At 59.4% G+C, this 56,875-nt stretch carries 57 protein-coding genes and 1 tRNA gene (1 of these 58 cut by a window edge); 35 read left to right on the top strand and 23 right to left on the bottom strand.

The genetic code is table 11. The annotated features are described in order from the left end of the window. The 3 genes in view from VOY09_RS07810 to VOY09_RS07800 are tightly spaced (at most 58 nt apart) and all read left to right on the top strand, a layout consistent with a single transcriptional unit that may run on beyond the window. On the top strand, positions 1 to 474 hold the 3' portion of the coding sequence (locus VOY09_RS07810) for a histidine phosphatase family protein (RefSeq protein ID WP_322894086.1). It extends 105 nt beyond the left edge of the window; only the last 474 of its 579 coding nucleotides appear in the window; its start codon lies beyond the left edge, outside the window; its stop codon occupies positions 472 to 474. 58 nt (positions 475 to 532) lie between these two features. Beyond that, positions 533 to 1,222, top strand: coding sequence for a glutathione S-transferase (locus VOY09_RS07805; protein WP_322894087.1), 690 nt, complete (start codon positions 533 to 535; stop codon positions 1,220 to 1,222). Positions 1,223 to 1,265: 43 nt separating this feature from the next. Continuing rightward, positions 1,266 to 2,780: a YifB family Mg chelatase-like AAA ATPase gene (locus VOY09_RS07800; RefSeq protein ID WP_322894088.1), complete on the top strand. Its 1,515-nt coding sequence runs from the start codon at positions 1,266 to 1,268 to the stop codon at positions 2,778 to 2,780. Between the two features lie 43 nt (positions 2,781 to 2,823). On the opposite strand, the gene gshB is transcribed toward VOY09_RS07800, so the two are convergent. From gshB to rsmI, 3 genes are all read right to left on the bottom strand, one after another. Beyond that, on the bottom strand, positions 2,824 to 3,783 hold the full coding sequence (gene gshB, locus VOY09_RS07795; protein ID WP_322894089.1) for a glutathione synthase: 960 nt from the start codon (positions 3,781 to 3,783) through the stop codon (positions 2,824 to 2,826). A 68-nt stretch (positions 3,784 to 3,851) separates the two neighbouring features. Further along, a complete protein-coding gene (locus tag VOY09_RS07790; protein ID WP_322894090.1) occupies positions 3,852 to 4,208 on the bottom strand; it encodes a YraN family protein in 357 nt (118 codons plus the stop codon). Then, positions 4,205 to 5,065 carry a 16S rRNA (cytidine(1402)-2'-O)-methyltransferase gene (gene rsmI / locus VOY09_RS07785; RefSeq protein ID WP_322894091.1) on the bottom strand — a complete coding sequence of 287 codons (861 nt, stop codon included), beginning with the start codon at positions 5,063 to 5,065 and terminating at the stop codon, positions 4,205 to 4,207. Before rsmI ends, VOY09_RS07790 begins: the two co-directional genes overlap by 4 nt. Positions 5,066 to 5,170: 105 nt before the next feature. On the opposite strand from rsmI, the gene VOY09_RS07780 reads away from it, so the two are divergent. Genes VOY09_RS07780 through murJ form a run of 3 tightly spaced genes read left to right on the top strand, consistent with a single transcriptional unit; the run spans position 5,171 to position 10,713 of the window. Continuing rightward, positions 5,171 to 6,355: a penicillin-binding protein activator gene (locus VOY09_RS07780; RefSeq protein WP_322894092.1), complete on the top strand. Its 1,185-nt coding sequence runs from the start codon at positions 5,171 to 5,173 to the stop codon at positions 6,353 to 6,355. Beyond that, positions 6,315 to 9,131, top strand: a complete 2,817-nt coding sequence (locus tag VOY09_RS07775) for a [protein-PII] uridylyltransferase (RefSeq protein ID WP_416236741.1) — start codon at positions 6,315 to 6,317, stop codon at positions 9,129 to 9,131. Before VOY09_RS07780 ends, VOY09_RS07775 begins: the two co-directional genes overlap by 41 nt. 19 nt (positions 9,132 to 9,150) lie before the next feature. Next, positions 9,151 to 10,713: a murein biosynthesis integral membrane protein MurJ gene (gene murJ, locus VOY09_RS07770; protein ID WP_322894093.1), complete on the top strand. Its 1,563-nt coding sequence runs from the start codon at positions 9,151 to 9,153 to the stop codon at positions 10,711 to 10,713. Between the two features lie 63 nt (positions 10,714 to 10,776). Here murJ and VOY09_RS07765 read toward each other — a convergent pair whose 3' ends face one another. Next, positions 10,777 to 11,454 carry a rhomboid family intramembrane serine protease gene (locus VOY09_RS07765; protein WP_322894094.1) on the bottom strand — a complete coding sequence of 226 codons (678 nt, stop codon included), beginning with the start codon at positions 11,452 to 11,454 and terminating at the stop codon, positions 10,777 to 10,779. Between the two features lie 103 nt (positions 11,455 to 11,557). Here VOY09_RS07765 and trpS point away from each other — a divergent pair, with 103 nt between their 5' ends. The 13 genes from trpS to VOY09_RS07700 all read left to right on the top strand — a co-directional run bounded on the left by trpS (position 11,558) and on the right by VOY09_RS07700 (position 23,062). Beyond that, the gene (trpS, locus tag VOY09_RS07760; protein ID WP_322894095.1) at positions 11,558 to 12,574 is read left to right on the top strand and encodes a tryptophan--tRNA ligase; all 1,017 of its coding nucleotides are present in this window, start codon (positions 11,558 to 11,560) and stop codon (positions 12,572 to 12,574) included. A gap of 93 nt (positions 12,575 to 12,667) precedes the next feature. Next, complete coding sequence (locus tag VOY09_RS07755) at positions 12,668 to 13,162, top strand: VOC family protein (protein ID WP_322894096.1); 495 nt, start codon at positions 12,668 to 12,670, stop codon at positions 13,160 to 13,162. A gap of 199 nt (positions 13,163 to 13,361) precedes the next feature. Continuing rightward, positions 13,362 to 13,817: a universal stress protein gene (locus tag VOY09_RS07750; protein WP_322894148.1), complete on the top strand. Its 456-nt coding sequence runs from the start codon at positions 13,362 to 13,364 to the stop codon at positions 13,815 to 13,817. A 77-nt stretch (positions 13,818 to 13,894) separates the two neighbouring features. Next, positions 13,895 to 14,458: a NifU family protein gene (locus VOY09_RS07745; protein ID WP_322894097.1), complete on the top strand. Its 564-nt coding sequence runs from the start codon at positions 13,895 to 13,897 to the stop codon at positions 14,456 to 14,458. After that, entirely contained in the window at positions 14,448 to 15,092 is a 645-nt protein-coding gene (tsaB, locus tag VOY09_RS07740) for a tRNA (adenosine(37)-N6)-threonylcarbamoyltransferase complex dimerization subunit type 1 TsaB (RefSeq protein WP_322894098.1), read from the top strand. The genes VOY09_RS07745 and tsaB overlap by 11 nt, the downstream gene beginning before the upstream one ends. After that, complete coding sequence (locus VOY09_RS07735; RefSeq protein WP_322894099.1) at positions 15,089 to 15,508, top strand: GNAT family N-acetyltransferase; 420 nt, start codon at positions 15,089 to 15,091, stop codon at positions 15,506 to 15,508. The genes tsaB and VOY09_RS07735 overlap by 4 nt, the downstream gene beginning before the upstream one ends. A 185-nt stretch (positions 15,509 to 15,693) precedes the next feature. Then, entirely contained in the window at positions 15,694 to 16,689 is a 996-nt protein-coding gene (locus VOY09_RS07730) for a BMP family ABC transporter substrate-binding protein (RefSeq protein ID WP_322894100.1), read from the top strand. A gap of 74 nt (positions 16,690 to 16,763) precedes the next feature. Next, complete coding sequence (locus VOY09_RS07725) at positions 16,764 to 18,368, top strand: ABC transporter ATP-binding protein (protein ID WP_322894101.1); 1,605 nt, start codon at positions 16,764 to 16,766, stop codon at positions 18,366 to 18,368. A 2-nt stretch (positions 18,369 to 18,370) separates the two neighbouring features. Further along, positions 18,371 to 19,465: an ABC transporter permease gene (locus VOY09_RS07720; RefSeq protein ID WP_322894102.1), complete on the top strand. Its 1,095-nt coding sequence runs from the start codon at positions 18,371 to 18,373 to the stop codon at positions 19,463 to 19,465. Positions 19,466 to 19,506: 41 nt separating this feature from the next. Beyond that, positions 19,507 to 20,475 (top strand): ABC transporter permease, encoded by a 969-nt coding sequence (locus VOY09_RS07715; RefSeq protein WP_322894103.1) that lies wholly within the window; start codon positions 19,507 to 19,509, stop codon positions 20,473 to 20,475. Beyond that, positions 20,459 to 21,265 (top strand): purine-nucleoside phosphorylase, encoded by an 807-nt coding sequence (locus VOY09_RS07710; RefSeq protein WP_322894104.1) that lies wholly within the window; start codon positions 20,459 to 20,461, stop codon positions 21,263 to 21,265. The genes VOY09_RS07715 and VOY09_RS07710 overlap by 17 nt, the downstream gene beginning before the upstream one ends. Positions 21,266 to 21,398: 133 nt before the next feature. After that, positions 21,399 to 22,313, top strand: a complete 915-nt coding sequence (locus tag VOY09_RS07705) for a sulfite exporter TauE/SafE family protein (protein ID WP_322894105.1) — start codon at positions 21,399 to 21,401, stop codon at positions 22,311 to 22,313. Next, positions 22,313 to 23,062 (top strand): TIGR02186 family protein, encoded by a 750-nt coding sequence (locus VOY09_RS07700; protein WP_322894106.1) that lies wholly within the window; start codon positions 22,313 to 22,315, stop codon positions 23,060 to 23,062. The genes VOY09_RS07705 and VOY09_RS07700 overlap by 1 nt, the downstream gene beginning before the upstream one ends. Here the strand turns inward: VOY09_RS07700 and VOY09_RS07695 are convergent. From VOY09_RS07695 to VOY09_RS07680, 4 genes are all read right to left on the bottom strand, one after another. Further along, the gene (locus VOY09_RS07695) at positions 23,059 to 23,769 is read right to left on the bottom strand and encodes an SDR family oxidoreductase (protein ID WP_322894107.1); all 711 of its coding nucleotides are present in this window, start codon (positions 23,767 to 23,769) and stop codon (positions 23,059 to 23,061) included. The two genes, VOY09_RS07700 and VOY09_RS07695, sit on opposite strands and share 4 nt — an antisense overlap. Beyond that, a complete protein-coding gene (locus VOY09_RS07690) occupies positions 23,766 to 25,292 on the bottom strand; it encodes an AAA family ATPase (protein ID WP_322894108.1) in 1,527 nt (508 codons plus the stop codon). The genes VOY09_RS07695 and VOY09_RS07690 overlap by 4 nt, the downstream gene beginning before the upstream one ends. A gap of 172 nt (positions 25,293 to 25,464) precedes the next feature. Further along, positions 25,465 to 26,760, bottom strand: a complete 1,296-nt coding sequence (gene ccrA, locus VOY09_RS07685; protein WP_322894109.1) for a crotonyl-CoA carboxylase/reductase — start codon at positions 26,758 to 26,760, stop codon at positions 25,465 to 25,467. A gap of 117 nt (positions 26,761 to 26,877) precedes the next feature. Continuing rightward, positions 26,878 to 28,275: a 1-acyl-sn-glycerol-3-phosphate acyltransferase gene (locus tag VOY09_RS07680; protein ID WP_322894110.1), complete on the bottom strand. Its 1,398-nt coding sequence runs from the start codon at positions 28,273 to 28,275 to the stop codon at positions 26,878 to 26,880. A gap of 136 nt (positions 28,276 to 28,411) precedes the next feature. On the opposite strand from VOY09_RS07680, the gene VOY09_RS07675 reads away from it, so the two are divergent. The 3 genes from VOY09_RS07675 to deoD all read left to right on the top strand — a co-directional run bounded on the left by VOY09_RS07675 (position 28,412) and on the right by deoD (position 31,588). Further along, positions 28,412 to 30,379: a protein meaA gene (locus VOY09_RS07675; protein WP_322894111.1), complete on the top strand. Its 1,968-nt coding sequence runs from the start codon at positions 28,412 to 28,414 to the stop codon at positions 30,377 to 30,379. 95 nt (positions 30,380 to 30,474) lie between these two features. After that, positions 30,475 to 30,804: an H-NS histone family protein gene (locus VOY09_RS07670; RefSeq protein ID WP_322894112.1), complete on the top strand. Its 330-nt coding sequence runs from the start codon at positions 30,475 to 30,477 to the stop codon at positions 30,802 to 30,804. Between the two features lie 79 nt (positions 30,805 to 30,883). Beyond that, on the top strand, positions 30,884 to 31,588 hold the full coding sequence (deoD, locus tag VOY09_RS07665; protein ID WP_322894113.1) for a purine-nucleoside phosphorylase: 705 nt from the start codon (positions 30,884 to 30,886) through the stop codon (positions 31,586 to 31,588). On the opposite strand, the gene VOY09_RS07660 is transcribed toward deoD, so the two are convergent. The 11 genes from VOY09_RS07660 to VOY09_RS07610 form a co-directional block, all read right to left on the bottom strand. Further along, entirely contained in the window at positions 31,585 to 32,430 is an 846-nt protein-coding gene (locus tag VOY09_RS07660) for an urea carboxylase-associated family protein (protein WP_322894114.1), read from the bottom strand. The genes deoD and VOY09_RS07660 overlap by 4 nt on opposite strands. Before the next feature lie 44 nt (positions 32,431 to 32,474). Next, positions 32,475 to 33,254: a succinate dehydrogenase iron-sulfur subunit gene (locus tag VOY09_RS07655; protein WP_322894115.1), complete on the bottom strand. Its 780-nt coding sequence runs from the start codon at positions 33,252 to 33,254 to the stop codon at positions 32,475 to 32,477. A 39-nt stretch (positions 33,255 to 33,293) separates the two neighbouring features. Continuing rightward, positions 33,294 to 33,569, bottom strand: coding sequence for a hypothetical protein (locus tag VOY09_RS07650; protein WP_322894116.1), 276 nt, complete (start codon positions 33,567 to 33,569; stop codon positions 33,294 to 33,296). Next, positions 33,569 to 35,374 (bottom strand): succinate dehydrogenase flavoprotein subunit, encoded by a 1,806-nt coding sequence (gene sdhA / locus VOY09_RS07645; protein ID WP_322894117.1) that lies wholly within the window; start codon positions 35,372 to 35,374, stop codon positions 33,569 to 33,571. Before sdhA ends, VOY09_RS07650 begins: the two co-directional genes overlap by 1 nt. A gap of 21 nt (positions 35,375 to 35,395) precedes the next feature. After that, a complete protein-coding gene (gene sdhD / locus VOY09_RS07640; protein WP_322894118.1) occupies positions 35,396 to 35,767 on the bottom strand; it encodes a succinate dehydrogenase, hydrophobic membrane anchor protein in 372 nt (123 codons plus the stop codon). Positions 35,768 to 35,779: 12 nt separating this feature from the next. Beyond that, positions 35,780 to 36,163 carry a succinate dehydrogenase, cytochrome b556 subunit gene (gene sdhC, locus VOY09_RS07635; protein ID WP_322894119.1) on the bottom strand — a complete coding sequence of 128 codons (384 nt, stop codon included), beginning with the start codon at positions 36,161 to 36,163 and terminating at the stop codon, positions 35,780 to 35,782. 231 nt (positions 36,164 to 36,394) lie between these two features. Then, a complete protein-coding gene (locus tag VOY09_RS07630) occupies positions 36,395 to 37,420 on the bottom strand; it encodes a MaoC family dehydratase (RefSeq protein WP_322894120.1) in 1,026 nt (341 codons plus the stop codon). Next, positions 37,417 to 37,620: a DUF1737 domain-containing protein gene (locus tag VOY09_RS07625; RefSeq protein WP_322894121.1), complete on the bottom strand. Its 204-nt coding sequence runs from the start codon at positions 37,618 to 37,620 to the stop codon at positions 37,417 to 37,419. The genes VOY09_RS07630 and VOY09_RS07625 overlap by 4 nt, the downstream gene beginning before the upstream one ends. 4 nt (positions 37,621 to 37,624) lie before the next feature. Next, entirely contained in the window at positions 37,625 to 38,170 is a 546-nt protein-coding gene (locus tag VOY09_RS07620) for an NnrU family protein (RefSeq protein ID WP_322894122.1), read from the bottom strand. Next, complete coding sequence (locus VOY09_RS07615) at positions 38,167 to 39,009, bottom strand: CoA ester lyase (RefSeq protein WP_322894149.1); 843 nt, start codon at positions 39,007 to 39,009, stop codon at positions 38,167 to 38,169. Before VOY09_RS07615 ends, VOY09_RS07620 begins: the two co-directional genes overlap by 4 nt. Positions 39,010 to 39,509: 500 nt before the next feature. Further along, positions 39,510 to 40,265 (bottom strand): sulfite exporter TauE/SafE family protein, encoded by a 756-nt coding sequence (locus VOY09_RS07610; RefSeq protein ID WP_322894123.1) that lies wholly within the window; start codon positions 40,263 to 40,265, stop codon positions 39,510 to 39,512. A 145-nt stretch (positions 40,266 to 40,410) separates the two neighbouring features. Between VOY09_RS07610 and mdh the strand changes: the two genes are divergently transcribed. After that, on the top strand, positions 40,411 to 41,373 hold the full coding sequence (gene mdh, locus VOY09_RS07605) for a malate dehydrogenase (protein ID WP_322894124.1): 963 nt from the start codon (positions 40,411 to 40,413) through the stop codon (positions 41,371 to 41,373). Here mdh and VOY09_RS07600 read toward each other — a convergent pair whose 3' ends face one another. Continuing rightward, the gene (locus VOY09_RS07600; RefSeq protein ID WP_322894125.1) at positions 41,374 to 42,357 is read right to left on the bottom strand and encodes a glycosyltransferase family 2 protein; all 984 of its coding nucleotides are present in this window, start codon (positions 42,355 to 42,357) and stop codon (positions 41,374 to 41,376) included. A 202-nt stretch (positions 42,358 to 42,559) separates the two neighbouring features. Between VOY09_RS07600 and sucC the strand changes: the two genes are divergently transcribed. The 8 genes from sucC (at position 42,560) to VOY09_RS07560 (ending at position 51,883) form a co-directional block, all read left to right on the top strand. Then, entirely contained in the window at positions 42,560 to 43,753 is a 1,194-nt protein-coding gene (gene sucC, locus VOY09_RS07595; RefSeq protein WP_322894126.1) for an ADP-forming succinate--CoA ligase subunit beta, read from the top strand. A gap of 57 nt (positions 43,754 to 43,810) precedes the next feature. Beyond that, positions 43,811 to 44,692 carry a succinate--CoA ligase subunit alpha gene (gene sucD / locus VOY09_RS07590; RefSeq protein WP_322894127.1) on the top strand — a complete coding sequence of 294 codons (882 nt, stop codon included), beginning with the start codon at positions 43,811 to 43,813 and terminating at the stop codon, positions 44,690 to 44,692. A 76-nt stretch (positions 44,693 to 44,768) separates the two neighbouring features. Further along, complete coding sequence (locus VOY09_RS07585; RefSeq protein ID WP_322894128.1) at positions 44,769 to 47,729, top strand: 2-oxoglutarate dehydrogenase E1 component; 2,961 nt, start codon at positions 44,769 to 44,771, stop codon at positions 47,727 to 47,729. After that, the gene (gene odhB / locus VOY09_RS07580; RefSeq protein WP_322894129.1) at positions 47,729 to 48,943 is read left to right on the top strand and encodes a 2-oxoglutarate dehydrogenase complex dihydrolipoyllysine-residue succinyltransferase; all 1,215 of its coding nucleotides are present in this window, start codon (positions 47,729 to 47,731) and stop codon (positions 48,941 to 48,943) included. Before VOY09_RS07585 ends, odhB begins: the two co-directional genes overlap by 1 nt. A gap of 99 nt (positions 48,944 to 49,042) precedes the next feature. Beyond that, positions 49,043 to 49,444, top strand: a complete 402-nt coding sequence (locus VOY09_RS07575; protein WP_322894130.1) for a hypothetical protein — start codon at positions 49,043 to 49,045, stop codon at positions 49,442 to 49,444. Continuing rightward, positions 49,441 to 49,851, top strand: coding sequence for an MAPEG family protein (locus VOY09_RS07570; protein ID WP_322894131.1), 411 nt, complete (start codon positions 49,441 to 49,443; stop codon positions 49,849 to 49,851). Before VOY09_RS07575 ends, VOY09_RS07570 begins: the two co-directional genes overlap by 4 nt. A gap of 19 nt (positions 49,852 to 49,870) precedes the next feature. Beyond that, entirely contained in the window at positions 49,871 to 51,259 is a 1,389-nt protein-coding gene (gene lpdA, locus VOY09_RS07565; protein WP_322894132.1) for a dihydrolipoyl dehydrogenase, read from the top strand. Positions 51,260 to 51,406: 147 nt separating this feature from the next. After that, on the top strand, positions 51,407 to 51,883 hold the full coding sequence (locus VOY09_RS07560) for a hypothetical protein (protein WP_322894133.1): 477 nt from the start codon (positions 51,407 to 51,409) through the stop codon (positions 51,881 to 51,883). Positions 51,884 to 51,894: 11 nt separating this feature from the next. Here the strand turns inward: VOY09_RS07560 and VOY09_RS07555 are convergent, their stop codons facing one another. Then, the gene (locus VOY09_RS07555; protein WP_322894134.1) at positions 51,895 to 52,545 is read right to left on the bottom strand and encodes a GntR family transcriptional regulator; all 651 of its coding nucleotides are present in this window, start codon (positions 52,543 to 52,545) and stop codon (positions 51,895 to 51,897) included. A 31-nt stretch (positions 52,546 to 52,576) separates the two neighbouring features. After that, the gene (locus VOY09_RS07550; protein WP_322894135.1) at positions 52,577 to 53,266 is read right to left on the bottom strand and encodes a SprT family zinc-dependent metalloprotease; all 690 of its coding nucleotides are present in this window, start codon (positions 53,264 to 53,266) and stop codon (positions 52,577 to 52,579) included. A gap of 110 nt (positions 53,267 to 53,376) precedes the next feature. Between VOY09_RS07550 and VOY09_RS07545 the strand changes: the two genes are divergently transcribed. The 3 genes from VOY09_RS07545 to VOY09_RS18275 all read left to right on the top strand — a co-directional run bounded on the left by VOY09_RS07545 (position 53,377) and on the right by VOY09_RS18275 (position 55,815). Then, complete coding sequence (locus VOY09_RS07545; RefSeq protein ID WP_322894136.1) at positions 53,377 to 53,706, top strand: TIGR02300 family protein; 330 nt, start codon at positions 53,377 to 53,379, stop codon at positions 53,704 to 53,706. 80 nt (positions 53,707 to 53,786) lie between these two features. After that, a tRNA-Ala gene (locus tag VOY09_RS07540) sits at positions 53,787 to 53,862 on the top strand. Positions 53,863 to 55,155: 1,293 nt separating this feature from the next. Beyond that, positions 55,156 to 55,815: a hypothetical protein gene (locus tag VOY09_RS18275; RefSeq protein ID WP_416236743.1), complete on the top strand. Its 660-nt coding sequence runs from the start codon at positions 55,156 to 55,158 to the stop codon at positions 55,813 to 55,815. A 41-nt stretch (positions 55,816 to 55,856) separates the two neighbouring features. Here the strand turns inward: VOY09_RS18275 and VOY09_RS07535 are convergent, their stop codons facing one another. Further along, complete coding sequence (locus VOY09_RS07535) at positions 55,857 to 56,312, bottom strand: Mov34/MPN/PAD-1 family protein (RefSeq protein WP_322894137.1); 456 nt, start codon at positions 56,310 to 56,312, stop codon at positions 55,857 to 55,859. A 369-nt stretch (positions 56,313 to 56,681) separates the two neighbouring features. On the opposite strand from VOY09_RS07535, the gene VOY09_RS07530 reads away from it, so the two are divergent. After that, positions 56,682 to 56,875, top strand: a 194-nt coding sequence (locus VOY09_RS07530) for a transposase (protein ID WP_322893768.1), incomplete at its 3' end; no start/stop codon positions are given.

Raw genomic sequence — 56,875 nt, 5'->3', positions numbered from 1 at the left:
GTGGCGGATTTCCTGCCAACGGATGCGGTGGTAGTCGCCTCCGATCTGCAACGGGCGTCGACCACTGCGGATGCGATTGGCGGCAACCGCCAGCGCCTACCCGATCAGCGCGACCTGCGAGAGATGCATTTTGGTATCTGGGACGGGATGCATCACACGGATGTTGCGGCCCGCGATCCGGTGCTGAGCCGCGCTTTCTGGGAGACCCCCGGCGATCTGCGCGCACCGGAGGGCGAAAGCTGGCATGACGTCAGTGCCCGTGTCGCGCGTGTGGTTGATGACCTGACCCTGCGCTTTGCCGGCGGCGATATCGTGCTGGTCGCCCATATGGGCGTGATCATGACCCAGATCCAGCGCGCGGCGGGCTGCACCGCCTATCAGGCGATGGGGCATCAGATTGATAATCTATCAGTGACGCAGATGACCTGCTCTCAATCGGGGTGGGCCTTAGGGGCTGTCAATCATCTGCCGTGATGGATGCGATCACGCAATGTCGTTTGGCGCGGATGCGGATGCCGCCTAAGCTCGGCGCATGACATATACATTATACATCGGTGACCGGACCTTCAGCAGCTGGTCCTTGCGCGGCTGGCTGATGCTGGAAAAATTCGGCCTGCCTTATCAGACGCGGATGGTGGGTCTGTATTCCGGCACCATGGCCGCCGATCTGGCCCATATCGCGCCTGCGCGCACCGTGCCTGCGATGACGACGCCGGAAGGTCACGTGCTGACCGACAGTCTCGCCATGGCGGAAACCTTGGTCGAACGGCATCCTGATGTGGCGCTTTATCCGCGCGACCCTGCGGCCCGCGCAGTGGCACGGTCGATCTGCGCGGAAATGCATAGCGGGTTTGCTGCCCTGCGCAGCGAATGCCCCAATATGATCAGCCATGTCTGGGACGGGTTCCAGCCATCGGACGCCGTGCTGGCCGATCTGGCCCGGATCGAGGAATTATGGGCCTTGGCCCGCGCGCGGCACGGCAATGATAGCCCGTGGCTGTTTGGCGATTATTCGCTGGCGGATGTCTTCTATGCGCCGGTGGCGTTGCGGATCACCACCTATGGGCTGCCGGTCAGCCCCGCCGCACAAGCCTATGTCGCGGCCCATCTACGCGACCCGGCCTTTCTGGACTGGCGGCAGGCGGCATTGCAGGAAATCCACGACCCGTGGCCCTATCCGCTGGATCTGCCGCGCAAGCCTTGGCCCGTTAACCTTTCCTAAACCATCACCCGCTACCCGTTAACACAGGAACGGAGAGCAGCGCATGGTCGCCATCGCCTATACAGTGGCCTTTGAAGGGATCGAGGCGCGGCTGGTCGAGGTGCAATGCGCCGTCACCCCCGGCATTCCGGCGTTCACCATCGTCGGCCTGCCCGACAAAGCCGTGTCCGAGGCGCGCGAAAGGGTGCGCGCGGCGCTGACGGCCATGGCCATCGCGCTGCCATCGAAACGGATCACGGTGAACCTGTCGCCCGCCGATCTGCCCAAGGAAGGGTCGCATTTCGACCTGCCCATCGCGCTGGCGCTATTGGCAGCGCTCGACATCATCCCGCGCGACGAGGCAGCACAGGTCGTGGCCTTGGGGGAATTGTCGCTGGACGGGTCTTTGGTGCCGGTGGTCGGCGCTTTGCCCGCGGCGATGACGGCAGCGAGCGAAGGGCGGATGCTGTTTTGCCCGCAGGCCTGCGGGGCAGAAGCGGCCTGGGTCGGGGCGGCGAATGTCATTGCACCCCGTTCTCTGGCCGCGATGGTGCGGCATTTCACCGGGCAGAGCGTGATCGCGCCGTCCGAGCCGGGTGAGACGCAGGCGGCGACCCACAGCCGCGATTTCGCCGAGGTGAAAGGGCAGGAACGCGCCAAACGTGCGCTGGAAATTGCCGCCGCCGGGCGGCATCACCTGCTCTTGGTCGGCGCGCCGGGATCGGGTAAATCCATGCTGGCGGCGCGGATCGGGGGGATTTTGCCGCCTTTATCCCCGGCGGAGGCGCTGGAAACCTCGATGATCCATTCGCTTGCAGGCTTGCTGGATGATGGCGGCATCAGCCGCGAAAGACCGTTTCGCGAACCGCATCACACCGCTTCGATGCCCGCCATCGTCGGCGGCGGGCGCAGCGCGAAACCGGGCGAGATTTCGCTGGCGCATAATGGCGTGCTGTTCATGGATGAATTTCCCGAATTTCCGCGCAATGTGCTGGAAACCCTGCGCCAGCCGATTGAAACCGGCGAAGTCGTGGTCGCCCGCGCCAATGCTCATGTGCGCTATCCTTGCCGGTTCATGCTGGTGGCGGCGGCAAACCCCTGCAAATGCGGCTATCTGACGGATGCGGCGCGCGCCTGCACCCGCGCGCCGATCTGTGGTGAGGATTATATGGGCCGGATTTCCGGGCCTTTGATGGACCGTTTCGATCTGCGGGTCGAGGTGCCGCCGGTCGCGTTTCACGACCTAGATCTGCCGCAATCGGGTGACAGTTCTGCGGTGATCGCAGCACGGGTCGGCGCGGCGCGGGCGCGTCAGGCCCTGCGATTCGCGGATCATCCAGGCGCGCGGGTAAATGCCGATGCCGAGGGCGCTCTGCTTGAACAGATCGCCACCCCGGATGCGGAAGGGCGGGCATTGCTGCTGCGGGTGGCAGAGAAATTCGGCCTATCGGCGCGCGGCTATCACCGGATTTTGCGGGTGGCGCGGACGATTGCGGATCTGGAAGGATCGGATGAGGTCTGCCGCGCCCATGTGGCCGAGGCTGTGGGGTATCGTCTGGCGATGGCGAAGGAGGTTTAGTTCAGATCCCTGTCGGGATCTGAAGCCTCCGGCGGGGATATTTTTACTCTGACGATGCAGGGGCGCTGCGCTTTGCCTCAATCGCCTGCCAGATTTTTTCGGCGATATTGACACCGTCGAAGCGTTCCAACTCCTGAATGCCGGTGGGCGAGGTCACGTTGATTTCTGTCAGCCAATCGCCGATCACGTCGATGCCGACGAAAACCTGCCCCTTTTCACGCAACAAAGGCCCGATCCGGGCGCAGATTTCGCGGTCGCGGTCGGTCAGCGCGACTTTTTCCGGGCGGCCGCCGACATGCATGTTGGAGCGGGTTTCGCCCTGGGCAGGCACCCGGTTGATCGCGCCGACAGGTTCGCCATCGACCAGAATCACCCGTTTGTCACCTTTGGCGACGGCGGGCAGGAATTGCTGCATGATCAGCGGTTCGCGGTTAATGCCGGAAAACAGCTCATGCAAGGAGGCCAGATTGCCATCTTCCTGCGTCAGTTTGAACACGCCCGCGCCGCCATTGCCGTAAAGCGGTTTGAGGATCACATCGCCATGGGCGGCGCGGAAGGCGCGCAAAGTCTCCAGATCGCGCGCGATCATCGTGGGCGGGGTCAGGTCGGGGAAATTCAGCACCAGCAGTTTTTCAGGGTAGTTGCGTACCCAGAATGGATCATTCACCACCAAAGTATCGGGATGGATCATGTCGAGGATATGGGTCGTGGTGATATAGCCCATATCGAAAGGCGGGTCCTGGCGCAGCCAGACCACATCCATCTCACGCAGGTCGATCTCCTGCATGTCGCCGAGCGTGAAATGATCGCCTTTCACCCGTTGCACCTGCAAGGGCCAGCCGCGCGCGACAACCCGGCCCCGGTCATAGGCCAGCTTGTCAGGCGTGTAATAGAACAACTCATGCCCACGCGCCTGCGCCTCTTCCGCGATGCGGAAGGTGCTGTCGGCATCAATGTTGATCGGCCCGATCGGGTCCATCTGGAACGCAATTTTCAACGCCATGGGGCAACCTCTTTCATCGCAGTTGCTTGCTTCATGCCGCAGCGCGGCTGCCAGCGCAATGGGGGCGCTCAGGCTTCCATGAAGGCGTTTTCGATCACACTGACGCCACCGCGCCCATCAACCAAGGCCAGATCAAAGCGCATATCGGTTAATTGTCCCTTTGGTTCACCAGCCAGATATTCCGATGCGCTGGCGCAAAGCCGGTCCATCTGCCGCCGCCCCAAACGCAAGGCGGCCTGCGCGAAACTGGCGCTTTTCTTGACCTCGACAAAGACCAAAGTGTCACCGTCGCGCAGGATCAGATCGATTTCACCGGCTTTGCCGCGCCAGCGCCGGGCCGCGACCTGATGCGCGCGGGCGGCATAATCACGCGCAACGATGTCTTCGGCGGCAAGGCCCGCGTGATAGCTGGTCAGGCCTTTCATGTTGCATCCCCCAGACCAAGGGCGATCTGATAGACCTGCCGCCGGGGCAGACCCAGCGCACCGGCCACGACAGTGGCTGCATCTTTCACACGCATGGTTTTCATCGCCTCTTTCAACGCCTCTGTTACATCCAGATCGGCTACGTCAGTCGCACCCGCGCGCCCGACCAGCACCACCAATTCACCTTTGACATTGCGGTCTGCATAGACCTGCACCACGTCATTCAGCGTGCCGCGGGTGATTTCCTCAAACCGTTTTGTCAATTCGCGGCAGACCACAGCCTGCCTGTCGCCCCCCAATGTATCGCGCAAAGAGATTAACATTTCCTCTACGCGTTTGGGACTCTCATAAAAAACCAAGGTAAACGGAGTGTCGCGCAGGGCGGCGATTTCGGTTTCGCGTTGTTGCTTTGCGGCGGGCAGAAATCCGACGAAGGCGAAACGGTCGGTGGGCAGGCCTGACACCGTCAGCGCCGCCAGAACCGCCGATGCGCCGGGTGCGGTGGTCACTGTCACGCCAGCGGCAATCGCCGCACGGCCCAATTCATAGCCCGGATCAGCGACCAAAGGCGTGCCTGCTTCGGACACATAGGCCACGGATTTGCCGGCGATCATATCGGCGACCAGCCGGTCCACAGCCGTTTCGCCGCTGTGATCGTGAAAGGCCACGACCTTGCGCGCGTTCAGCGGGACACCGTGGATTTCCATCAATTTGCGCGCCGTGCGGGTATCCTCTGCCGCGATCAGATCGGCGGAGGCGAGGATGTCGAGCGCGCGCAGCGTAATGTCACGCGCCGATCCGATCGGTGTCGCGACAAAGTAAAGGCCGGCAGAGAGTGGCTTGGTGATATGATTCATGACTGGACCCTCGCCCCCCCTGCTTTATGCTACGCTTCAAATCGCACAGGCTTTGCCGGGTCACCAGACCTGACATTGCGCGCATCATTTGGAAGGAATTGCATTATGTTCGCCCGTTTTCGTCAGGCCTGCAAGCCGGTTACGCGACTTTTCGCGTTTTTGTCACTCAGCCTTGTTGCGGCCTGTGCCGCGCCCATCGCCACAGCGCCGGGCGGCGAGGCTGTGATCGACACCTCGGCCCCGGTGCAGGTCGCTTTGCTGGTGCCGGGTGGATCGGGTGAGGGCAGTGACGATTTTCTGGCGCGCAATTTCGAAAATGCCGCCCGGATGGCCATCGCCGATCTGAACGGGCCGGAAATCACCTTGCGGGTCTATAACACGGGCGCTGATCCTGTCATGGCCGCGAGTGTCGCACGCCGGGCGGTGGATGAAGGCGCGCAGATCATTCTGGGCCCGCTGTTTGCCGAAGCCGCCAATGCTGTCGGCGTGGCGGTGGCCGGTGACAATATCAACGTGCTCGCCTTTTCCAACAACACAAGCATTGCAGGCGGCAATGTCTTCATCCTTGGTCAGACTTTTGACAATACCGCGCGCCGACTGGTGCAATATGCCAGTGCGCAAGACGTCAATCGTTACATGATCGCCCATGGTCAGGACATCGGCGGCGAGATGGGCCGTGATGCCATCGCCGCTGCTGTGCGCCAGAACGGATCACAACTGGTTGCGACCGAAGGCTATCCTTTGTCGCAGGCGGGCATTTTCGCCTCGACACAAAGGCTGGTCGGCACTGCGCAATCCAGCGGCGCGCAGGCGATTTTCACCACCGCCGGGGCCAATGCAGATCTGCCGATCGTTGCGACCGGGCTGGCCGATGCCGGGCTGAATACCGAAGACACCCGTTTGATCGGGCTCACCCGCTGGGATTCGGTGCCGCAATTGCTGTCCTTGCCGGGCGTGCAGGGCGGGCTTTTCGCGCTGCCGGACCAAGGCACCTCGACCCAGTTCCAAAGCCGGTATGCTGCCGCTTACGGATCGCAGCCGCATCCTTTGGCGGGGCTGGCCTATGACGGGATCGCCGCCATCGGCGCGCTGATTGAAACGGGCGGTGACAATGTCGCTTTGTCGCGTGCCGCCCTGACCACGCGTCAAGGGTTCCGCGGGACGGCGGGTGTGTTCCGCCTGCTGCCGAACGGGCAGAATGAACGCGGTCTTGCCGTTGCCACCATTCAACAAAATCAGGTCGTGATCCTTGAACAAGCGCCAAGAAGTTTCGGTGCCGCCGGGCTCTGAACCCGTCCGCAGCCGCCATGTCGAAGCGCCGGACGGGTTGATCTGTCCGGCGTCAGTTATCTTCGATAGGGCCGCTGTGATGGCCCGCATTACCGATGAATCCGCTGGTATCGCATCCGAAAAGGACCTGCGCGCGATCGCTGTGCGCATCCTGACCGAAGCGCGGCAGGCAGGCCTTGCCGAAATCAGCACCGCCTTTGTGATGCAGCCTTTCGCCTCGCGCCCGACGACACGCAGCTATTCCTGGCTGACCGATCAGATCGTCACGGTGATACTGGAGGTGGCGACGACCCTGCTGCACCCTGCCCCGAACCCGACCGAGGCGGAAAAGCTGTCGCTCATCGCCGTCGGCGGTTATGGGCGCGGCGAAATGGCGCCGCATTCCGATGTCGATCTGCTGTTTCTGACGCCCTACAAAATCACCCCTTGGGCCGAAAGCGTGATTGAATCCATGCTTTACATGCTCTGGGATCTGAAGCTGAAGATCGGCCATGCGAGCCGGACCGTCAAAGATTGCGTGCGCCTGGCGCGCGAGGATTACACGATCCGCACCTCGCTGGTCGAATATCGCTATCTGGCGGGCGATGCGGCGCTGGCGAAATCCTTGGGCCAGGTTTTGTGGCAGGATCTGTTCCGCAACACTGCCAGCGATTATATCGAAGCCAAGCTCGCCGAACGCGCCGAACGCCACCGCAAACAGGGCGGCCAGCGTTATATGGTCGAACCCAATGTCAAAGAAGGCAAAGGTGGCTTGCGCGACCTGCAATCTTTGTTCTGGATGAGCAAATACGTCAATGGCGTGAAAAATGCCGCCGAGCTGGTCGGGCTTGGTGTCTTCACCCCCGAAGAATTTGAGACCTTCATCAAGGCCGAAGATTTTCTCTGGGCCGTGCGCTGCCATCTGCATCTGCTGGCGGGGCGCGCTGTGGATCAGCTGACCTTTGACATGCAGGTCGAGGTGGCCTCTGCCATGGGCTATAAAGATCACGGCGGCAGGCGGGCGGTTGAACATTTCATGCAGGCCTATTTCCGCGAAGCGACCCGCGTGGGTGAATTGACCCGGATTTTCCTGACCGCGTTAGAGGCGACCCATACCAAGCCGGAACCGATGCTGGTGCGGCTGATGGCGCGGCGTAAAACCGCCAAGCCGCCCTATACGATCAAACAGAACCGGCTGACCGTCGCCGATGAAAAGGCGTTTTTTGCCGATAAGCTGAACCTGATCCGGATTTTCGAGGAATCCCTGCGCACCGGCACCTTGCTGCACCCGGATGCGATGCGCCTGCTGGCGTCGCATCTGCATCTGGTGGATGACGATTTGCGTCAGGACCGTGAGGCGAGCCGGATCTTCCTTGATATGTTGCTCAAACACGGCAACCCCGAACGCGGTCTGCGGCGGATGAACGAATTGGGGATGCTGGGCGCTTTCATGCCCGAATTCGCGCCGATCGTGGCGATGATGCAGTTCAATATGTATCACCATTACACGGTGGACGAACATACGATCCAATGCATTTCCAACCTCGCCCAGATCGAACGGGGTGAATTGGTCGAGGAATTGCCGGTGGTCAGCGGCATCCTCAAGCATGGGATCAACCGCAAGGTGCTTTATGTAGCACTCTTGCTGCATGATATCGGCAAGGGCCGGCCAGAGGATCATGCGATCCTTGGCGCGCAGATCGCGCGCAAGGTCTGTCCGCGTCTGGGGCTGAACAAGAAAGAATGCGAAACCGTCGAATGGCTGATCCGCTATCACCTGCTGATGTCGGATGTGGCGCAGAAACGCGACATTTCCGAACCCCGCACCGTGCGTGGCTTTGCCAATGCGGTGAAATCGGTGGAACGGCTGGATTTACTGACCGTGCTGACGGTCTGCGATATCCGCGGTGTCGGCCCCGGCACATGGAACAACTGGAAAGCGGTGCTGATCCGCAATCTGTACAAGGCAACGCGGTCGGCGCTGGAAACCGGCCTCGAAGACCTCAACCGCGAAAGCCGCGAGGCAGAGGCGAAACGCGCCCTGCGCCTGACGCTGGAAAAGACATGGGATGGCAAGGCGATCAAGACCGAACTTGGCCGCCATTACGGCCCCTACTGGCAGGGTCTGCCGAATGCCGCGCATGTGATTTTCGCCAATCTTTTGCGTGAAATCGACGATACCGAAATCTGCATCGACCTGATGCTGGACGCCGACCGCGACGCGACCCGCGCCTGTTTCGCGATGGTCGATCATCCGGGCCTGTTCAGCCGGATGACCGGCGCTTTGGCGCTGGTCGGGGCCAATATCGTCGATGCGCGCAGCTATACGTCGAAAGATGGCTATGCGACCGCCGTCTTCTGGGTGCAGGATGATGATGGCAATCCATATGAGGAAAGCCGCCTGCAACGCCTGCGCCAGATGATCGTGCGCACCCTGCGGGGCGAGGTTGTGGCGCGCGAGGCGTTGAAGGATAAAGACAAGATCAAGAAACGCGAACGCGCCTTCCGTGTCGATACCAAGATAACCTTCGATAACGAAGGGTCAGAGATCTACACGATTATCGAGGTCGATACCCGCGACCGCCCCGGCCTGCTTTATGATCTCACCCGCACCTTGGCGAATGCGCATGTCTATATTGCCTCTGCCGTGATTGCGACCTATGGCGAACAGGTGGTGGATACGTTCTATGTCAAGGATATGGTCGGGTTGAAATATCATTCAGAGGCCAAGCGCCAGAGCCTTGAGCGCAAATTGCGTGAGGCGATCGCGCAGGGCGCAAAGCAGGCGATATCTTGATCCACGCGGGCCTTTTGGCATGAAACAAGTGCGCCTGATGTCGGGCTTTTTCACCGTCGGTCTCTGGACCCTGCTCAGCCGTGTGGCGGGTTTTGTGCGTGATATCTTTATCGCCGCCTATCTGGGCACCGGCCCGGTGGCCGAGGCTTTTCTGGTCGCCTTTTCCCTGCCCAATCTGTTCCGCCGGTTCTTTGCCGAAGGCGCGTTCAATATGGCCTTCATCCCGATGTTTTCCAAAAAGCTGGAAGCGGATGACGGTGCACATCGTTTCGCGCAGGATGCCTATCTGGCGATGGCAGTGATCCTGTCGATCTTCACCGTGATCGGGATCGTGCTGATGCCTGCATTGGTGACCGCGATGGCCAGCGGGTTTATTGGATCAGAACGGTTCGATCTTGCGGTTTATTATGGCCGGATCGCCTTTCCCTATATCCTGTTCATCTCGCTGACAGCCCTCTTGTCCGGCGTGCTGAACGCCACCGGGCGGTTCACCGCTGCCGCAGCGGCCCCCGTGATCCTGAATGCGGTCTTCGTGCTGGCGCTGATCATCGGTGCCGCGACCGGCTCTGTCCCTGCCATAGAAGACCCCGAACGGATGGGCTTGTGGCTGGCCCTTTCCGTGCCTTTGGCCGGGATCGGGCAATTGGCGCTGGTCTGGTGGGCGGCAAGCCGTGCCGGTTTCACCCTGCGGATCGGACGCCCGCGCTGGACACCTGCGTTGAAACGGCTCGCGATCATCGCCGCCCCCGCCGCACTGGCCGGTGGTGTGGTGCAGATCAACCTGCTGGTGGGCAGGCAGGTCGCCAGTTACTTCGACGGTGCAGTGGCATGGCTGAACTACGCCGACCGGCTCTACCAACTGCCCTTGGGCGTCGTCGGCATCGCCATCGGCGTGGTGCTGCTGCCCGATCTGTCGCGCCGTCTGCGTGCGGGCGATCTGGCCGGTGGCAAGGATGCGTTCAACCGCGCCTGTGAAGTCTCGCTCGCGCTGACCATCCCCGCTGCCGTGGCGCTGATGGTGATCGCGCTGCCCTTGGTGTCGGTCCTGTTTGAACGCGGCGCATTCGGTGCGGATGACAGCAGTGCCACCGCCTTTGCCGTCGCGGTCTATGGCCTCGGTCTGCCTGCCTTTGTGATGCAAAAGACCCTGCAACCGCTGTTTTTCGCGCGCGAAGACACCAAACGTCCATTCTATTACGCCCTTGCAGCATTGGTCATGAATGCCGCCCTTGCCGTCGGTCTGTCGCCTTTCATTGGCTTTATCGCCGCCGCCTATGGCACCAGCCTGACCGCCTGGGCGATGGTCTGGCTTTTGTGGCGCGGCAGCCGGAACATGGGCGAAGCCGCCGATTTCGACATGCGGTTCAAAACCCGCCTGCCCCGGATCATTGCTGCATCCGTGGCGATGGGGCTGATCCTCGCCGCGCTCGCCTATGTGATGGCTCCGTTTTTCGCGATCCCGACATGGCGCTATCTGGCGCTGCTGATCCTGATCGTGGCAGGCGCTGCCAGCTATTTTGGCATCGGCCAGATCATCGGCGCGTTCAAACTGGCCGAATTCCGCCGCGCGATGAAACGCTGATCCCACAGACACGCGGCCCCCTCGCTTTGGTGAAAATACTCCCGCCGGAGGCTTGAAAGTTCTTCAGGACCGCTCCCGCAGCCGATACAGCAATTGCGCCCAGCCCCCCGGCGCGAAGGGGATCGCCAGCAAGAACCCCGCCGCAAAGCCCGCCAGCTCCGCGATCCACGTATTGCCCACGCCGAAGATCAGCCCGAACCCCAATTGCAGCGCCAAAAGAAACCCGATCAGCTGAAACGCCCGCAACTGGTTCTCGCCCGCCTGCCCCAGCCGCAGCCAGAGCACATAGGTATAGGCCCCGATCAGCCCGTAAACCGGGGTGAAGCCGCCCAACAGGGGCCCATTGCCTTCGACCAGCAGCCCGTAAACCACGGCTCCGGCGATCGCGGTCAGCAGATAGATCGCCAGCACCTTCAGCCCACCGAAATACTCAGAAGTGAACTTGCCCAAAGCCAGCGTCAGTGCCGCGCAGAACGCCGCCCCGACGATTTCGGTATTGATGAAAGGATAAGTCACAAACCGCCACAGGATATCGGGCGCGAAATCCCGCTGCACCAGCACCCGTTCCAGCACGGCGGGGGAGTAGCCGAACATGCCGATCCCTTCCATCCGCCAGCCGACCCCGCGCGGCCCGCCCAGAAGCCCGGCATTGGCCAGTTGGAACACAGCCTCTGCCCCGATGATCAGCAGCGCGAGGCCGATGACAACAGGCGACAGATCATTGATCGGTTTCTCGGACACGGGCTTATCCCTTGCGGCAGTTGAAGTTGACGGGTCTGTCTGGCATGGGTATGCGACGCGTTACCTGAAATCCAGCCCCCGCAAATCAACCCGGACGATGATCATGACCCAGACAAGTTTTACCCCACGTGTGTTTTCCGGGATCAAACCCTCTGGCGGCTTGCAGCTGGGCAATTATCTGGGCGCGATCAAACGCTTTGTCGGCATGCAGGGCTCGATGGAAACGATCTATTGCGTCGTCGACATGCATGCAATCACCGTCTGGCAGGACCCTAAGGATCTGGCCAATGGCACGCGCGAGGTTGCGGCGGGCTATCTAGCCGCGGGCCTTGATCCGGCGAAATCGATCCTGTTCAACCAAAGCCGGGTGTCTGCCCATGCCGAACTTGCATGGATTTTCAACTGCGTCGCGCGCGTCGGCTGGATGAACCGGATGACCCAGTTCAAGGACAAGGCGGGGTCGAATGCGGAAAAGGCATCGCTGGGCCTTTATGCCTATCCATCGCTGATGGCGGCGGACATCCTGCTTTATCACGCGACGCAGGTGCCCGTAGGCGAGGATCAGAAACAGCATGTCGAACTGACCCGCGATATCGCGGCGAAATTTAACCATGATTACAGCGTCGATTTCTTTCCGATGACTGAACCCGTGATCGACGGGCCAGCCACGCGGGTGATGAACCTGCGCGACGGCACGCAGAAAATGTCCAAATCTGGCGAAAGCGATATGGAACGGATCAATATGCTGGATGATGCCGATACGATCGCGAAGAAATTCAAGAAGGCCAAGACTGATCCAGAACCGCTCCCCGAAACCGTCGAAGGGCTGAAATCCCGGCCCGAGGCGCGCAATCTGGTCGAGATTTATGCAGCCCTTGACGATACCACGCCCGAAGCCGTGATCGCGCAATATCCCGGCGCGGGCTGGGGCACGTTCAAACCGGCATTGGCCGATCTGGCAGTGGCGAAACTCGCACCGATTTCGCAGGATATGGCCCGTTTCATGGCCGACCCGGCAGAGATTGACCGGATTCTGGCGCAAGGCGCTGAAAAGGCCCGCGCGATTGCCGCACCGATCCTGCACCAGACCTATGATATCGTCGGCCTGTCGCGCGGCTGATCTGCAAAGCCGCACAAGCCATGCGTGACAATGGCGGATAGCGGCAAAGGCGATTGATGTTACCTTAGCAGCAATGCTGAAAGGAATATCATCATGCCCGCTCCTGCTGCCACCCGCATCGGCCACGTGCATCTGCGTGTCGCTGATCTTGACCGTGCCATTGCGTTTTACGCCCATGTGCTGGGGTTCCACGTCACCCAGCGCTATGGAACCGGCGCTGCCTTTCTGGCGGCGGGCGATTATCACCATCATATCGGGCTGAACACATGGGAAAGCCTTGGCGCGACACCGCCGCCTGCGGGGCATACCGGGCTGTATCATACGGCTTTTCTTTACCCTGATCGCGCCGCACTGGGGGCTGTGATTGCGCGGGTGCTGGCGGCGGGCATTCCGCTCGACGGTGCGGCAGATCACGGTGTCAGCGAAGCCGTCTATCTGCGTGATCCCGACCAGAACGGTGTCGAACTTTACGTCGATAAACCGATGGCAGACTGGCCGCGCAATGCCGATGGCGGAATACAGATGGTGAACGCGCGGCTCGATGTGCAGGCCTTGGTTAACCTTGCGGCAGCATCGTCACAAAATTGAATCCGGCGGGTGCGAGGCTTAAATTGCGCTGCATAGATTCGCTCTGCTCCGCCCCGGCTGGGTGCCATCCCGCCCCCTTTTGGCACCCCGGTCTTGCAGGCACCCGGCGTTTCCCCGGCGCTGGGTGCCACGCAGCTTGATCCCATTGCCAGCGTCCTGTCCTTGCTGCACTATGACCCGCAACAGGAGAGTGATGATGATGCGCAAGTTTCTGGTGATCTTGGATGACAGCCGCGAATGCCTGAACGCTATGCGCTTTGCTGCGATGCGCGCGGCGCATACTGGCGGCGGTGTAGCGATCCTGTCGGTGATTCCCCCCGATGAATTTAACCATTGGATCGGCGTGGGTGAGATCATGCGCGCCGAAGCCCGCGAGCGGATTGAGGTGCATTTCGAGGTTTTCGCGAAATGGATGCGCGACAAGCAGAATGTGAACCCCGAATTGATCATCCGCGAAGGCGAGCCTTTGACCGAGATCATGGCCCAGATCAACGAAGACCCCAGCATCGGCATTCTGGTGCTTGGCGCTGGCACCGATAACAAAGGCCCCGGCCCGCTGGTCACGCAGCTCAGCCGTCAGGCGGGCAGTCTGCCGGTGCCGATCACCATCGTGCCGGGGGATCTGTCGAAAGAGCGGCTTGAACTGATCACCTGACTTAGAACCGTTCTAAAAACCTTGACAGGCAGCGCCCGGATAGGCATATATAAATCCTGACAAAAAAGGTCCGCGCCATGTTTATCCAAACCGAATCGACCCCGAACCCAGCGACGCTGAAATTCCTGCCCGGCCAGAACGTGCTGGACGTTGGCACCGCCGATTTCCCGAGCATGGAAGCGGCGGAAAATTCGCCACTGGCCAAGCGTATTTTCGCGACCGGCGGCGTGTCGGGCGTGTTCTTTGGCATCGATTTCGTGACAGTGACCAAGGCGGATGACGTCGAATGGGATCACATCAAACCCGGCATTCTGGGCGCGATCATGGAACATTACCAATCCGGCCAATCTGTCATGGCGGAAGACCACAAACCGGTCAGCGGCCATGCCGAACATAGCGGCGAAGATGCGGATATCGTCGGTCAGATCAAGGAATTGCTCGACACCCGCGTTCGTCCCGCCGTGGCGCAGGATGGTGGCGATATCACCTTCCACGGCTTTGACCGTGGCATCGTCTATCTGCATATGCAGGGCGCTTGCGCCGGTTGCCCGTCCTCCACATTGACGCTGAAAATGGGCATCGAAAACCTGCTGCGCCATTATATCCCCGAAGTGGTCGAGGTGCGGCCTGTTGCCGCCTGAGACGAAACTGATCGCATTTGACACATCGGCGGCGCATTGCGCCGCCGCTTTGCTGTTGGGCGATAGGGTGGTGACCCGCGTGGATGACATGGCCAAGGGTCAGGCCGAACATCTGCTGCCGATGGTTGAAGAGATGTTGGCGGCAGAAGGTCTGACTTGGCGCGATCTCGACGGGATCGGCGTCGGCACCGGGCCGGGCAATTTCACCGGCATCCGCATTTCCGTCAGTGCCGCGCGCGGGTTGGCGCTGGGGCTGGGCAAGCCTGCGATTGGCGTGTCGCTCTTGGAGGCGCAGGCGTTCGGGCTGGATGGTGCTATTGTGTCCTGCCTCGATGCGCGGAGGGACATGGTTTATGTTCAGGTGTTCGGGGCGGGCGAGAGCGCGCCGCAGCTTTCTGCGCTGGATGATCTGCCGGGTTTTCCGGCTGATGCTCGCATCGTCGGACCTGTGGCGGATCGGATCAGTTCGGTCACTGGTTTGACAGTTGTGGTGCCATCCGAACCGCCGATCAATGCCATCGCCCGGATTGCGGCGCAGCGGGTTGGCGGGGAAAATCCCCGCCCCACGCCGCTTTACATTCGCACCGCCGATGCCGCCCCCGCGCGCGATGCTGCTCCGGTCATCCTGCCATGACGCCAGAGGCGATGGCAGACATACATGCGCAGGCGTTTTCCACCACCCGGTCATGGACGGCAGCAGAGTTTCGCGATCTGATCACCCAACCCGGCACGATCATCGCAGGCGACGACCGCGCCTTTGCGCTGCTTCGCGTAACACTGGACGAGGCCGAAGTGCTGACCATCGCCACGGCCCCCGCGCATCGCCGCAAAGGTCTGGCGCGCAGGATGCTGTCAAAAGCAGAGCAGACGGCACAAGCCAAAGGCGCGACTGCGGTCTTTCTGGAGGTCGCCGAGGATAATGCCGCAGCCCGCGCGCTCTACGCGCAGGCGGGTTATACGCAGGTCGGTCGCCGCCCGGGATATTATCTGCCCAAAGATGCAGCACCTGTCGCAGCATTGGTTCTACGCAAGGCACTCACACGCGGTTAACCCCGCGTCAGGGCAAATTGTGATGATCAATCCCTCGCCACTTGCTTATTTTTGCGCAAAAACCTGTTGATCTTCTGTCCCGGAAAAGGCCTTATCTTGCGATGGTCCGGCAACGACCGGCTCGGTTTTCAACAAAGGCATTTCGCGGACAATTCCGCCTTTGCACAACGACTTGGGAGACGACAATGACCCTTATCCATAAACTTCTTGGCGCTTCGGCAGCCCTGGCCCTGACGGCAGGTGCGGCTGCTGCTGATCCTGCGATCCTGTTCGATCTGGGCGGCAAATTTGACAAATCCTTCAACGAAAGCGCCTATAATGGCGCAGAGCGTTGGGCGACCGAAACCGGCGGCAGCTATGCCGAGGTGGAAATCCAATCCGATGCGCAGCGTGAACAGGCGATCCGTCGCTTTGCCGAATCCGGCGCGAACCCGATTGTCATGGCTGGCTTTTCCTGGGCGACACCGCTGGAACGGGTCGCGGCTGATTACCCGGACACAAGCTTTACCATCATCGACAGCGTCGTCGATGCGCCAAATATCCGTTCGGTGATCTTCAACGAACATGAAGGGTCCTATCTGGTCGGCATGCTCGCTGCGATGGCGTCCGAAACCGGCACCGTGTCGTTCGTCGGTGGCATGGATATCCCGCTGATCCGCAAATTCGGCTGCGGCTTTGCCCAAGGTGCCTTGGCGGTGAACCCCGATGCAACCGTGATCGCCAACATGACCGGCACTACCCCTGCGGCATGGAACGATCCGGTGCGCGGGTCTGAACTGACCATGGCGCAGATCAGTCAAGGGTCTGACGTTGTCTTCGCTGCCGCTGGTGGCACCGGCGTCGGCGTGTTGCAGACAGCGGCTGACAACGACATCCTGTCGATCGGCGTCGATGCCAACCAGAACTTCATGCATCCCGGTCAGGTCCTGACATCGATGCTGAAACGCGTGGATAATGCGGTTTATGACGCCTTCATGGGTGGCGAGGATCTGGAAACCGGTCTGAACGTCATGGGCGTTGGCGACGATGGCGTCGGCTATGCAGTCGATGAATTCAACGAAGAGCTGATCACCGCCGAAATGCGCGAAGCGGTCGATGCGGCAGCTGCCGAAATCGCTGCTGGCAATCTGGTCGTGCATGATTATTCATCCGACGAAAGCTGCCCGGCGCTGACGTTCTGATCCAGCCCGACAGGCCATAACACGGGGCCGCGCTGATGTATCCGCGCGGTCTTTTGCATTCATAAGGTGCCCGCATGACCACCACAGCCCCCGCAATTGAACTCAAAGGCATCTCCAAGGCCTTTGGCCCGGTGCAGGCCAATAAGGATATCTCCATCCGCGTCATGCCCGGCACGATCCACGGGATCATCGGCGAAAACGGCGCGGGAAAATCGACGCTGATGTCGATCCTTTACGGGTTCTACAAGGCCGATAAGGGCGAGGTTTTTGTCGCCGGCAAAAAGACCAATATCACCGATTCGCAGGCGGCAATTGCCGCAGGCATCGGCATGGTGTTCCAGCATTTCAAACTGGTCGAAAATTTCACCGTGCTGGAAAATGTCGTACTGGGGGCAGAAGATAGCGGGCTGTTGCGCCCATCTCTCGCCCGTGCGCGGCGGGAACTCGCGGCGCTGGCAAGCGAATACGAACTCAACGTCGATCCCGATGCGGTGATCGAAGATGTGGGCGTCGGCATGCAGCAGCGTGTCGAAATCCTCAAGGCGCTGTATCGTCAGGCGGATATCCTGATCCTTGACGAACCAACCGGCGTGTTGACCCCGGCCGAGGCGGATCACCTGTTCCGCATTCTGGAAAACCTGCGCCGCGAAGGCAAAACCATCATCCTGATCACCCATAAACTGCGCGAGATCATGGAGATCACCGACACTGTCAGCGTGATGCGGCGCGGCGAGATGACGGCGACGGTGAAAACATCCGAGACCAGCCCGCAGGAACTGGCAGAACTGATGGTCGGGCGCAAGGTGCTGCTGCGCGTGGATAAGACGCCGCCGGTGATCGGGCGCAAGATCCTCGAAGTGCGCAACCTCAATGTGACCGATGACAAGGGCGTACACCGCGTCAAAGATGTCAGTTTCGACATCCATGCGGGCGAGATTCTGGGCATTGCCGGTGTCGCAGGCAACGGCCAATCCGAATTGCTGGAGGTGTTGGGCGGTTACGAACGCGCCACTGGGTCCGTCCTGATGAACGGGGTCGAGATTGATCTGACCGGCGCGCGGTCTGACGGGCAAAGCAGGCGCGCCAATGGCATCGCCCATGTGCCCGAAGACCGGCAGCGCGAAGGGCTGATCATGGATTTCCACGCCTGGGAAAACACTGCCTTTGGGTATCACCACGACCGGCGCTATCAAAAATCGCGTTTCCTGATGAACAATCAGGCGATCCTGAAAGACACCGAGGAAAAGATGGCCCGTTTCGATGTGCGCCCACCTGATCCGCGTCTGGCGGCCAAGAATTTCTCTGGCGGCAACCAGCAAAAACTCGTTCTGGCGCGTGAGATTGAACGCAACCCCGACCTTTTGCTGATCGGCCAGCCGACACGCGGGGTGGACATCGGCGCGATCGAGTTTATCCACCAGCAGATTGTGGCGCTGCGCGATCAGGGCAAGGCGATCTTGCTGGTTTCGGTCGAATTGGAAGAAATCCTGTCCCTGTCCGACCGGATCGCGGTCATGTTTGACGGAAAAATCATGGGCGAACGGATGCCGCAGCAGACAGATGAAAAAGAACTGGGGCTGTTGATGGCAGGGATGACGTCCGAGCCTAAAGGCGATCTGTTTCAGGCGGTGGCCGAGAACCTCGCCTATGCCGGTGACGGCGCGGGCAAGGGGGTCTGACCATGGAGACAATGCCAAAATGGGCTGATGTGATCCTGATCCCGCTGATTTCGGTTCTGCTTGCCGCATTATTGTCAGCACTGGTGATCCTCGCCATCGGGGAAAACCCTTGGGCGGCGCTGCAATTGATGGTCGAAGGCGCGCTCGGGTCCACCTATGGCTGGGGCTATACGCTGTACTACGCGACCAATTTCATCTTCACGGGCCTTGCCGTATCCATCGCCTTTCACGCGCGGCTGTTCAACATCGGCGGTGAAGGTCAGGCGGTGCTGGGCGGTCTGGGCGTGGCGATAGCCTGCCTTTATATCCCTTGGCCTCATTGGTCGCTGGCGCTGCTCGGTGCCGGTGCGATGGCTGCGGCTTTTGGTGCGGCATGGGCGGCGATCCCGGCCTATCTGCAGGCCAAACGCGGCAGCCATATCGTGATCACCACGATCATGTTCAATTTCATCGCCGCCGCCCTGCTGAACTACCTGCTGATCGGGCCGTTGAAGGTCTCCGGCTCCATGGAACCGGCCACCGCGACCTTCCCCGCCGCGACGCATCTGCCGTCGTTTCAGGATATGTTCAATTTCGGCGAAACCACGTTTTTCCGTGGCGCACCGGCCAATATCACCTTTTTCGTCGGTGTCGCGGCGTGCATTGCGATCTGGGCGCTGATCTGGCGCACAAGGCTGGGCTATGAACTGCGGTCCTATGGCCATTCAGAGGCTGCGGCGAAATATGCGGGCATCAGCCCGACCAAGATCATCATGATCACCATGCTGATTTCCGGCGGTCTGGCCGGGATGATGGCGATCAACAATGTGCAGGGCGAGGCCGAACGGCTGGTCCTGAACGCTGTCGAAGGCGCGGGTTTCATCGGCATCGCCGTGGCACTAATGGGGCGCAGCCATCCGTTTGGGGTCTTGCTGGCGGCTTTGCTCTTCGGGTTCCTGTATCAAGGCGGCGCGGAACTGGCGCTGTGGACCTCGATCCCGCGTGAGTTGATCATCGTCATTCAGGCCTTGGTGATCCTGTTCACCGGCGCGCTGGACAATATGGTGCGGATGCCGCTGGAACGGCTGTTCCTGTCCCTGCGGCGCGCGAAGCAATGATTGATATCCCGGTCGCCTTTTTGATGGAGCCTGTTGCCTAAATGGATTTTGCCACGCTTTTGCAGATGCTTGACGCCACCTTGCGTTTGGCGACACCTTTGTTGCTGGCTTGCCTCGCGGGCCTGTTTTCGGAAAGGGCCGGTATTTTCGATATCGGCTTGGAAGGCAAGATGCTCGCCGCCGCCTTCATGTCTGCCGCGATTGCAGCTGTGACGGGTGATGTCTGGCTGGGCATGCTCGCGGGGATCGGCGCGTCGCTGGTGCTGTCAGCGGTGCATGGTCTGGCCTCGATCACCTTCCGTGGCAACCAGCTCATCTCAGGCGTGGCGATTAACTTCCTTGCCGCCGGTCTGACGGTGGTCATGGCGCAAAGCTGGTTTCAGCAAGGCGGGCGCACCCCGCAATTGGCAGGCGATGCGCGGTTCAATCCGATTACCCTGCCCTTTGCCGATGCCATCCGCGATGTGCCAGTCATCGGGCCGATCTATTACGAATTGATTTCCGGCCATACGATCCTTGTCTATGTCGCCCTGCTGATGGTGCCGCTGACATGGTGGGTGCTCTATAGCACGCGTTTCGGCCTGCGCCTGCGGGCTGTGGGCGAAAACCCTGCCGCCGTTGATACGGCTGGCGTGTCGGTGATCGGCCTGCGCTTTGCCGCTGTAGCGATCTGCGGCGTGCTGTGCGGCCTGGCGGGCGCTTATCTCGCCACCGCCCTGCAAGCCAGTTTCGTCAAGGATATGAGCGCGGGACGCGGTTACATCGCCCTTGCCGCGCTGATTTTCGCCAAATGGCGGCCATGGTATGCGCTTTATGCCTGCCTGCTGTTCGGTTTCCTGCAAGCCCTGTCGCTGCGCCCTGATATCATCACGAATGTAATCGGGTTCCGCGTGAACGGGCAATTGCTGGATGTGCTTCCCTTTATTCTGACCGTGATCATCCTTGCCGGTTTTGTCGGCAAGGCGATCCCCCCACGCGCAGGCGGCCAACCCTATGTCAAAGAACGCTGAAACACTCGCCACCCAGATCAAGGCACTGGCGGGCGATGCGCCGGTGCGGCTGGGTCTGATCCTCGGCTCTGGCCTAGGCCATATCGCCGATGCGGTGGATGGGGTGAAGATCCCCTATACTGACCTGCCCGGCTTTCCCCATGCCGGGGTCTCTGGCCACAACCCGAACCTTGTGATCGGTGATCTGGAAGGCGTGCGTGTCGCCGTTTTCGGTGGCCGCGCGCATTATTACGAACAAGGTCGCCCGGATGTGATGCGCCTGCCGCTGGAGGTGCTGCGCGCCTTGGGTGGCCAAGCGGTGATCGCGACCAATGCCGCCGGATCGATGCGGGCGGATATGCCCACAGGGTCGATCATGTGCCTGTCGGATCACATCAACTTTTCCGGGCTGAACCCGCTGATCGGGGAGGCCACGGACGCGCGGTTCGTCCCGATGAAAGACGCCTATGACCCCGCGATCCGCGTCGGCCTGCGCGCCGCCGCCGACAGCACCGGGACCGAGATGGCCGATGGCATCTATGCCTGGTATTCCGGCCCGTCTTTTGAAACCCCTGCCGAAATCCGCGCCATTGCCATGCTCGGCGCCGATGCGGTGGGCATGTCGACGGTGCCAGAGGTGATCCTCGCCCGGTTCCTTGGCCTGAAAGCCGCCGCGATTTCGACCATCACCAATATGGCCGCAGGGTTAAGTGACGAGGCGATCAGCCACGAACATACCAAAGCAATGGCCCCCATCGGTGCCGCGAAGCTGGAAAAAGTGCTGCGCGCCTATCTGCGCGGGCTGGCTTAGGGCCGGTTTCAGCGCCGCAACAGCAGTGGCGGGCACAAATGCTGCAATTGCAGCCAGAACGCCCGTCAAGGTTTGACACTGACGCGGATAAGGTGCTTTGTGCCTGCACTGGCCCCAAGTCCCGGACCGTTCAATGATCATTTACCTGCCCATCGCCGAGGTGTCGGTCAATGCCTTCCTTTTGCTGGGCTTGGGCGGCATGGTCGGCGTGTTATCCGGCATGTTCGGCGTCGGCGGCGGGTTTCTGATCACGCCTTTGCTGTTTTTCATCGGCATTCCGCCTGCGGTCGCGGTCGCGACCAGCACCAATCAGATCGTGGCCTCATCCATCTCGGGCGTGCTCGCGCATTTCAAACGCAAGACGGTCGATCTGGTGATGGGTGGCGTGCTGATGGCCGGCGGTTTGGTCGGATCGGCGATTGGTGTCGTGATCTTCAACTACCTGCGCGCCCAAGGTCAGGTCGATCTGCTGGTCCAGCTTTGCTATGTGATCTTTCTGGGGGCCATCGGCGCGCTGATGTTCGTCGAAAGCCTGCGCGCGATCAGGCGCGCCAGCAAACCGGGTGCGGTGCCAGTGCGGCGCAAGCATAATTGGGTCCATGCCCTGCCGTTCAAGATCAAGTTCCGAGTGTCAGGCCTTTATATCTCGGTCATTCCGCCGATCATGGTGGGGATGGTCGTGGGGATATTGGCCGCGATCATGGGGGTTGGCGGCGGGTTCATCATGGTGCCTGCAATGATCTATATCCTTGGGATGCCGACCAAAGTGGTGATCGGCACATCCTTGTTGCAGGTGATCTTTGTCGCGGGTTTTACCACGATGCTGCATGCCACGACCAACCAGACGGTTGATGTGCTCTTGGCGATGCTTTTGCTGATTGGCGGCGTGATCGGCGCGCAGGTCGGCACGCGGATCGGGCTGCGGATGAAGGCGGAACAATTACGCATCCTGCTGGCCATGCTGGTGCTGCTGGTCTGCGGCAAGCTGGCCTTTGATCTGCTGGTGATGCCATCCGAACTGTATTCGCTTGGCGTGAGGGGCGCATGATGATCCGCGTGATCGCCTTGCTGATGTTGCTCGCCCTGCCTGCCAAGGCAGAGGAAATCGTGCTTGGCCTCAGCCGCGATGCCGTGGCGATCACGGTAACCTTTCAAGGCTCTGACATCATTGTCTTTGGCGCGGTCAGCCGCAACGCCCCTGCCCCGCAGGACAGTGAACTGGGTGTCATCGTCACGATTGCCGGACCGGATGAGCCTGTCACCGTCCGGCGCAAGGCCCGCCGCATGGGCATCTGGGTCAATACCGATGCCGTCGATGTCAGCGCTGCGCCGTCATTTTATGCCGTCGCCACCACCGCCCCGATCTCCGAAGTCCTGCGCGATGTCGAAGACCTGCGCAATCAGATCACCATCCCCCGCGCGATCCGGGCTGTCGGGGCCACCGTCCCCGACAGCGCCGCCTTTACCGAGGCGCTGATCAGGATCAAAACCGATCAGAACCTCTATCAGATGCTGGAAGGGGCGGTGCAACTCGATCAGGACACTTTGTTCCGCAGCGCGATTTCCCTGCCCGCAACCCTGACCGAGGGCGATTATACTGCCCATATCTATCTGACCCGCGACGGCGTGGTGATCGACGATTATCTGACCACGATCCCGGTCAGCAAGGTCGGGCTGGAACGCTGGCTCTATAACCTCGCGCATACGCAGGCCTTTCTCTATGGCCTTATGTCACTGGCGATTGCGGCGGGCGCAGGCTGGCTGGCCTCTGCCGTCTTTGGCATGCTGCGCCGCTAGCCGCGCCCGATATGCGGCATCGTGGATGCCATGACCATCATGCTTTGCACATTCGCCTCTGGCGGCAAGGACGCCATGTGAAATACGGCGCGGGCGACATCTTCGACAGCCATAGTGGGCAAAGGCGGCAGGCCTTCAGCGGCGCGTTTCAGTTCCAGGCCCTGCACCAATTCGGTGCGCGCATTGCCGATATCGATCTGCCCGCAGGCGATGTCGAAGGCGCGCCCATCAAGTGTCAGGGTCTTGGTCAACCCGGTCACCCCATGTTTAGTCGTGGTATAACAGACCGACCCTTCCCGTGGCGTATGCGCGGAAATCGACCCGTTATTGATGATCCGCCCACCCATCGGCGTCTGATGCCGCATCTGGCGGAACGCCGCGCGGGCGCAAAGGAACATGCCGGTCAGGTTCACATCCAGCACCGCGCGCCAGTCATTCAGCGCGATCTCGTCAATCGTGGTCTGTGGCCCGAACATGCCCGCATTGTTGAACAGCACATCCAGATGGCCAAAACTGGTAAAGGCCGCATCGACCGCCCGTTCATCGGTCACATCGCAGGGCAAGGGCACAGCATTGGGATGGGCCATTTCGGCCAGAACCTCTGGCCTGCGCGCGATCAATCCGACGCGCCAGCCATTATCCAGAAAATGCAACGCCGTGGCGCGCCCGATCCCGGCACTTGCGCCTGTGATGATGATGGTTTTCATAATTCCTCCGCTTTCAACTCCAATGTGGACACCGGCACCTCCAGATCATCGACCCCCAGCGCCAATTCCGGTCGCGCCAGCCGGTTGCGCACGACCCAGCGCAATTGCGTCTCCGCCCGCGTGATCGCGACATAGGCCAGGCGTTTCCACAACGGCTGGCCCGCCTCCATCCGCCCCATGCGGCTGGCAATTTCGATATCGGGGGCAAAGACCTGCACCGTATCCCATTGCGACCCCTGCGCCTTGTGGATCGTGACAGCCGCGCCATGCAGGAACGTCGCCCCCATCCGCGCGGCGAAAGGGATGAAGGGTTCGGCGTCACCTTCGAGTTCGATCTTGACGATACTGGCCGCAGAAATGCGCGGGTCCTCTGCCCCGATCACATGCAGCCGCGAAAAACCGGGTTTCTTGCCGGGGCCGAGGTAGATGACCTGCGCGCCTTTGATCAGCCCCCGTGCCTCCAGATCCAGCCGTTTCTTGCGGTGTTTCAGCGGCAGCTCAATCCCGTCACAGATCAGCGGCTCGCCCGGCAACAGCGCATCGACGGGCGCATTGAAGGCGGATCGAAACGCATGGATCAGCTTGATCCGCGTCGCATTGCGCCAGACCAGACAGGGGGAGCGCGCCATCAGATCCGCCTCGACCCGTTGCGCCATGACGACACGCTCGTCGCGCGCGGCGGCTTCGGCGACCAGCCGTTCAAAAGCGTAGAAATCAATCATCGGATCGGCCAAAGCATGGGCCAGATCAAGGATCGGATTATCCGCATCCTGCCGGTGAATCCGGCTTAGCGTCAGAACGCGGGATTTGGGCAGTGTTTCAAACACCATCCCGCCGCTGGATTGCACGGGGGGCAATTGCGCCGGATCACCGAACAGTAGCAGGGTCGGAAAAATCTCTTTCAGATCATCGAATTGCTTGGCATCCAGCATCGAACTTTCATCGACAAAGCCGATATCGAGCGGTTCTTCGCGCCGTTTCCAGCCGGTGATGAAATCACTGCCGCGCAGCCCCGCCGCCGCCAGCGCCGCAGGCACAGAAGTGTTAATCTGATAGGATGCCCAGGCGCGGTCCAATGCGATTTCGGTCAGGCCTTCGATCTCTGGCCGCTCACCCTGCCCTGCCAGCCATTCGGCGATCCTTTCATATTCAGGATCATAGACAGGCGTATAAAGTATCCGGTGAATCGTCGTCGCAGGCACCCCGCGGTTGCGCAAGACGCTGGCGGCCTTGTTGGTCGGTGCCAGAATCGCCAAAGTGCGGCGATCCTTGCGCTTGCGCCCTTCCCAATCGCCGGAAATGATATCGACACCCGCCTCGGCCAGCGCCTTGTAAAGCGCGGCAAGCAGCATGGTCTTGCCCGACCCGGCCTTGCCGATCACGGCCAGAACGGAGGACGCATCGCTTTGCGGGGGTTGCAGCAGGCTGTCATCCAGATCGACACCGGCCTGCCGCAGGGCGGTTGCGACATTATCCCAGGCCTCGGCCTGATCTTCGGAAAAGGTGATCACAGGTGCATTCATGACGGCGACATTATCTGCGCCCGCCCCGCGTCACCACCGCCTTATCATCCATCACAGCGAAAATCTTCCCCGCGGGGAAGGTTCACTCGCTTTGTTCAAAATACTCCCGCGCGGCGCGCATCCTGCCCTCTCACGCGCCACCACCCGGTGGCGATGGCGCGCCGGGGTGATCTCAGCGCCCCTCCCGCGACGCTTCGATCGTGTCGGCAAAGGTGCGCAGACCTGTCACCGGGGCCTGCACCAGCACCGCCATATTGCCGGGCTTATGTTCGTTGCGGCGCATCTTGGTATGGGCCAGCGGAATTTCCGACCAGGCGAAACATTCCGACATGCAAGGGTCCAAGCGGCGTTCGACCATCAGGTTGTTGGCCGCACTCGCCTGTTTGAGATGGGCAAAGTGGCTGCCCTGCAACCGTTTCTGATGCATCCACATATAACGCACGTCAAAGGTGCAATTGAACCCGGTGGTGCCCGCGCAGATCACGACCATGCCGCCTTTTTTGCAGACCAGCGATGACACTGGAAATGTCGCCTCACCCGGATGTTCGAACACCATATCGACGTTCTTGCCTTTGCCGGTGATGTCCCAGATCGCCTTGCCGAAACGGCGCGCCTCTTTCAGCCAGGTGTTATATTCGGCGGTATTGACCTTGGGCAATTGTCCCCAGCAGGAAAAATCATTGCGGTTGATCACACCTTTGGCCCCCAGCGACATCACGAATTCACGCTTGCTTTCGTCGCTGATCACCCCAATCGCATTGGCACCCGCCGTGTTGATCAACTGGATCGCATAGGACCCGAGCCCACCCGAAGCACCCCAGACCAGCACGTTCTGCCCCGGTTTTAGGTCATGCGGTTCATGGCCGAACAGCATCCGATACGCGGTGGCCAGTGTCAGCGTGTAGCAGGCACTTTCTTCCCATGTCAGGTGCTGCGGACGCGGCATCAATTGCTGCGCCTGCACGCGGGTGAATTGGGCAAAAGACCCATCCGGCGTCTCATAGCCCCAGATCCGCTGGCTGGGCGAATACATCGGATCGCCGCCGTTGCATTCCTCATCATCGCCATCGTCCTGATTGCAATGGATCACGACCTCATCGCCGACTTTCCAGCGCTTGACCTTGTCACCCACGGCCCAGACGATGCCCGCCGCGTCTGACCCGGCGATGTGATAAGGCGCGCCATGGCCATCAAACGGGCTGATCGGTTCGCCCAAACCTGCCCAGACGCCGTTGTAATTCACGCCCGCCGCCATGACGAGGACGAGCACCTCGCCTGAATCAATCGCTGGGGTTTCCACCACCTCAAGCTGGAACGCCTTTTCAGGTTCCCCATGCCGTTCACGCCGGATCGTCCAGGCATGCATCTGTCCGGGCACATGGCCCAAGGGCGGCATTTCACCCATCGCGTAAAGGTCTTTGCGTTCGGCCGCATAGGCGGCTTCACCAGTGGTCAGATCAAGGGCCATTTCCATCTCCATCGCCGTCTATCCGGTTTGTGCCGCAGTGCAGAATCACGCGGGCTTACCGGATTGATACGAAGCAGCGCGCAACATTGCAACACCGATGGATCATATTTTGTAATTTTATGTCTGCTGCGTTGCAGAAAGAGACAGGGGCTCTGCGATGTTGTCGAAATGATGGGCAATCGAATTGGCGTAGTAGGTCAGGATCGGGGTTCCGATCTCGGTCACCGTGATGATATCGCCCTGCTGCGTGATCAGGCGGCGCGCGATCAACCTTTCCAGCACATCAGGCACCAAAGTAGGTGCAGGGCGGCGCGGGCGCGGCAGATGTCGGGCTTGCAACAGCTGCAAGGACTGCGCCACGTCCGCGATCAGCGCATCCTTTGACATCGGCCCTGCCGCCAGCAGATGCCGCGCGATCAGCGGCACGCCAGTCACCGGCGTCACATCGGCGATGCGCTGCATCAGGGTCTGGGCCACCTTCTGGGTTAAATCCGGGGTCCCGGTGGACACGAATTTCGACAATTCCAAAGGTTCGCCGAAACTGACCGAGGCTGTGCCATAGCCCTGAAACCGCCCAGTCAGCCGCAGCCACAGATGATGACCAAGCCTGCGCAACAGCCGCCACAGCGGCGGACGGAACCGGCGGGTGCCGGATTTGCCTGCGGCGATCAGGATCGTGTCTTCCAGCACGCGATCATAATTCAGCGCGACGGGGACAAAGATCACCTCGCGCGCTTTGGGATCGAAATCCTCGATGATGTAATTCAGCAGACCCGTGCGCGGCGCGGCGAGTTTGCCGTCCAGCGTCAGCCCGCCTTCAGGGAACACGGCCTGTGTCACACCACCCCGCGTCGCCATCTGGACATAGCGCGACAACACCCGCCGATAAAGCGCGCCGCGCGATTGCCGCCGGATAAAATAGGCCCCCATCGCGCGGATGATCGAGGACAGCGGCCAGATCCGCGCCCATTCCCCCACCGCATAAGACAAGGCCCCAGCATTGGCAGCCAGATAGGTCACCAGCACGTAATCCATATTGCTGCGATGATTGATAACAAAGACAACGGCGGCATCGGGATCAATCTCGGCCATGCGTTTACGGTCCAGCGTGCCAAGCTGAATGCGATAGAGCGATTTCGACAGCCAGCGCGCGATCCTGATCCCGATACTGAAATAGGCGGTCGCGGAAAAGGATGGCACGATCTCGCGCGCATAATGGCGGGCTTTTTCAAAGGCCACGTTTTCGGGGACATTATTGGCGCGCGCATGGTCCACAATCGCCTGCGTCACCTGCGGGTCGTAGATCAGGCGCTGGATCATGTCATAGCGGCGGGCCAACTTGAACGGCTCGATCGGGCGCTGCAGATTCTTGTTGACCCGCGCGATCACACGTTCGGCGCGTTTGCGGAAAAACCAGCGCACCGAGGGAAACAGGAAATGCGACGCAAAAGTGACCCCGGCGAAGAGGACAATCAGCACGAAGGCCCAGACCGGCAAGGATATGGTTTGCGTCATGACGCGAAACTGACAGGGTTACGACCCAAGGTAAATCCCGTCATGCTGCGATGCAGCGAATTGACAGCGCCACAAAATGTCCCATAAATGGCATGTCGCGTAATTTAATTGCGCATAGTGATTCAGGAGTAGCCCCATGTCGCAGATGCAAAAAGACCGCCCTTGGCTGTTCCGTACCTATGCCGGCCATTCGACGGCTGCGGCGTCCAATGCGCTTTATCGCGGCAACCTTGCCAAAGGGCAGACCGGCCTGTCGGTGGCTTTCGATCTGCCGACGCAGACCGGCTATGACAGCGACCATATTCTGGCCAAGGGCGAGGTCGGCAAGGTGGGTGTGCCAGTCGCGCATCTGGGCGATATGCGGATGTTGTTCGATGATATCCCGCTGGACCAGATGAACACGTCGATGACGATCAACGCGACGGCCCCATGGCTACTGGCGCTCTATATCGCCGTGGCCGAGGAACAGGGCGCTGATATCACCGCCCTGCAAGGCACGGTGCAGAATGATATCATCAAGGAATATCTGTCGCGTGGCACCTATATCTGCCCACCGGAACCCAGCTTGCGGATGATCACCGATGTCGCGGCCTATACCCGCGAACATCTGCCGAAATGGAACCCGATGAATGTCTGTTCCTATCACCTGCAAGAGGCGGGTGCGACACCCGAGGAAGAACTGGCTTTCGCGCTGGCCACCGCGACAGCCGTGCTGGACGATCTGCGCGGCAAAGTCCCCGATGAACATTTCCCCGAAATGGTCGGGCGGATTTCATTCTTCGTGAATGCCGGTATCCGGTTTGTCACCGAATTGTGCAAAATGCGGGCTTTTGTCGAACTTTGGGATGAAATTTGCGCCAATCGCTATGGCGTGGAAGATGCGAAATACCGGCGTTTCCGCTATGGCGTGCAAGTCAATTCATTGGGGCTGACCGAACAGCAACCCGAAAACAACGTTTACCGTATTTTATTGGAAACGTTAGCGGTAACTTTGTCCAAAAACGCCCGCGCCCGCGCCGTGCAATTACCCGCCTGGAATGAGGCTTTGGGCCTGCCACGCCCTTGGGACCAGCAATGGTCACTGCGGATGCAACAGATTCTTGCTTATGAAACCGATCTTTTGGAATTTGATGATCTGTTTGACGGGAATCCCGCAATTGATCGTAAGGTGAATGAATTGAAGGAAGGTGCGCGCGCCGAACTTGCGCAGATCGACGGGATGGGCGGCGCAGTTAAGGCCATCGGCTATATGAAATCGCGGCTGGTCGAAAGCAATGCGGCAAGGATAGCCGGGATCGAAAGCGGCGCGACAACAGTCGTCGGCGTCAACAAATGGCAGGCGGGCGAACCATCACCGCTGACCGCCGGTGACGATGCGATCATGATCGCCGACCCCGCGGCTGAGGCGGATCAACTGGCCCGCCTGGACGCGTGGAAAGCCGCGCGCGACCCTGCAGCCGTGCGCGACGCCCTGACAGCCCTGCGCGACGCCGCCCAAAGCGACATCAATATCATGATCTCCTCCATCGCCTGCGCGCGTGCGGGTGTGACGACCGGCGAATGGGCCGACGTGATCCGCGCCGTCTTTGGCCAATACCGCGCGCCCACAGGGGTCAGCGCCAACCCGTCCAACCGGACCGAAGGGCTGGATGATCTGCGCGAACAGGTAAATCAGGTCAGCACCGCGCTGGGGCGCAGGCTGAAATTCCTCGTCGGGAAACCCGGGCTCGATGGCCATTCCAACGGTGCCGAACAGATCGCAGCGCGGGCGCGCGATTGCGGCATGGATATCGCCTATGACGGAATCCGGCTGACACCGGATGAAATCATCACCTCTGCCCGCGAAAACGGCGCGCATGTGATCGGGCTTTCCATCCTGTCGGGATCGCATGTGCCATTGGTGCGCGAGGTGATGACAAAATTGCAAGCAGCAGGTCTGGGCTATATTCCGGTGGTCGCGGGCGGTATTATCCCCGACGATGACGCCATTGCCTTGCGCGCGATGGGCGTCGCGAAAGTCTATACCCCGAAAGATTTTGAATTGAATAAGATCATGGCAGATATCGTCACGCTCGCTGATCCAAGGTCAGCCGCAGCAGAATAATCATATCTTTTTGGCTATAGCGGAACAATTTCCATTTTCTTTTGTTAATTGTATGGATACCGGTGATCAAACATAACCTGACGATGGAAAACAAAATGAAAATAGATCTTTCTGCGATGTCACGCGCACAGCTCGAAAGCCTCAAACTGCAAGTTGAAAAAGCATTGGTCGACGTGGCGGAAAAAGACAAAAAAGCGGCTCTCGCCGCTGCCGAAAAAGCCGCTGCCGATCACGGCTTCTCTCTGGCAGAGATTACCGGCCAGATGGCGGGCCGCAAAGGCAAGGCCGGGCCGAAATCCACCGCACCTGCGAAATACCGCAATCCCGAAGACGCAAGCCAGACCTGGACCGGCAAAGGCCGTCAGCCACAATGGTTCAAATCCGCGCTGGCCGATGGCACATCGCCCGAAGCAATGGAAATCTGAGAATATAGCGGGAAAGGGTCTTTGCCCTCTCCCGCTTTCCACCGCTAAGCTGTAGCATCCCCCGAAAAAGGAGATGCGCGTGACAGTTCACATCGGTGCCGCCAAAGATGATATCGCCCCCACAGTTCTCATGCCCGGCGATCCTTATCGCGCGAAATGGGCGGCAGAGACATTCCTCGACAATCCCCGCTGCATCAATCAGGTGCGCGGCATGCTGGGTTTCACCGGCACATGGCAAGGCCATCCGGTGACGATCCAAGGATCGGGGATGGGGATGCCGTCGATGTCGATCTACGCCAATGAGCTGATCCGCGACTATGACGCGCAGACACTGATCCGCATCGGGTCCTGCGGCGGCATGCAGGATCATGTCGGCATCCGCGATGTCATTCTGGCGATGTCGACGACGACCTTATCCACGCCATCCAGCGGAATCTTCAAAGACCTGAACTTTGCGCCTACGCCTGATTTTGGCCTGCTGATGGCAGCCTATCAGGCCGCACAGGCCAAAGGCACGAAAACCCATGTCGGCGGGATCTATTCATCGGATGTCTTTTACGACGAACGCCCCGATTTAAACGAGCAGATGATGCGCCACGGCATTCTGGGGGTGGAGATGGAAGCGGCAGAGCTTTACATCCTCGCCGCCCGCTACAAACGCCGCGCTTTGGCCGTGCTGACGGTCAGCGACCATCTGATCACACACGAGGCGCTGCCTGCAGAGGATCGTGAAAGATCATTCGGCGATATGGTCGAAATCGCACTACAGGCCGCCTTCGCCTAGCGCCCGTGCGACCCGTCATATCCATTGACCGCAGGCGGCACCCAACCATCCAGATCACCCGCCTGCGGTGCCAGCACCTCCATCAGCAGCGGATAGCAGGCGGCGGTGTCAGAGGAATGTTCCGCACTGCAATCGCCGCCCGGACAGGCGCTGAGCACGGCAAGCAGGTCAATCTCGGCAAACAGATCAAGGTGATCGCCGGGGCGCACCGGGCTCGCTTTCATGAAATATTGCCCAGTGTCGCGGGTGAAGCCGGTGCACATGAAGACATTCAGCACATCATGCACATGGCGTTCGGCCTGCGCCAAAGGCAGATCAGCCGCATCCGCCAAGGCGCGGGTCAGGTTGGAATGGCAGCAATGGTGGTAATCCACGCCGGACAGCAACCGTCCTGTATAAGGATCGCAGCGCGTGCCGATCACGTCATGCACCGAGCCGCCAAATTCATCGATGCCATACCAGCCCAATGTATCCGCCACCACGGTCGCCATCGGACGCAGATAGGGAAAGCACGACCAGAGCCTGTCGCCGGTGGTGACATGCGTGCCATGCAAGGCGCGGGTCTTTCCGGAATAGAAATGCTCATCCAGATTATCGGCAGCAAAGAGGTTCAGATCACCAACCTGCGGCCCGTCCACCGATGAAATCCGCAACACATGGCCCGCGGGCACCCGGATCGACGCCGCCTCGCGTTGTGGCACGATCACGCGCCCGGCCACCTGCGCCCCTGCCGCAGCACGCTGCAACAGCGCCATGTCAGGCTGCGGCAATGTTTCCACCGGATAGCAGATCACCGGCTTCACCGCCCGGCGGGCCTCGGCATCCTCAGGTATCTTATTCATCGTCAGAGCCTAAATATCCCCGCCGGAGGCTTAAAAGTTTTTTCTTAAACCACCCGCTCCACCATCATGCCCTTGATGCTGGCGATGGCTTTGGCCGGGTTCAGCCCCTTGGGGCAGGTCTTGGCGCAGTTCATGATCGTATGGCAACGATAGAGCTTGAACGGATCTTCCAGATCATCCAACCGCTCGCCCGTCGCCTCGTCCCGGCTGTCCACGATCCAGCGATAGGCATGCAGCAGCGCCGCTGGCCCCAGATAACGGTCACTGTTCCACCAATAGGACGGGCAGGATGTCGAACAACAGGCGCACATCACGCATTCATAAAGCCCGTCAAGTTTCTTGCGGTCGTCGATCGACTGCTTCCATTCCTTGGCAGGCTCGTTCGACTTCGTCTCCAACCACGGCATGATGCTGGCATGCTGGGCATAGAAATGCGTCAGATCGGGGATCAGATCCTTGATCACCGGCATGTGGGGCAAGGGGTAGATCTTGATATCGCCCTTGATCTCATCCATGCCATAGATACAGGCCAAAGTATTGATCCCGTCGATATTCATCGCACAAGACCCGCAGATGCCTTCCCGGCAGGACCGGCGGAAGGTCAGGGTCGGATCAATCTCATTCTTGATCTTGATCAGCGCGTCCAGCACCATCGGGCCGCAATTATCCATATCGAGGAAATAGGTATCCAACTGCGGGTTTTTCCCATCCTCGGGGTTCCAGCGATAGACCTGCACCTTGCGCAGGTTCGTGGCACCTGCGGGTTTGGGCCAGGTCTTGCCTGTCGTCATGCGGGAATTCTTGGGAAGCGTCAGTTGTACCATTTGCTCTTTCCTTCAATCACAGGCGCAAGGCCCGCATCATCATCTCAGTCGTGCCGGTCTGATCGGCGGCTCACCCGTCAGACCAAAGACGCAACTATCATATACTTCCAGCGGGTCGCGGCCCCGGATCGCATCAGAGGTGATGCCGATCCGGGCCGAGGCGAAAGCCCCGCTATTGCTGTTCACCCCGACAGTGCCGCCGAATGTCGGACCCTGCGCATCGCGGGCGCGTTCTTCACACCGATCTGCGGCGCGTTCGGGCGTGACCGGCCCACAGGCCGCCAACGCCACGAACATCACCGCAAGGATCCGCATCAGAAGGTCCGCACTTTCGGCTTGATCCGGTCTTCGGAAATCCCGCCTTCAGCTTCGGTCGTCAGCGGCTTGGTGATCACCGGGCGATAGCTGAGCGTCGTTTTCGCGCCATCGACATGGGCCAAAGTGTGCACACGCCAGTTTTCATCGTCGCGCGCGCTGTAGTCTTCATGCGCATGCGCACCCCGGCTTTCCTTGCGCGCCTCGGCCCCGACGATGGTCGCCAGCGCGTTTGGCATCAGATTCGCCAGTTCCAAGGTTTCCATCAGGTCAGAGTTCCAGACAAGGCTGCGATCCGTGACCTTGATATCATCCATCTTGCCTGCAATCGCAGTCATCTTGGCGACACCTTCGGCGAGGGTCTTATCGGTGCGGAACACCGCCGCATCGGCCTGCATCGCCTTTTGCATCTCCAGCCGCAGCTCTGCCGTGCCGACATTGCCCTTGGCATGGCGCACGCCATCGAAACGGTCAAAACAGGCATCCACAGACGCCTGATTCAACGTCGGGTTCGGTGCGTTGCGGTCCACAACCTCCCCCGCCCGGATCGCCGCCGCGCGGCCAAAGACCACCAGATCGATCAGGCTGTTCGACCCCAACCGGTTCGCGCCATGGACCGAGGCACAACCCGCCTCGCCCACAGCCATCAGGCCCGGGACGATGGCAGTTGGATTTTCGGCAGTGGGATTCAACACCTCACCATAATAATTGGTCGGGATACCGCCCATGTTATAATGCACGGTCGGCAGCACCGGGATCGGCTCCTTGGTCACATCGACACCGGCGAAGATGCGCGCGCTTTCAGAAATACCCGGCAGACGTTCGGCCAAAGCCTCTTTCGGCAGATGGTTCAGGTTCAGGTGGATATGGTCGCTGTTTGCGCCCACACCGCGCCCTTCACGGATTTCCATCGTCATGCAGCGGCTGACATAGTCACGCGGTGCGAGGTCTTTGTAATTCGGCGCATAGCGTTCCATGAAACGCTCGCCTTCGGAATTGGTCAGGTAACCGCCTTCGCCACGCGCGCCTTCGGTAATCAGGCAACCAGCGCCATAGATCCCGGTCGGGTGGAACTGCACGAATTCCATATCCTGCAACGGCAGCCCCTGCCGCGCGACCATGCCGCCACCATCACCGGTGCAGGTATGGGCAGAGGTGGCGCTGAAATAGGCGCGGCCATAACCGCCGGTAGCCAACACGACAGTCTTGGCATTGAACACATGCATCGTGCCATCGTCGAGCTTCCACGCGATCACACCCTGACAGATACCGTCATCGGACATGATCAGATCAAGCGCGAAATATTCGATATAGAACTCGGCCTTCTGCTTCAGCGACTGGCCATAAAGCGTGTGCAGGATCGCATGGCCGGTCCGGTCAGCGGCGGCACAGGTGCGCTGCACCGCAGGGCCTTCACCGAATTCGGTGGTATGGCCGCCAAAGGGGCGTTGGTAGATCTTGCCTTCTTCGGTGCGCGAAAACGGCACGCCGTAATGTTCCAGCTCATAAACCGCCTTGGGCGCTTCACGCGCAAGGTATTCCATCGCATCAGTATCGCCCAGATAATCCGAGCCTTTGACGGTATCGAACATATGCCATTGCCAGTGATCCGGCCCCATGTTCGACAAGGATGCGGCGATCCCGCCTTGCGCGGCAACCGTATGCGACCGGGTCGGAAAGACTTTGGTGATACAGGCCGTTCGCAGCCCTTGTTCGGCCAAGCCCAAAGTGGCGCGCAGACCGGCACCCCCTGCCCCTACGACGATCGCGTCATAGGTATGTGTCTCGTATTCATAAGCGGCCATCTGGTATTGCTCCGAAAATATTTACAATGCGATGCGGATGATTGCGAAAACCGCAAACGCCGCCGCTGCGTAAGACAGACAAATCATGCCGATGATCGCGGCCTTACGTGCCAGACCATGAACATAATCCTCGATCAGGGTTTGGACACCCAGCCGGAAATGGAAAAACCCGACCAGCATGGTCAGAATGGCGACCACGGCAGGAAATGGCCGCTGGTAATAGGCGATCACCTCTTCATAGGGCGCGCCAAGGATCGCACCGAAAGTAAAGACAAAGAAAGGGATCAGCACCAGCAAGGCCACGGATGTCACCATCATCTGCCAATGGTGATGCGTGCCGGATTTCGCCGAGCCTGTGCCCGTGGCGCGTTTGCGATCTGTCAGAAATGCCATCTTTGATACTCCTTACAGCACAATCACAGTGAAAATCGTCAGGATCACTGACAGCACGACCATCATCTGACCCGCCATCTCGGATTTATCGACATCGAGCATCCGGCCTGAATCCCAGACCAGATGACGCAAGCCTCCCAGGGAATGATACCACAGCGCCCAGATCGACCCGAACATGACCAGCTTGCCGAACCAGCTTCTGATGACGCCATCGGCGGTGGCAAAAGCCTCTGGCCCGCTTGCGGCGGCGACGAACCACCACACGATCAAAAGTGCGGCAACGATCAGCGCATTGCCGGTGATCCGCACGAGGATGGATGTGATCGAGGTCCATTGCGGACGATAAATCGAAAGATGCGGCGAAAGCGGGCGATTGCCCCGGTTCACGTCGGCCATAAGTCTTCCCTTCAGTGGCTTGATGCTGTCCGGCTCGACAGCGCCTTGGCTTCCTACTTGCACCATTCCACCGCCAGAGTCACGCGCGGCACAAGGGTTTTTCCGCGTGAATATGCCGCGCCCGGCCAGTTTTTTCTATTTGTGATCACGATTTTTTCAGCTGTGATCACACCTTCATCATCGTCAGAGCTCAAATATCCCCGCCGGAGGCTTGGCATCGCAAAAGCGATGTCAAACCGGCATCAAAGCCCAGTAATCAAGGTCCAGCAACACGTCGGACCCGTATTTCCCATCCGCCCCGCGCAAGACACCCGCCTGCCCCTTGGTCGCGACCAGCCGCAGCCGGATCGCGCCAACACCGGGCGCAGATGTCTCTGCAAGATCCAGCACCTCGGACCATGCCCGGACCGTATCCCCGGCAAAACACGGGTTCGCATGCGCCCCACCATTCAGCGCCACGATCATCTGTGCATTGGCCAAGCCATTGAACGACAAGGCCCGCGCAAGCGAGATCACATGCCCACCATAGATCAGCCTTTTGCCATCATCCCGGTTGGTCGCGTCAAAATGCACCTTGGCGGTATTCTGCCACAGCCTTGTGGCCAGCATATGCTCGGCTTCTTCAATCGTGACGCCATCGACATGGTCGATCACCTCGCCCACCGCATAATCGCGCAAACGATGCGGCTCGCCCGCCAGCGCGAAATCGTAATGGGTGAAATCCAACCCCTGCGGCACGACCAGATCCGACGCCAGCACCACAGCGTCAAGCTCCGGGATAACCGCCTGTGGCGCGGGTCCCGACCCGCGCTTACGCACCATCACCCAGCGCACATAGGTCAGCAGCACCTCGCCATGCTGATTGCGCCCGGTGGTGCGCACCCAGACCACACCCGAGGTGCCGTTGGAATTCTCCTTGATCCCGATCACCTCTGACGTCGCGGTGATCGTATCGCCGGGCCAAAGCGGCGTGATCCAGCGCCCTTCGGCATAGCCAAGATTCGCCACGGCATTCAGCGACACATCCGGCACGGTCTTGCCAAAGACAGTGTGAAACGTCACCAGATCGTCCAGCGGGCTGAACGGCAAACCACAGGATTGCGCAAACTGATCAGACGAATGCAGCGCATGCCGCGCGGGGTAAAGCGCATGATAGAGCGCCCGCTCCCCCATCTTGATCGTGCGCGGCACCGCATGTGTGATCACATCACCAACGCCGTAATCCTCGAAAAACCGACCCGCGTTGGTCTTGGTCATTGCTGGCCCAGTTTCATCTCGGGCGAATAGGGCGCATCAATCTCCTTGGTCACCGCCTGCCCGCAGCGCATCACGCCATTGGCCTGATCAAAGGCATAGGTCGGGCTGCCGTAAAGCTCCCAACCCTTGGACAAAGCGTCAGAAACTTTGTGGCAAAAGGCGGATGTGTCGTCTTCGGTCAGTAAACGATAGATTTTCATCGGGTTATCCAAACGGGTTATAGCCAAGCCAGCTGTGAACAAGCGCGATCACCGCAAAGACAACGACAGTCGCCACAACAGCGGTCACTTCTTTCTTCATCGGCGCGACAGGCGGCGGGGTCCAGCCCCGGTTGGCACGGTTGATCAGGATCACTTCGACCACGGCCCATGCCAGCAGACCGCCAAACAGCACGAAAGACGGCACGTCGCCATTCACCAGCAAATGCGCCAATGCCCAGACCTTGACAGCAGTCAATTGCGGATGGCGGATTGTGCGGGTGATCCGGGTCTTTGCGCCGCTCGCGGCATAAAGATAGACCGCGAAGATCATCAGCAGATTGTTGATCCCGGTCATCGCCGGGCTGCGGCCCCAGAACACCGCGCCTTCCGCCGCGCGATAGCCGATCACCATCAGCACGATCCCCAGCACGGCGCCGATCGTGACGACCCATTTGCCGTTATCGCCAAGGCTGGCGCGGCTGTCAGGGGCCACGCGTTTCCAGACATGCACGCCCGACCACAAGATCAGGCCCAGAATAAGAAGTGTCATACGCTCTCCAATGCGGCGATGGCTTTTGCTTTGGCCAAAGTCGCCTGTGCGGTGACGATATGCAAGTTCTCAACGATCTTGCCATCCACAACGGCCACGCCTTGGCCTTGGGCCTGCGCCTCTTCAAAGGCCGCGATTTGACGGCGGGCCAGCGCGATATCATCCTCGGTCGGGCCAAAGGTGGCATTGGTGATCGCGATCTGCGCCGGATGGATCAGCGTCTTGCCGTCAAAGCCCATGTCGCGCCCCTCGGCACATTCAGCGCGCAGGCCGCCGTCATCCTGAAAGGCATTGTAAACGCCATCAAGCACCACGATTCCCGCCGCTTTCGCCGCGAGCAGGCACATCTGCAAGGCCAGCATCAGCGCAGGCCGCCCGCGCGACCCGATATCCTTGGCCAGATCATTGGTGCCCATCACGAAGCCCGCAATGCGCGGATGTGCCGCGATGCTGGCGGCGTTCAATATGCCCTGCGGGGTTTCCATCATCGCCCAGATCGGCAGATCAGGGACCAGAGCCGCCAAAGCATCGACATCCGCCGTACTGTTGACCTTGGGCAACAGAATTGCATCGCAATCCATCGCCACGACAGCGGCAGCATCCGCCTGACCCCACTCCGTCTCCAGCCCGTTGATACGCACAATCCGCTGGCGCGGGCCATAGCCGCCACCGGCTAAGGCAGCGAAAAGCGTATCACGCGCGGCAATCTTGGCATCGGGGGTGACGGCATCTTCCAGATCGAACAGAATCACATCAACAGGCAGGCCGCGCGCCTTGTCCAACGCCCGATCCTTAGATCCGGGAATATAAAGCGCAGAACGGGTGGGACGGTCATGCATCGAATCTACCTCGCAATAATCTTGCGCGAACATGGGCAGAAACTTGTCGATGATTCAACCCCGATCTTGCCGCAATGCAGCACGAAACACGCGGCGTGGCGTTAACTCTTTCTCAATCTTTGTGGTGTAGATTGGCCCAAAGGCACCAAAACCCCGCAATGAACGAGGCCAGAAATGATCATCACATCCCTTACGTTTTCCTCGCGATCGCGGCGATGTTCTGGGTCATGCCCCCAGCGCAATCCGCCGCGCGCGACCAGACAGCTATGGGCCACCGCGCACCGCACGTGGATATTCCCGGCAAAGCAGATAAAACCTTCCCCGCGGGGAAGATCGCGATCCTTGACCAGCGTGGCAGGACGCCCGGCGGGATAAACCTTCCCCGCGGGGAAGGTTTTGGATGACGCCTGTTTTCGCCAGCAACGAACGCGACAGTGACACCAAGGCAGGCAAACTACACCGCAGATCGCCATTGGCAGATCACTGAACCTGAAACGGTTTCAGGCCAATGCGACCCAGATCAACCGCAGGCCTGTCGCCACCAGCAACACATAGGTCAGTGCGAAAAAGGCGCGCTCAGGCACCAGCCGATGCGCTTTGACGCCAATATAGGCCCCAAGCAGCGCGAAAGGGGCCAGCACCGCGCTGGCCTTCAGCGTTTCGAGCGAAAAAATCCCCAGATAGGCATAAGGTACCACTTTCATCCAGTTGACCGCCCAGAATGTCAGGACAGTCGTTGCCTGAAACGCCGTTTTGCTCAGCCCTTGGGACAGCAGAAAAATCGCCGTCGGCGGACCGCCCGCATGGCTGACAAAACTGGTGAACCCGCCAACAAGCCCCGCCGCCCACGCAAAGGGGCGCGAAAACGGCATTTGCGTAACCTGCAGCCAGCCCAGACTGCGCGCCAGTTGGAACGCCACGAAGGCCAGACAGATCACCCCGATCAACAGCCGGAACAGATCGGCATCGACCAGCGTATAAAGCACAGCACCAATGATACAGCCCGGCACAGCACCCTGCATCATCCCCTTGGCCGATGGCCAGTGCCATTGTTTCCAGAACGGGCGCAGGGTCGCGGCATCGACCAGCATGAACAGCGGCAGGATGATCCCCAACGCCAGCCCGGGCGGGACCACCAGCGCCAGAATCGCCCCCGCGACAAAGGCCGCGCCAGAGCCGAAACCGCCTTTCGAAATGCCGCCAAACATGATGGCGGGAATCCCCACCGCAAAGAAAACCCAGTCGAATGTGATCACCTGACCGCCCCAAATGCCTTTGTTGTGACCTGATTAGCGGCTTTGCCCGGCGCTGACCATGGCGCGCGCGGCAGCACACTTGCCAGCGGGTCTGCAAAGGCTTACCCAAAGCGCGGAATTCAAAACCATCAAAGGACATATTTCCATGGCCAGACCCAAGATCGCGCTTATCGGTGCCGGACAGATTGGTGGCACGCTCGCCCATCTGGCGGCTGTCAAGGAACTCGGCGATGTTGTTCTCTTCGACATCACCGAAGGCATCCCGCAGGGCAAGGCGCTTGATATCGCTGAATCCGGCCCCGCCGCGAAATTCGACGGCAGCTTCAAAGGCACCAATGATTACGCCGATATCGCGGGCGCAGATGTCTGCATCGTCACCGCAGGTGTGCCCCGCAAACCGGGCATGTCGCGCGACGATCTGCTGGGCATCAACCTCAAAGTCATGAAATCCGTCGGCGAAGGCATTGCTGCTCATGCGCCGAATGCCTTTGTGATCTGCATCACCAACCCGCTCGATGCGATGGTCTGGGCGCTGCGCGAATTTTCCGGCCTGCCGCATCACATGGTCTGCGGCATGGCAGGCGTGCTGGATTCGGCCCGCTTCCGGCATTTCCTGGCGGAAGAATTCAACGTCTCGATGCGCGATGTCACCGCTTTCGTGCTGGGCGGCCATGGCGATACGATGGTCCCGCTAACCCGCTATTCCACTGTCGCTGGCATTCCTCTGCCCGATCTGGTCGACATGGGCTGGACCACGCAGGACAAGCTGGACGCCATCGTGCAGCGCACCCGCGACGGCGGGGCAGAGATTGTCGGCCTGTTGAAAACCGGCTCTGCCTTCTATGCGCCCGCGACTTCGGCAATTGAAATGGCCGAGGCGTTTCTGAAAGACCAGAAACGCGTTCTGCCCTGTGCCGCCCATGTCGATGGCGCTTATGGGTTGAACGGCTTCTATGTCGGCGTGCCGACCGTGATCGGTGCCGGTGGTATCGAACGCGTGGTCGAGATCAAGATGAACAAAGACGAACAGGCGATGTTCGACAAATCCGTCGATGCCGTCAAAGGTCTGGTCGAGGCTTGCAAAGGCATCGACGGTTCGCTGGCCTGATCAGCCACCAAGTCTATTGAGGGGGTCGCCAGTGGCGGCCCCTTTTTGCTGCGCATCAATGCTGGCGCAGGACAGATCGACCGCACCGAACAGATCCGCGACCATCGGCGCAAGATCAAAGGGCGCGTGCAGCAGCAGGCCCTTGCGCGTCAGGATACGGGCCAGATCCGGCGTCAGCCGTTTCACCCTGTCATGCACCGCCATCCCACCCTGCGGATCAGCAAGGATCGCATCGATCTGGGCCTGCCGGTGCGGCGATGGTGCCATGCCGCCGTGATGGGCAAACATCTCAGCCCGCAGCCGCAGCTTGCGCAGCCAATGCTGCGGCGTCAGACCGTCGAAATGCAACAATTCCACGCCAGTGACAGGTGCCATCCGGCAGGCATATTTCGCCTTGGGCCGATGGATCGACAATTCCAGACCGCGCCCGGTGCGGGTGAACACCTTGCCCTGCATATGACCGGCCAGACCGCCACGGGTCAGCGCATAATCGGGGCCAAAGACCCTGGCCCCGACCCGCGCCGGGCTGGTAAAGGGGCGGCGAAAGACGCCGTCAAAGATCGCCATGGGTTGGGTGCCGGGCAGATAGACCCGCTCCGCCACCGGCACGATGGCGCAATCCATCGCCGGGGCCATGGCGGCCAATGCGGCAGACACCCCGCCCGGCGCCCAGAGATATTCATCCGCATCGCAATGCAGCAACCAATCCGCCGTGCAGGCGCGATAGGCTTGGGTCGCGTTCTGAACCTGCCGGACCTCATGTTTCGCCGGGCGGCGCTCTTGCCAATGGGTCATGTCACAGCGGATCACCCGGACCTGCGGCACCTGTTCCATGATCTGTGCCGCCGGATCATCGGGGCGGTCGAAATATAACGTCACCTCTGCCGCGCCAAGGGCCAGATGCCAGGCGACAAAGGCCTGCACCAGCACAAGCGGTTCATCAACGGTTGCGACAACCGACCAAAGGGGGGCATCATGGGTCATGACAGGTTGATATCACCCCCGCGAATCCTTGAAAACGGCGGAAAATGGCTGGTCGTGGCGCGATTGGGAAATTTGTGATCACACGTTTTGAACAAGTGATCACAAATGTCGGATATTCCGCGTGCGGTTGAATTTTCAGTTAGAATTATGGGATTTTCTATGATTTAGACTGCTGCAACCGAAGTCAAATTGGACATGCCTTATGAATATCCACGAATACCAGGCCAAAGCATTGCTGCGCAGCTACGGCGCGCCCGTTTCCGACGGTCGCCCCGTCACCCGCGCGGAAGACGCGAAAAACGCTGCCGGTGAACTCGACGGACCGCTTTGGGTCGTCAAGGCGCAGATCCACGCCGGTGGCCGTGGCAAAGGCAAATTCAAAGAAGCCGATGCCGGCGACAAAGGCGGCGTGCGCCTGTGCAAATCGGTGGAAGAAGCTGCCGAGGAAACCAAGAAAATGCTGGGCCGCACCTTGGTCACGCATCAGACCGGCCCGGCAGGCAAGCAAGTGAACCGGGTCTATATCGAAGACGGGTCCGGGATTGAGACTGAACTTTACCTCGCCCTGCTGGTGGATCGCCAGACCAGCCGCATCAGTTTCGTCGTCTCCACCGAAGGTGGGATGGATATCGAAGAGGTCGCCGCCTCGACCCCCGAAAAAATCCTGTCGTTCAGCGTTGATCCGGCCACCGGCTATCAGGCATTCCACGGTCGTCGCGTTGCGTTCACGCTGGGTCTGACCGGCGGGCAGGTGAAACAATGCGTCACCCTGATGGGCCAGCTTTACAAAGCCTTCACCGAAAAAGACATGGAGATGCTGGAAATCAACCCGCTGATCGTGACCGACAAGGGCGATCTGAAGGTGCTGGATGCCAAAGTGTCGTTCGACGGCAATGCGATGTACCGCCAGTCGGATATCGCCAGCCTGCGCGATGAGACCGAGGAAGATTCCAAGGAACTTGCTGCCAGCAAATACGACCTGAACTATATCGCGCTGGATGGTGAAATCGGCTGCATGGTGAACGGTGCCGGTCTTGCGATGGCGACGATGGATATCATCAAGCTTTACGGTGCCGAGCCTGCCAACTTCCTCGACGTGGGCGGCGGTGCGACCAAGGAGAAGGTGACCGAGGCGTTCAAGATCATCACCTCTGACCCCAATGTCAAAGGCATCCTTGTGAACATCTTCGGCGGTATCATGCGCTGCGATGTGATCGCTGAAGGCGTGATCGCTGCGGTGAAAGAGGTGGGACTGAAAGTGCCGCTGGTCGTGCGTCTGGAAGGCACCAATGTCGAGAAAGGCAAGGAAATCATCCGCAATTCCGGCCTTGATGTGATCGCTGCCGACGACCTGAAAGATGGCGCGCAGAAGATCGTGAAAGCCGTCAAAGGTTAAACCCTAGGGCGGGGTTCACCCCGCCGTACCCCCCAGATTTCCCAAGGAGCCACCAATATGGCCATTCTCGTCAACGAAAATACCCGCGTGATCTGCCAGGGCCTGACCGGTTCGCAGGGCACGTTCCATTCCGAACAAGCCATCGCCTACGGCACCAAGATGGTCGGCGGCGTGACCCCCGGCAAAGGCGGCAGCACCCATCTGGACCTGCCCGTCTTCAACTCGGTCCACGAAGCGCGTCATGCGACAGAAGCCAACGCCTCGGTCATCTATGTGCCGCCGCCATTTGCGGCTGATTCCATTCTGGAAGCCATCGACGCCGAAATGGAACTGATCATCTGCATCACCGAAGGTATCCCGGTGCTGGACATGATGCGCGTCAAGCGCGCGCTGGAAGGGTCGAAATCCCGCCTGATCGGGCCGAACTGCCCCGGTGTCATCACGCCCGACGCCTGCAAGATCGGCATCATGCCGGGCCATATCCACCGCCGCGGGTCGGTCGGGGTTGTGTCGCGGTCCGGCACGCTTACCTATGAAGCAGTGAAACAGACATCTGACAGCGGCCTTGGCCAATCGACTGCCGTGGGTATCGGCGGCGACCCGATCAAAGGGTCCGAACATATCGATATCCTCGAAATGTTCCTAGCCGATGATGAGACCCATTCGATCATCATGATCGGTGAAATCGGCGGATCTGCCGAAGAAGAAGCGGCGCAGTTCCTTGCTGATGAGCGGAAAAAGGGCCGTTGGAAACCGACTGCCGGTTTCATCGCAGGTCGTACCGCCCCTCCCGGCCGTCGCATGGGCCATGCGGGTGCCATCGTGGCAGGCGGCAAAGGCGATGCCGAAAGCAAGATCGAAGCGATGAAATCCGCCGGCATCATCGTGGCCGACAGCCCTGCAACGCTGGGCGAGGCGGTCTTGAAGGCCATCGGGTAAATCGGGTTTCACCCCGACACCCATTTGCGGCGGGGGCCAGCCCCCGCCGGACGATATTTAACAAAGGTCCCCAGCCATGAACGACCATTCCCCCAACGATGTGTTCCACGCTTCCAGCTTTTTGCAGGGGCATAACGCGGCCTATGTGGAACAGCTTTACGCGCGCTATGCCGATAATCCCGGGGCGGTCGATGAAAGCTGGCAGGCGTTTTTCCGCAGCCTTGGCGATGCGCCCGCCGATGCGCAGGCCGAGGCTGCGGGCCCAAGCTGGGCACGCCGCGACTGGCCGCCAGTGCCGAATGACGATCTGACCGCCGCTTTGGACGGGCAATGGCCTGCGGAACCTGCCGCCGCTGCCGATAAGATCAAGGCGAAAGCTGCTGAAAAAGGCGTGTCGCTGGACGAAGCACAGGTGCGCACCGCCGTGTTGGACAGCTTGCGCGCCTTGATGATTATCCGCGCCTACCGGATCCGGGGTCATCTGATCGCCGATCTGGACCCGCTGGGCATGCGCGAAACCGTGCCGCACCCGGAACTGGACCCGGCCAATTACGGTTTCACCGCCAAGGATATGGACCGGCCGATCTTTATCGACAACGTGCTGGGCCTGGAAGTTGCGACCATGAACGAAATCATGGCCATTGTGAAACGCACCTATTGTGGCACATTCGCGCTGCAATACATGCATATTTCCAACCCTGAAGAGGCCGGTTGGCTGAAAGAACGCATTGAGGGTTACGGCAAGGAAATCAGCTTTACCCAGAACGGGCGCAAGGCGATCCTGAACAGCCTTGTGCAGGCCGAAGGTTTTGAAAAATTCCTGCATGTCAAATATATGGGCACCAAGCGGTTCGGCCTTGATGGCGGCGAAAGCCTGATCCCCGCGATGGAACAGATCATCAAACGCGGTGGCCAGTTGGGGATGGAAGATATCGTCATCGGCATGCCGCACCGGGGCCGGTTGTCGGTTCTGGCGAATGTGATGCAGAAACCTTACCGCGCGATTTTCAACGAATTTCAGGGCGGATCGTTCAAGCCAGAGGATGTCGATGGCTCCGGTGACGTGAAATATCACCTTGGTGCCTCGAATGACCGCAGCTTTGACGACAATACCGTCCATTTGTCGCTGACCGCCAACCCCAGCCACCTTGAGGCTGTGAACCCGGTTGTGCTGGGCAAGGTCCGCGCGAAACAGGACCAGAAGAAAGACACCGACAAGACCAAGGTCATGGCGATCCTGCTGCATGGTGATGCGGCATTTGCCGGTCAGGGTGTGGTTGCTGAAGGTTTCGGCCTGTCCGGTCTGCGCGGGCACCGCACCGGTGGCACGATGCATATCGTGGTGAACAACCAGATCGGTTTCACCACCGCACCGCATTTCAGCCGCTCCAGCCCCTATCCCACCGATATCGCGCTGATGGTCGAAGCCCCGATTTTCCACGTGAATGGCGATGATCCAGAGGCTGTGGTCCATGCCGCCCGTGTCGCGACCGAATTCCGCCAGAAATTCCACAAAGATGTGGTGCTGGATATCATCTGCTACCGCCGCTTTGGTCACAACGAAGGCGATGAGCCGATGTTCACCAACCCGGTCATGTATAACAAGATCAAGAAGCAAAAAACGACGCTGACGCTTTATACCGAGCGTCTGGTCAAGGACGGTCTGATCCCCGAAGGCGAGATCGAGGATATGAAAGCCGCGTTTCAGGCCCATCTGAACGAGGAATTCGAGGCCGGCAAAAACTATAAACCCAACAAGGCTGATTGGCTGGACGGGCGCTGGTCACATCTCGACCGAATGAAGGAAAAGAAATACCAGCGCGGCAAGACAGCGATTTCCGAAGGTGATTTCCTTGCCATCGGCAAGGCGCTGACCACCGTGCCGGATGATTTCCCGACCCATAAAACCATCGACCGGTTGCGCGACGCCAAGGCGCAGATGTTCGAAAACGGCACCGGCATCGACTGGGCCACGGGCGAGGCGCTGGCGTTTGGATCGCTGCTGCTGGAAGGCTACCCTGTCCGTCTGTCCGGTCAGGACAGCACACGCGGCACGTTCAGCCAACGGCATTCGGCCTTCATCAATCAGGAAAACGAAGACCGCTATTACCCGCTGAACAATATCCGCGAAGGTCAGGCGAAATACGAAGTCATCGATTCGATGCTGTCGGAATATGCGGTTCTGGGTTTCGAATACGGCTATTCGCTGGCCGAACCCAATGCCCTGACCCTGTGGGAAGCGCAGTTTGGTGATTTCGCCAATGGTGCGCAGATCATGTTCGATCAGTTCATCAGTTCGGGCGAAAGCAAATGGTTGCGGATGTCGGGCCTCGTCTGTCTGCTGCCACATGGATACGAAGGGCAAGGGCCGGAACATTCCAGCGCGCGTCTGGAACGGTTCCTGACCATGTGTGGCGGTGACAATTGGATCGTCGCCAATTGCACCACACCTGCCAATTATTTCCACCTGCTGCGCCGCCAATTGCACCGCAGCTATCGCAAGCCGCTGATCCTGATGACCCCGAAATCCTTGCTGCGGCACAAACTGGCCGTGTCGAAGAAAGAGGAATTCACCACCGGGTCCAGCTTCCACCGCGTTTTGTGGGATGATGCGCAATATGGCCATTCCGACACCAAGCTGGTCGCGGATGACAAGATCAAGCGCGTCGTGATGTGCTCGGGCAAGGTCTATTACGACCTGATCGAAGAACGCGATGCGCGCGGGATCGATGATGTCTATATCCTGCGGTTTGAACAGTTTTATCCTTTCCCCGCCCAATCGGCGATGAAGGAACTTGAACGGTTCAAAGGCGCGGAAATGGTCTGGTGTCAGGAAGAACCCAAGAACCAGGGGGCCTGGGCCTTTATGGAACCGAACCTGGAATGGGTGCTGACCCGGATCAAGGCCAAGCATATGCGCCCGGTCTATGCTGGCCGCGCCGCCGCCGCCAGCCCGGCCACCGGTCTGGCCAGCAAGCACAAAGCAGAACAAGAAGCGCTGGTAAATGACGCGCTGACCATCAAAGGAACAAAGTAATGACCACCGAAGTCCGCGTCCCCACACTTGGCGAATCCGTGACCGAGGCGACGATCGCCACATGGTTCAAGAAACCCGGCGATGCCGTGGCCGTCGATGAAATGCTCTGTGAGCTGGAAACCGATAAGGTGACGGTCGAAGTGCCTAGCCCTGTCGCTGGCGTGCTGTCCGAAATCGTTGCCGCCGAAGGCGACACAGTCGGCGTTGACGCGCTGCTGGCGCAGATCGCCGAAGGCGACACTGCTGCTGCCCCAAAGGTTGAGACGAAAGCCGAAAGCAAACCCGACGCTGCTGTCACCCAGACCGACGCAGGGCCGGAAGACGTCAAGCCGCGTGACCCAGAGGACGCGCCATCCGCCAAGAAACTGATGTCGGAAAATAACCTGTCCGACGTCAAAGGCACCGGCAAAGATGGCCGCGTGATGAAGGAAGACGTGCTCAAAGCACTGACCGCGAAATCCGACGCCCCTGCCCCCGCGGCCACGCCACGCGCGCCGGTTGCCGCCAGCGATGAAGCCCGTGAAGAGCGTGTCAAGATGACCCGCCTGCGCCAGACCATCGCCAAGCGGTTGAAAGACAGCCAGAACACCGCCGCGATGCTGACCACCTATAACGAGGTCGACATGACCGAGGTGATGGCGCTGCGCGACGCCTATAAGGACCTGTTCGCCAAGAAACATGGCGTGAAACTGGGCTTCATGTCCTTCTTCACCAAGGCCTGTATCCATGCCCTGAACGAAGTGCCGGAAGTGAACGCCGAAATCGACGGCACCGATGTGGTCTATAAAAACTACGTCCATATGGGCATCGCCGCTGGCACGCCCACGGGTCTTGTCGTGCCGGTGATCCGCGATGCCGACCAGATGAGCTTTGCCGAGATTGAAAAGGCCATCGCCGCCATGGGGGCCAAGGCCCGCGACGGTAAATTGTCGATGGCCGAAATGCAGGGCGGCACCTTCACCATTTCCAACGGTGGGGTCTATGGCTCGCTGATGTCCTCGCCCATCCTGAACCCCCCGCAATCGGGTATTCTGGGCATGCACAAGATTCAGGACCGCCCGATGGCGATTGACGGTCAGGTGGTGATCCGGCCGATGATGTATCTGGCGCTGTCATACGACCACCGGATCGTGGACGGCAAAGGCGCTGTGACCTTCCTTGTCCGCGTGAAAGAGGCGCTGGAAGACCCGCGCCGGTTGTTGATGGATTTGTGATCGGTGTGGCGGGGTAAACCCCGCCCTACGTAGGTCGGGGTTTACCCCGACCACTGAAACGTCGCGCAGCCTCGAATACTTCTTAAGGAGCAAGCTCAAGTGGATCTAGTAAGTGGACTTTCAGCGGCATCGCAAGCACTTGCCATAATCAAGCAACTAAGAGAGCTTGATGGCGCATCGAACCAAATTGAGTTGAAAGAAAAACTTTTAACACTTCAAGAGGCTGCTTTCGAAGCAAGAACCGCATTGTTAGACGCAAAAGAAGCATGCTTAACAAAAGACAAGGAAATTGCGGATTTAAAATCTAAACTTAAAGCCGCAACTTCAGGAGACGTCTGTCCCGTCTGCCAGGAAGGCAATCTCAAAACTGAACGTATTCTACCGCATCCGGAGATGGGTGGTGTTGGAATTCAGGAAAAACACCTCAAGTGTGACAACATTGATTGCGCTCATGCCGAGAAACGGACGCATGACCCTAGCAACATTTTAGGAAAACGATGACCCCCGAACTCACCGTCCTCGCCCTCGCCGGTTTGCTCCAAGGGGTGCAATTCCTCCTGATGGCCGTGCCTGCGAACCTCGAACTTGGTCCCGGCAAAACCGCCGGGCCGCGTGATCCGGGCCGTCTGGGCAAGCCGCTGATCGAGCAGGTCAGCGTCAGAACCGGGCGCCTGTTCCGCGCGCTAAATAACCATTTTGAAGGTTTAATACTATTCACGCTGGCCGTTGTCGTCGTTACGCTCGGCGATAAGGCGACAGGTCTGTCTGCGGCCTGCGCCTGGACCTATCTTGGCGCGCGGGTGCTTTACATCCCCGCCTATTATTTCGGCCTGACCCCCTGGCGGTCGGTGATCTGGATGGTCGGCTTTGCCGCCACCATGCTGATGATCATCTCGGCCCTGTTCTGAAGTCTCAAGGAGTTATCCCATGTCCAGCTATGATGTCATCTTTATCGGCGCAGGCCCCGGCGGCTATGTCGGCGCGATCCGCGCGGCGCAACTGGGCCTCAAGGTCGGCTGCGTCGAAGGCCGCGAAACGCTGGGCGGCACCTGCCTGAACGTCGGCTGTATCCCGTCCAAGGCGATGCTGCATGCGACCCATATGCTGCATGAGGCGGAACATAACTTTGCCACGATGGGCCTGAAGGGCAAAGCGCCAAGCGTCGATTGGAAACAGATGCTGTCCTATAAGGATGACACCATCGCGCAGAACACCGGCGGGATCGAGTTTTTGTTCAAGAAAAACAAGGTCGATTGGATCAAAGGCTGGGCGACCATCCCCGAGGCCGGCAAGGTCAAGGTCGGCGATGATGTGCATGAGGCGAAGCATATCGTCATCGCGTCTGGGTCAACCCCCGCAAGCCTGCCCGGTGTCGAGGTGGATGAAAAAACCGTCGTGACCTCCACCGGCGCGCTGGAACTGGGCAAGATCCCGAAAACCATGGTCGTGATCGGCGCAGGCGTGATCGGGCTGGAGCTTGGGTCGGTCTATGCCCGTCTGGGTGCCGATGTGTCGGTGATCGAATATCTTGACGCGATCACCCCCGGTATGGATGCAGAGGTGGCGCGGCAATTTCAGAAGATGCTGACCAAGCAAGGGCTGAAATTCACCCTTGGCGCGGCTGTGCAGGGTGTGACGGTCAAAGGCGGCAAAGCCACAGTGACCTATAAGCTGCGCAAGGATGACAGCGAACATGCGATGACGGCTGACACTGTCCTGGTCGCCACAGGCCGCAAACCCTATACCGAAGGTCTGGGCCTGACAGAACTGGGTGTCGAGATGACCGAGCGTGGCCAGATCAAGACCGACAGCAAATATGCGACCAATGTGCCGGGCATCTACGCGATCGGCGACACGATTGCTGGCCCGATGCTGGCGCATAAGGCCGAGGATGAAGGCATGGCCGTCGCTGAAGGCATCGCCGGGCAGCACCCGCATGTAAACTACAACGTGATCCCCGGCGTGATCTATACCCACCCCGAGGTGGCCAATGTGGGTGCCACCGAGGAAATGCTGAAGGAAGAAGGCCGCGCCTATAAGGTTGGCAAATTCCCCTTCATGGGCAATGCGCGGGCCAAGGCGAATTTTGCAGGCGAAGGGTTTGTGAAAATCCTCGCCGATAAGGAAACCGACCGCATTCTGGGCGCGCATATCATCGGGCCGATGGCGGGCGATCTGATCCATGAAATCTGCGTCGCGATGGAATTCGGCGCGGCAGCAGAGGATCTGGCCCGCACCTGCCACGCCCACCCGACCTATTCCGAGGCGGTGCGTGAGGCAGCGCTTGCCTGTGGCGACGGCGCGATCCACGCCTGAACCGACACCGGATTATTTTGACAAAAGGCGGCGATCCCGAAAGGATCGCCGCCTTTTGTATGGTTATTTCCGCCTCAAATAACAGGCGACCATAACCCCGCCACAATCCATGACTTTACGTTACGTCAAGATTCGTTGAAGGCCAGGGTGAATGATGAAAAGGCTGTTGATCGCGGCACTGCTTTGGTGATCCGGCGGGTCAAATTCCTTGTCCGGCGCGGCAGCGCGCCGCTGCGCAAGAAAGCGGCGACACGGACCTTGTCCGCGATGTGCCATACCGGCAAATGCGATGGTGTGGTCACCGCAGCAGAAGCGGCCCTGATCCGTGATGCTGCACACCAACTGACGGGCTGGACCTTTGCCGCATCGGACATCCTGCAGCTTTCGGATCGGATCACCACCAACCTGACGGCGCATGATTTCATCGCCTTCGGACATGGGCTGCGCGACCACGAGAAAGACGTCATGATGGGCGGCGTGTTGAGGGTCGCTATCAGACATGGCCGAATTTCGCAGGCGACATATGAATTTATCACCGGTTTGGCCTATGGCATCGGGATGCCGGGCCCGGATGTCCGCCGCGCGCTGGATCTGGCGATTGCGGATCTGGACCGGCAGGGCTAGCTGCGATCAGGTCAGCCTTTGAGCATCCGCAAGCCTTGCGTAACATCGGTGCGGATCGCCAGCCGCAAGCCGGGTTCGTCACCAGCCTTTAGCGCACCGAGAATCAGCTTGTGATGATAAGGCGGGTCCTTGCGGTTCAATCGCCCGTAAAGCGCGCGCATCGTGGGGCCAAGTTGCAGCCAGACCGTTTCGGTCATTGCCAGCATGGCGGGGGCCTGCGCGCGCAGATAGAGCATCCGGTGAAATTCCAGGTTCATGCGGATATAGCCAGAGGCATCATGGCGCGCGACCATCTGGCTGACGCCTTGGTTGATCGCCTCCAACCGGTCGATCAGGGCAAAGTGGGCACGCGGCAAAGCGCGCGAGGCCAGTTCCGGTTCCAGCAGGGCGCGTAAGGTCGCCAGTTCCTCGATCCGTTCATTGGTCAGCGCGGGGGTGGAGACGCGGCCAGAGGACGACAGAAACAATGCCCCTTCCGCGACCAGCCTGCGCACAGCCTCGCGCGCGGGGGTCATCGAGACGGCGTAAGTCTTGCCGATGCCACGCAGCGTCAATGCCTCGCCTGGGCCGATCTCGCCATGCATGATCTGCGTGCGCAATGCCCGGTAGACCCGTTCATGGGCAGAGGTGGTTGAATCGACGGGGCGGGGCTGGATCAGCATGGGTGATATGTGATCACAAACGGCGCCCCGGTCAATCGTCGAAACGCAGCCGGTGCAGGGTTTCACCGTGATCGCGCAACCATTTGCGATGCGCAGCGTAGTCAGGACAGAGATGGGCGACGACATTCCAGAAGGCGGGCGCATGGTTCATTTCGCGCAGATGCGCCACCTCATGCGCGGCGACGTAATCCAGCACGGCAGGCGGGGCCATGATCAGCCGCCAAGAATACATCAGCACGCCCTTGCTGGAACAGGACCCCCAGCGCGATCTTGTGTCCCTGATGGACAGCTTTGCATAGCTGACCCCCAAAGTCGCGGCATGCCGGTCCGACGCCTCGGCCAGCGCGTCCCGCGCCATCGCCCGCAGCCGCGCACGGATGGCGGCACAGGCATTGCGATTGGCAGGCACCTCGATCCGGTCGTCCAGCAGCCTGACCCGCAGCCCCGCCCCCTGCACTACCGTCAGTGCCCTGCCCTGCACCGGCACAACGCTGCCAATGCTGATCTGTTCGGCGGGAACCATCTGCCCCAGATGCCCGCGCAGCCAGCTTTCCTTTTCGCGTAGAAAGGTGATTCCCTCGCGTTCGGGGGCGTTGACCGGCATGGTCAGCGTCACCCGCCCGTCCAGCCGCGAGATCCGCAGCGACAAACGCCGCGCCTGGGCCGATTTGCGCAATGTCACCTCAATCGGGGGGTTGCCATGCAGCACGTGACGGCCCATATCCAGCTTTCTATATTCACCTGCGCCAAAGCCTTTGACACCTCGTCCTGCTTATGGCAGTTGGCGTCGATCACCCGCAAGGGGCGACCAAGTTTTTGAAGGGATAGCCTATGCCAAATGAAGAATGGGGCACCAAACGCGTCTGCCCCGAGACCGGCAAACGCTTTTACGACCTGAATGCGACACCGATCATCAGCCCCTATACGGGCAAAGAGGTGGCCGTCGACACATCCAAGACCCGCACCATGGTGGCGGATGCGGAAGATCTGCAATCCAAGAAATCGCGTGACACCGATGATGAAGACGAAGATCTAATCCTCGACGATGAAGAAGACGAGGATGTCGATCTGGGCGATGACGTGCTGGAAGATGACGACGACGAAGACACTGTGTCCTTCGACGATCTGGGCGATGTCGCAGCCAAGACCGACGACGATTAAAAGCTGACATCCGGGCGCGATTAGCACTTGATCTCGCCCGGCCTGCTGCATAGACAGCAAGCGCAACGCAGGTTGCAAATGGGGCCATAGCTCAGATGGGAGAGCGCTTGCATGGCATGCAAGAGGTCAGGGGTTCGATTCCCCTTGGCTCCACCAATTCTCATTTGAAAAGGGACACATAGATGTTCCATTTTGGACAGCGTTTTTTCCATTGTGTTGAACTTTGAGGGTCTGCAGCCCGAGCCGAGGCGATCAGCGGTTTGACGTGTTGTAGTTCCCGATGCACCTCGGACTCTCTAGCTATCGCTTTGATCTAACGGGTGCGAAGCGCTTCCAGTCCCCTCTGAAGCCAACCGCTCTTGCAGTGCCCGCAAAATAATTGCCTCAATTTCATGCACCCGCAACCCGTGATCAAAAGCAAGCCGATCAACTAGATTGGCTATCTCCGGATCCTTCGGTCCGTACATGGACCAATCGTGCAGTTCGTGGCTGTCCGGGTGGTTTCGTGGTTTCATCGAGTCAATTCCATACTTGGGTTGGGGTTACCACCCGAAATAAGCGTACATGTGTTGCCAGAGGAGTCCTGACGCAAAGAGGTATATCAAATCCGGAGGCCGAAATACGATTAATGGAACCTTTAGTTGGTATACTATCTGGATTTACGAACCTTGCGCCCCCATGGCAACGTCACAACGGGCGGAAAGCGGTTTGACAGCAGTGCAACAGGGCGGAGACCTTGATAGAGCAACCGTCATTGATACGTTGCGAGTCAATTGACGTAAGGGAAAGTCGCCTCGTCGGGCGGAAAGAAGTTTATCGGGCGCTCAAACCTGGCCACGACTACGAAACCAGCGCTCTATATGAACCTATATAGGTTCGGTCTAACGCCACCCAAAGAAATAAAATTGCAATCGATCGCTGATATGAATAGTCAAATTTATGTACAGGATATGGATGTCTTTTCATGAGGGGTGTGCCAATAATTAGCTGGAATGATGACCCTCTGCCCCGTTTAGCTCCGAGAAGGAGCATCCGCTTTCAAAAAAGGTAATGCGATCTAACCCTATAATGCAGCATATATCCACACATTCGGCCAGCGATAACGACAACGCACTATTGTAAGCCGAACCAAGGTTTGGCTTCGAACACAGAGAAATGTGATTACTGACGATCCGCATCGACCAAGATACTAAATAGTACGGCTCTTCAGCGGAACGCCTACTAAAGACCATCGCTCCATCATGTACACTGGGGTTTATCTCGATTGCTTCATTTAAAAATGAGAGAAAATCGGCTTTAAACGGAGTGCCAACCCTCGGCATCGGAGAGCGATCCATTGGGACACAGTCCTCGCCAGACACTTGGCCAGTCGAAAACACAAATATTGCAGGGTGGAAAGGCAAACCTTTGCGCGATAGAGTATTTATTACCGCCTTCAATTCTTGGTGCATGGATGTCATTTTGCTAAACCGGACCTCAATTTCAGCCCTACTTATCATAGCCGTTTCGGTTTGGGGAGCTTCCCTATGGGTTCTCGGCATCGAGCTGACATGGGATCACGTCAAACCGTACTCCCTGACGCTTGCAACGCTAACCTCGGCTGTCTGGCTCTTTAATAGCTACCTTTGGAGAGTATGGCCCGTGAGCTTGCTTTGCAAGAGGCCAGACTTGAATGGCACTTGGCGAGTCGTACTCCAATCGTCATATGTTAGCCCAATTAGTGGTGAGATTGTTCCACCTACCGCTGGGTTCGCAGCTGTTCGACAATCCTTCTTAAAGATATCGATTAGATTAATGACCGAAGAGTCAGAGTCTTTTCTGGTGGCGAGCAGCTTCGATCTTCAGGAAGATGGAACTATTTATATTTATGGTGTCTATCAAAGTGATCCAGGAATCCTTTTTCGAAAGAATGCAGCGATCACTTCAAAGAGAACAAGTCATATTCACTATGGAAGCTTCAAGTATAAAGTGCTTGGCCGGCCACCGATAGAGCTGAATGGTCATTACTGGACCGATAGAGGAACTAACGGCTCTATACGGTTGTCAGATCGACACCTACAGATTTTTGATAGCTATTCTCATGCCGGTGAGAAAAGTTGCCAACGCTGATCATTAGCAATGCAATCGTTGCGCGCGGCGGATGACGGCTATTAATCATGGAACGATACATGCAACCCCATAGGAAATGGAGCAAGACCAACAATACAAAGAAGCAGCCCCGAAGTATAGAAGGTCGATTCCCTGACGACATTCTGGATGCTGACAGTATCGTCGTCCGACGGTGCTGGCACATTCTCCGGATGGGTGTGCCAGTCGCCAACATATTCAAGTCCGGTCATGAAATGATGGTCGATCTCACTCTGCTCAGTCTTGCGGTCCGGCCAAAAGTAAAAGCGACCCCGCCGATCCGCCACTCTGGGCCCCGTAGCTGAGGTGACATGCCAGACTCCTCCATCGATTTCAGCAAACAGCTGTCCTCCAGCCTCCCTGCTGAACCAACCTTTCTGGCGGTGATCATCAAAAACTCTAAGCACGTCAGGCGAAAAATGGACGGTCACACTGTTAAATCGCGCGATGACACAATCACCTTCTAGGATCACGGCCATTGTCGCTCTATCACCCCCGATACCACTGCTGTCGGCTTTATAGCCAAGAACTCCTCGGTCCATTGCCCCCCAGTTTGGGCGAGGCTTTGGTCTGACGCCCACCATGTCCGCCAAGTGTCATACATACCGACCCTGAGCAATCGATCAAGGCAGATGTCAACGATCATCGCTTGGACAGCGGCTACTTCTCCCGCCCCAAACGGTGTGGTGGAGTTTCCACATTCCTTAGGCGGCAGGCGATCATTCTGCGATGATGTGCGCCGAAACATTCCGTCCTCAAAACCATCAATAAACCAAGGGTAATCCCCCCCGAAAGTAAGGGGCTGCGGAAGTAGAATTTTCTCGGCAAGATGAACGAGGAGATTTTGAATGAAGATGACCAGATATAGCGAACCCCAGATCCTTGCGATCCTGCGCCAAGCCGAAGGTGGTGTGCCGGTGGCCGAGCTTTGCCGTGAACATGGCATGAGCAATGCGTCGTTTTACAAATGGCGTGCGAAGTATGGGGGCATGGATGCATCCATGGTCAGCCAGATGAAAGCCATGGAGGAAGAGAACCGCAG

The organism is Yoonia sp. 67-2 (assembly GCF_035117555.1).
GTDB lineage: Bacteria > Pseudomonadota > Alphaproteobacteria > Rhodobacterales > Rhodobacteraceae > Yoonia.
This window is presented reverse-complemented; position numbering and strand designations above follow the sequence as displayed.

Bases quoted from the DNA above. Each gene is read 5' to 3' on its own strand.
- VOY09_RS07800 (WP_322894088.1), top strand. From the start codon at position 1,266: ATGGTCGCCATCGCCTATACAGTGGCCTTTGAAGGGATCGAGGCGCGG.
- VOY09_RS07675 (WP_322894111.1), top strand. From the start codon at position 28,412: ATGTCGCAGATGCAAAAAGACCGCCCTTGGCTGTTCCGTACCTATGCC.
- VOY09_RS07695 (WP_322894107.1), bottom strand. From the start codon at position 23,769: ATGAAAACCATCATCATCACAGGCGCAAGTGCCGGGATCGGGCGCGCC.
- VOY09_RS07570 (WP_322894131.1), top strand. From the start codon at position 49,441: ATGACCCCCGAACTCACCGTCCTCGCCCTCGCCGGTTTGCTCCAAGGG.
- VOY09_RS07735 (WP_322894099.1), top strand. From the start codon at position 15,089: ATGACGCCAGAGGCGATGGCAGACATACATGCGCAGGCGTTTTCCACC.
- VOY09_RS07670 (WP_322894112.1), top strand. From the start codon at position 30,475: ATGAAAATAGATCTTTCTGCGATGTCACGCGCACAGCTCGAAAGCCTC.
- VOY09_RS18275 (WP_416236743.1), top strand. From the start codon at position 55,156: ATGGATGTCATTTTGCTAAACCGGACCTCAATTTCAGCCCTACTTATC.
- VOY09_RS07680 (WP_322894110.1), bottom strand. From the start codon at position 28,275: ATGACGCAAACCATATCCTTGCCGGTCTGGGCCTTCGTGCTGATTGTC.
- gshB (WP_322894089.1), bottom strand. From the start codon at position 3,783: ATGGCGTTGAAAATTGCGTTCCAGATGGACCCGATCGGGCCGATCAAC.
- VOY09_RS07790 (WP_322894090.1), bottom strand. From the start codon at position 4,208: ATGAAAGGCCTGACCAGCTATCACGCGGGCCTTGCCGCCGAAGACATC.
- sdhA (WP_322894117.1), bottom strand. From the start codon at position 35,374: ATGGCCGCTTATGAATACGAGACACATACCTATGACGCGATCGTCGTA.
- VOY09_RS07725 (WP_322894101.1), top strand. From the start codon at position 16,764: ATGACCACCACAGCCCCCGCAATTGAACTCAAAGGCATCTCCAAGGCC.
- VOY09_RS07600 (WP_322894125.1), bottom strand. From the start codon at position 42,357: ATGACCCATGATGCCCCCCTTTGGTCGGTTGTCGCAACCGTTGATGAA.
- sucC (WP_322894126.1), top strand. From the start codon at position 42,560: ATGAATATCCACGAATACCAGGCCAAAGCATTGCTGCGCAGCTACGGC.
- sucD (WP_322894127.1), top strand. From the start codon at position 43,811: ATGGCCATTCTCGTCAACGAAAATACCCGCGTGATCTGCCAGGGCCTG.
- VOY09_RS07660 (WP_322894114.1), bottom strand. From the start codon at position 32,430: ATGAATAAGATACCTGAGGATGCCGAGGCCCGCCGGGCGGTGAAGCCG.
- VOY09_RS07745 (WP_322894097.1), top strand. From the start codon at position 13,895: ATGTTTATCCAAACCGAATCGACCCCGAACCCAGCGACGCTGAAATTC.
- VOY09_RS07730 (WP_322894100.1), top strand. From the start codon at position 15,694: ATGACCCTTATCCATAAACTTCTTGGCGCTTCGGCAGCCCTGGCCCTG.
- odhB (WP_322894129.1), top strand. From the start codon at position 47,729: ATGACCACCGAAGTCCGCGTCCCCACACTTGGCGAATCCGTGACCGAG.
- VOY09_RS07535 (WP_322894137.1), bottom strand. From the start codon at position 56,312: ATGGCCGTGATCCTAGAAGGTGATTGTGTCATCGCGCGATTTAACAGT.
- VOY09_RS07545 (WP_322894136.1), top strand. From the start codon at position 53,377: ATGCCAAATGAAGAATGGGGCACCAAACGCGTCTGCCCCGAGACCGGC.
- VOY09_RS07710 (WP_322894104.1), top strand. From the start codon at position 20,459: ATGTCAAAGAACGCTGAAACACTCGCCACCCAGATCAAGGCACTGGCG.
- mdh (WP_322894124.1), top strand. From the start codon at position 40,411: ATGGCCAGACCCAAGATCGCGCTTATCGGTGCCGGACAGATTGGTGGC.
- VOY09_RS07780 (WP_322894092.1), top strand. From the start codon at position 5,171: ATGTTCGCCCGTTTTCGTCAGGCCTGCAAGCCGGTTACGCGACTTTTC.
- trpS (WP_322894095.1), top strand. From the start codon at position 11,558: ATGACCCAGACAAGTTTTACCCCACGTGTGTTTTCCGGGATCAAACCC.
- VOY09_RS07555 (WP_322894134.1), bottom strand. From the start codon at position 52,545: ATGCTGATCCAGCCCCGCCCCGTCGATTCAACCACCTCTGCCCATGAA.
- rsmI (WP_322894091.1), bottom strand. From the start codon at position 5,065: ATGAATCATATCACCAAGCCACTCTCTGCCGGCCTTTACTTTGTCGCG.
- sdhD (WP_322894118.1), bottom strand. From the start codon at position 35,767: ATGGCATTTCTGACAGATCGCAAACGCGCCACGGGCACAGGCTCGGCG.
- VOY09_RS07720 (WP_322894102.1), top strand. From the start codon at position 18,371: ATGGAGACAATGCCAAAATGGGCTGATGTGATCCTGATCCCGCTGATT.
- lpdA (WP_322894132.1), top strand. From the start codon at position 49,871: ATGTCCAGCTATGATGTCATCTTTATCGGCGCAGGCCCCGGCGGCTAT.
- VOY09_RS07755 (WP_322894096.1), top strand. From the start codon at position 12,668: ATGCCCGCTCCTGCTGCCACCCGCATCGGCCACGTGCATCTGCGTGTC.
- VOY09_RS07630 (WP_322894120.1), bottom strand. From the start codon at position 37,420: ATGACCAAGACCAACGCGGGTCGGTTTTTCGAGGATTACGGCGTTGGT.
- VOY09_RS07700 (WP_322894106.1), top strand. From the start codon at position 22,313: ATGATCCGCGTGATCGCCTTGCTGATGTTGCTCGCCCTGCCTGCCAAG.
- VOY09_RS07625 (WP_322894121.1), bottom strand. From the start codon at position 37,620: ATGAAAATCTATCGTTTACTGACCGAAGACGACACATCCGCCTTTTGC.
- VOY09_RS07705 (WP_322894105.1), top strand. From the start codon at position 21,399: ATGATCATTTACCTGCCCATCGCCGAGGTGTCGGTCAATGCCTTCCTT.
- ccrA (WP_322894109.1), bottom strand. From the start codon at position 26,760: ATGGCCCTTGATCTGACCACTGGTGAAGCCGCCTATGCGGCCGAACGC.
- VOY09_RS07655 (WP_322894115.1), bottom strand. From the start codon at position 33,254: ATGGTACAACTGACGCTTCCCAAGAATTCCCGCATGACGACAGGCAAG.
- sdhC (WP_322894119.1), bottom strand. From the start codon at position 36,163: ATGGCCGACGTGAACCGGGGCAATCGCCCGCTTTCGCCGCATCTTTCG.
- VOY09_RS07585 (WP_322894128.1), top strand. From the start codon at position 44,769: ATGAACGACCATTCCCCCAACGATGTGTTCCACGCTTCCAGCTTTTTG.
- VOY09_RS07805 (WP_322894087.1), top strand. From the start codon at position 533: ATGACATATACATTATACATCGGTGACCGGACCTTCAGCAGCTGGTCC.
- VOY09_RS07690 (WP_322894108.1), bottom strand. From the start codon at position 25,292: ATGAATGCACCTGTGATCACCTTTTCCGAAGATCAGGCCGAGGCCTGG.
- VOY09_RS07715 (WP_322894103.1), top strand. From the start codon at position 19,507: ATGGATTTTGCCACGCTTTTGCAGATGCTTGACGCCACCTTGCGTTTG.
- VOY09_RS07650 (WP_322894116.1), bottom strand. From the start codon at position 33,569: ATGCGGATCCTTGCGGTGATGTTCGTGGCGTTGGCGGCCTGTGGGCCG.
- VOY09_RS07750 (WP_322894148.1), top strand. From the start codon at position 13,362: ATGCGCAAGTTTCTGGTGATCTTGGATGACAGCCGCGAATGCCTGAAC.
- murJ (WP_322894093.1), top strand. From the start codon at position 9,151: ATGAAACAAGTGCGCCTGATGTCGGGCTTTTTCACCGTCGGTCTCTGG.
- VOY09_RS07620 (WP_322894122.1), bottom strand. From the start codon at position 38,170: ATGACACTTCTTATTCTGGGCCTGATCTTGTGGTCGGGCGTGCATGTC.
- VOY09_RS07550 (WP_322894135.1), bottom strand. From the start codon at position 53,266: ATGGGCCGTCACGTGCTGCATGGCAACCCCCCGATTGAGGTGACATTG.
- VOY09_RS07615 (WP_322894149.1), bottom strand. From the start codon at position 39,009: ATGCATGACCGTCCCACCCGTTCTGCGCTTTATATTCCCGGATCTAAG.